The following is a 57671-nucleotide window of genomic DNA, read 5'->3' on the forward strand; positions in this document are numbered from 1 at the left end:
GCTGGCAACTTCGTTATTATCAACGAAAACTTTGGAACCGACACCCCCGTAAGATTGAAAGAGAGTTGGAGCGCATTTACGCCCAAAGTCGCACTCAAATATGAAGTCAGTGACGATATCACCACTTATCTCAGTTATGCCCGGGGCTTCAAAAGCGGTGGCTTCCCGGCAGCACCTCAGTCAATTGAAGACACTAAAGCGCTCAATCCTGAAAAAGCTGACAACATTGAGCTCGGGATAAAATCAGATATCACAGATACCTTCAGATTAAACACCACTGTATTCCATACCAAATATAAAGATCTGCAAATCCAGAGTTTTGGCCCAAGGGATGCCGGTGATTCATTTGGTGTATTCAATACCTTTAATGCGGGTGATGCAGAGTTGACCGGGGTTGAACTGGAGTTTGCCTGGATCCCCATTGAAGACCTTAAAATCTTTGGCTTCTATGGTTATATGGACAGTAAATTCGTAGACACTGTCGTGCCCAACTCCGCGTATCCCAATCAATCCGGCCAGGAAATGTTGAGAACTCCCAAAAACAAGTATTCAATCAATCTTGAACACTACCTGGATCTCGACTCAGGGGCCTATTTTACCACCAACATCAGCTACAGATTTACCGACGACCAACGTGGTGAACTAGAGCCTTACGCGATTCAACCTGCGTTTGACCTGATTGATGCGAGCGTAACCTGGCACTCAGCAAATGATGACTGGAAAGTCTCTGTATGGGGTAAGAACCTGGCTGATGAAGCTTATATCACGCACCTTTATACCGTCGCATCAAGCGTTGTGGCAGTGTACGGAGAGCCCAGAATGTATGGAGTTAGCGTGTCCTGGCAGATGTAGCATCCGTTTCGGCACATAAAAAAGGGATGACCAAAGTGTCATCCCTTATTATTTGTTAAGCAGCCTTTATGGGCGATAAACCTTAACGTTGTCGTAGCCCTGCTCTTGCAGGTACAGAGCTTGCAGCTTGCTCATGACACCACGCTCACAGTACAGCAGGTATGTTTTGCTGCGGTCCAGATCGGCGAACTGAGTGGCCAGCTTGAAGAAAGGAATCACCTTCACCTCCACGCCATCAATCTCCAGCGGGTTGTTCTCTTCCTCTTCAGGAGCACGAATATCAACCACAATCTCTTGCGCAGCAACAGCGTTAACAGTTTCAGTTTCAGTGACTTTGGTATCCATGCTGGCAGCAATCTCCCGGATATCGATAATCTTGGCGTCTTCCAGAACCCTGTCGATCAGGTCTTCAGAAAACTTTTTCTCTTCTTCTTCAATCTTGGACAGCACCGCCTTAACGGTCGGGCGCTGGGAGATCACACCACAGTACTCAGGCATGGATTTGGCAAAATCCTCTGTCCCAATACGGCGGCTTTCGTTGACTATGTCCTGCTTGTCCATGGTGATCAGCGGGCGCAGGATCAGCAGTTCAGTGCAGCGGTCAATAACGTTCAGGTTGGTCAGGGTCTGGCTGGATACCTGACCCAGACTCTCACCTGTTACCAGCGCCTGAATGCCCATGCGCTCAGCCACGCGGGCCGCGGTACGCATCATCATACGCTTGAGGATAACGCCCATCTGGCCATTATCGATACGCTCCAGAATCTCTGCAACTACTGGCTCGAAAGGCACAGATACGAACTTCACCTTGTGAGACTCACCGTAGGTCTTCCACAGATGATAAGCCACCTGCTTCACTCCAATCTCGTGCTGAGCACCGCCGAGGTTAAAGAAACAGTAGTGAGTACGAGCGCCCTTCTTGATGAACTGGAAGCTGGATACACCTGAGTCAAAACCACCAGAGATCAATGACAGTACATCTTCCTGACTGGCCATAGGGAAGCCGCCCAACCCCTGGACACGCTCTTCCACCATATAAAGCTTCTGCTTATCGATTTCCAGATTGATGGTCATATCCGGAGCTTTCAGCTTAACGCCCGCCGCTTCAGTGTTTTGGTTCAGACCACCGCCGACATAGCGTTCCACTTCAATGGATTTAAAGTCATGCTGACCAATGCGCTTTACACGCACACAAAAGGTTTTGCCCTTCAGTTGGTCACGATAAACCGGCAGTGCGATCTGGTAGATATCATCCATGGTCTCAAAGGTGTATTCACTCACTTTAAGCGAGTGAGCAATACCGGGAATACACTGCAAACGCTCAGCAACTTTATCGACAAGATCCATTTTGTCTGCAGGAACCACGACCACCAGTTTATCCCACAAGTTCTGAACCTTGATATCTTCATCAATTTTCTTGAGCACATTGCGGATATTGGTTTCAAGCATTTTAGTAAAGCGTTTCCTTACCGATTTGCTCTTCATCATGATTTCTGGATACAACTTAACGATAAACTTCATGGGTTATCCCGAGGACAGTGTTTCAGTTTCAAATAGCAATCCGGCCATTATATCAAATTGGATTACAGTGACGCACCCAATTTGATTTTGGTCGATAATGGGCAAAAGCAAAAACGCCCATCAAAGATGAGCGTTTTGTTTGGTAAAGCGGGGATGGAGATTAAGGTTCCTGCACGGAAATTTCATCGGACTCTTTGGGCTTGCCCTGCTCTATCGCGATTTCCACCCGGCGGTTACGGGCCCGGTTGGCTGCTGAGGTATTGGGCACCAGCGGGTTATTGGAGGCCATACCGACCACCTTCATACGCCCCTGATTAATGCCTCTTACCCGGGAGAGTTCCTGAGCCACAGAGACAGCCCGGGTTGCCGACAGATCCCAGTTAGAACTGTAGAGCTCATTGCTGATTACCATATCGTCGGTGTAACCCGCCACAGTAATCACGCCGGGAACATCCTTGAGCGTCTCGCCTATGGTTCGAATAATAGGCTTAACTCTTGGCTGCAAGAAGCCTGAGCCGGATGCGAAAGAGCCTTTCTCACGGATACGGATAATGATCTGTTGCCCCAAAGACTCCAGCTCCACCGCGCCATCAATAATCTCTTTTTCCAACTGCTCAGCCAGCTTCTTCACCTGCTCGTTGACCTGCTCCTGCTCAGACTCAGTTTGGCTGTCTGATGCCGCTGCGGAACTTTGTACAGATGTAGCAGATGATTGACCGCCCCTTTGCTGACCATCCTGGCTTTGAATACCACCACTGCTGTCGTCATCACCGGCCTGTACGTTCAGCACCTGCTCGGTCATCTCGTTAGTCTGCTGGGTAATGACTTCAATGGGCGTGGGGTCCGGACGACCAGGCCTGAACTCCAGTGCAATCACCGAAGTCCCTTTGGGGATATCCTTAACGTTAACTTTATTCTGCACACCAAAGGCGTACTTCATGGAACCGGCAATCTGTTTGAACTTAACCACGTCCATTTCAGAGAAGGCCAGCAGCAGTACGAAGAAGCACATCAGCAGCGACATGAGGTCAGCAAAGGTTGCCAACCACATTGGAGCGCCTGGTGGGGGACAATCACACTTCTTCTCAGCCAAAATCTACTCCCCGCCGGTCGTGTCGATTTGCCGCTTACCTTCGTTGAGGTAGTTCTTGAGGAAGGTCTCAATGACGCGGGGATTCTGGCCGTCCTGAATCGCCAGTACCGCGTCCATAATCAGGTTCTTAACCATCACCTCTTCGGTCATACGCAGCGCCAACTTATCGGCAATGGGAATTGCCACCATGTTTGCCAGCATTGCACCATACAGTGTGGTCAACAATGCAACCGCCATCGCAGGACCAATGGACTTGGGGTCATCCATGTTTGACAGCATGGCCACCAGACCAACCAGAGTACCAATCATACCCATGGCTGGTGCCACATCCCCGAGTGCAGTGAACAGGCTTACACCCGCCTTGTGCCGCTCCTCGGTCAGGCCAATATCCTTTTCCAGCGCTTCGCGCACGACATCGCCATCGTGACCATCCACCAGCATGTCCACAGCTCTTTGCATAAAGGGATTGGAAATCTGGGCCTCTTCCAGTGCCAGAAAGCCACCTTTACGGGCAGCATCAGCCATGTTCACTGACTGTTCGATCAGCTCTTCCGGCTTATCCAGCTTAAACATAAAGGCCTTGACGAAAATCTTACCCGCACCTATGACCGATGCCAGATTGAACTTCATCATTACAACGAAAAGGGAACCACAGCCTACGATAAGAATGGAGGGAACATCGATAAAAATAGAGAGACCGCCACTACTGACCATAGCGCCGATAACAAAGCCAAATGCCCCGAGAATGCCGATGAGTGTTGCTAAATCCACTTAACGCTCCTAAATAAACAAGGCACAAACCTGCGCCTGAATCCCTGAAATGCACCCACCGCTGCGTTAGCCGGGTTATTGTCAGTCCAAATGCTGACTTTGATTCTGCCCGCTAACCGGATGTCACCTATTCTCAGTTATCGGACAACTTCAAGGCAAGTTTAGCTTCTTTTTATTTTTTCTAACAAAAAATCCCCAATAAAGCGTGCTGTTGTGCAAATATCCAACGTCCTGATTTGACCCAAACAACGCCCTGAGATACCTTGTGCAAGCCTGAATATTAGGAAAGACAAAGTGGCCAAAAAACCGGAAAATCTCAGTTTTGAAGAGTCCCTTGCCGAGCTGGAGCAGATTGTTGCTCAGCTGGAGCGCGGGGAGATCCCGCTGGACGATGCACTCAAGCAATTTGAACGGGGCATAGCCCTGGTACGCAGCAGCCAGACCAAGCTGGAACAGGCACAGCAACAAGTTGCCATTTTGATGCAACCCGATGACCAAGCCCCGCTGTCGAGCTACAACACCGAGGTAGAGTAAGCGTGTTAGCCGATGCCATTATCGAGTATCAACAGCGTGTTGATGCTCAGCTCAAACAGCACCTGAGTGGGCTGGATGACCATGCAGCTACCCTGAAAGCAGCCATGACCCATGGTGCTTTGATTGGCGGTAAAAGAATAAGACCCTTCCTGGTATACAGTGTTGGCACCATGTTGAATGTGCCCCTGCACAAACTCGACGCCTGCGCTGCAGCCATCGAATGTATTCACGCCTATTCACTGATCCATGACGACCTGCCGGCGATGGACGACGATCACTTAAGACGTGGCCAGCCGACTGTGCATATCGCTTTTGATGAAGCCAGTGCCATCCTTGCAGGTGACGCGCTGCAAACGCTGGCTTTTGATATTCTCAGTCAGCCTATTGAAGGCCTGACTGCACAGCAGCAGTTAAAACTGGTTGCCACCCTGGCCAAAGCCTCCGGCTATCAGGGCATGTGTGGCGGACAGGCAATCGATCTGGCCAGTGAAGGTAAACGTATTGATTTGGCAACCCTGACCCGGTTGCACAATAAAAAGACAGGCGCACTGATCCGATGCGCCGTAGAAATGGCTCTGATTTGTACCGATGCCAGCGATAAAGACAGCGCCGCCATGCTGGAATATGCCGATGCCATAGGGCTGGCGTTCCAGGTGCAGGACGACATTCTGGATATCACGGCCACCACTGAAGAACTGGGTAAACCTCAGGGTTCCGATACCCAGTCCGACAAGAGTACCTTCCCTCAACTACTTGGGCTCGAAGGTGCGCAGGAGACGGCACAACAGCTGGTCGAGGATGCTCTGTCAGCCTTGAAAACTTTGCCGTACAATAGCCAGTTAATTGCAGACTTCGCCCGATACATTATCGAGCGGAGAGTATAACAAGAGATAAAGTTGCTCATTATGAGTTTGGACATATCGCATTACCCCTTGTTGGCACAGGCCAACACCCCGGACGAGCTGCGACAGCTGCCCCCATCAGTGTTGCCTCAGGTAGCCGATGAGCTGCGTGAATTCCTGCTCAAGTCCGTGGGCATTTCCAGTGGCCACTTTGCTTCCGGCCTGGGGACAGTCGAACTGACTGTGGCACTTCACTATGTATACAACACCCCGTTCGACCGTCTGATCTGGGACGTGGGCCATCAGGCTTACCCCCACAAGATTTTGACCGGACGTCGTGACCGCATGCCCACCATTCGTCAGAAGAACGGCCTGCACCCTTTCCCATGGCGTGAAGAGAGTGAATACGACACCTTCAGTGTGGGTCACTCAGGTACCTCTATCTCTGCGGCGCTGGCAATGGCTGTTGCCGCCGAAAAAGAGGGCGAAGGTCGTAAAGTGGTCGCCGTGATCGGTGATGGTGCCATGACCGGCGGTATGGTGTTTGAAGCACTTAACCATGCAGGTGATCTGCACAACGACATGCTGGTCGTGCTGAACGACAACGAGATGTCCATCTCTGAGAACGTGGGTGCTCTGAACAACCACCTGGCTAAACTGATGTCAGGTCGTTTCTACACCACCATTCGTGAAGGCGGTAAAAAGGTACTGCAGGGTATGCCGGTTATCAAAGAGATGGCCAAGCGTACCGAAGAGCACCTGAAAGGCATGGTAGTTCCCGGCACCTTGTTTGAAGAGCTGGGCTTCAACTATATCGGCCCAATCGACGGCCATGATGTGAATGCTCTGGTCGAGACCATGAGCAATATGCGCAACCTGAAAGGGCCGCAGATCCTGCATATCATGACCAAAAAGGGTAAAGGCTATGAACCGGCAGAGCGCGACCCTATCGGTTGGCATGCTGTGCCCAAGTTTGACCCAAGCACCTTTGCCAAGCCCGCCAGTAAACCCGGCAAGCCGACCTTCTCTCAGGTGTTTGGAAAGTGGTTGTGTGATATCGCCGCCACAGATGAAAAAGTGCTGGGTATCACCCCTGCCATGCGTGAAGGTTCAGGCATGGTGGAGTTCTCCCAACGCTTCCCGAAACAGTATTTTGACGCCGCTATTGCTGAGCAACACGCAGTCACTCTGGGTGCCGGTTTTGCCTGTGAAGGCTTTAAACCTGTGGTGGCAATCTACTCCACCTTCCTGCAGCGCGGTTATGACCAGCTGATCCACGATGTGGCTCTGCAGCGTTTGCCAGTGCTGTTTGCCATCGACCGTGGCGGTATTGTGGGTGCTGACGGCCCAACTCACCAGGGTGCATTCGACCTGAGCTTTATGCGCTGTATTCCAAACATGGTGATTATGGCGCCGAGTGACGAAAACGAATGTCGTCAGATGCTCTACACAGGCTACTGCTATAACGATGGCCCTACTGCCGTGCGTTACCCACGAGGCAGTGCCACAGGTGCCGAGCAGGTAGAAGAGATGACCGCCATGGAGATAGGCAAAGGCCGAATCGTCCGTGAATCCTCAGGTGGCAAGCGTATTGCCATTCTCAACTTTGGCACCACGCTGGCGGCAGCGCTGGAAGCCGCAGAGGCTCTGGATGCCACTGTGGCCGATATGCGTTTTGTCAAACCGCTGGATGAGGCCCTGACCGAGCAGCTCGCTTCGGAGTATGACTTCGTCATCACAGTGGAAGAGAACGCCATCAAAGGCGGCGCTGGCAGCGGCGTGCTGGAGTTTATGGCCAGCAAACGTCTGCTCAAGCCGGTTCTGCAAATCGGCTTGCCCGATGAATTTATCAAGCACGGTGCACCGGAAGAGATCACCACAGAGCTTGGACTTGATGCCAAAGGTATTGAGCAGCAAATCCGCGCATTTATAGATTGATCTCATTCAGATAAGACACCCATTAAAAAACCCGGCGCTGCCGGGTTTTCTATTTACATTTCAACTTCCTGAAGTAACGCAAGGTTTCCGTTTTTTTGTAAGCCGGTTCCAACTTTTCACTGATTTCACAGAAAGCCCGGCGCTTTTCTTGCGCCAGATCACATCAATTCCGGTCTGTGGTTGGTAATTTTATTACCGAAACGAGCAGAAACCGAAACAGGAGAGTTTGCATAACTCGTTGCTTATCAAGGCTATTAATGCCCTTTGTCAGACACGACTTATGTGAATTTTTACTGACTTGAGAGGTGACCTATGGCCGCTAAATTCTTTATCCCTTCCGTGAACACTTTGGGTCAGGGCGCACTGGACGATGCCATCAACGACATCAATGCCCTGGGCTTCAAACACGCGCTGATCGTCACTGACAAACCCCTTGTAGATATTGGCCTGGCCGGTGAGCTGATTGAAAAGCTGGGCGCAGGTGGCGTGCAATCCACTCTGTTTGACGGCGTGCAGCCAAACCCAACCGTCGGCAATGTTGAAGCTGGACTGGCACTGCTGAAAGCCAATGCCTGTGACTTTGTTATCTCCTTCGGCGGCGGCTCTCCACACGACTGCGCCAAAGGTATTGCACTGGTGGCCACCAATGGCGGCTCCATCAAAGATTATGAAGGTGTAGACCAATCCGCCAAACCACAAATGCCCCTGGTTGCCATTAACACCACAGCCGGTACCGCCAGTGAGATGACACGTTTCTGCATCATTACCGATGAAGAGCGTCATATCAAAATGGCCATTGTGGACAAGCACACCACACCAATATTGTCGGTCAACGACCCAGAGCTGATGCTGAAAAAGCCAGCCAGCCTGACTGCTGCGACCGGTATGGATGCGCTGACCCACGCCATTGAGGCTTATGTGTCTGTTGCCGCCAACCCGATTACTGATGCCTGCGCCATCAAGGCCATTGAGCTTATCCACCAGCATCTGGAGCACGCGGTGAAAGATGGCAGTAATATCAATGCCCGTGAGCAGATGGCCTACGCCCAGTTCCTCGCAGGTATGGCTTTCAACAACGCCTCTTTGGGTTATGTACACGCCATGGCGCACCAACTGGGTGGCTTGTACGACCTGCCACACGGTGTCTGTAACGCCCTGCTGCTGCCTTATGTGCAGGAGTACAACGCTCAGGTCGCTGCGGGTCGATTAAAAGATGTGGCCAAGGCCATGGGAGTAGATGTGGCTCAAATGAGTGATGAGCAAGGTGCCGAGGCTGGTATCACTGCCATTAAGACTCTGGCTGATTCTATCAATATTCCCGCCAGCCTGACTGAGCTGGGAGTGAAGGAAGCGGATATCCCACTGCTGGCAGAGAACGCCCTGAAAGATGCCTGCGGCCTGACCAACCCCAAACAGGCAACCCATGAAGAGATCTGTCAGATCTTCAAAAATGCGCTGTAACTTCAAATAAACAACTAAAAAAGAACCCAGCCTGAGCTGGGTTCTTTTTTATCTATCAGTCATTCACTTCGCCATCAGGAAGCTGACCTGGATTCATCGGCGGAGAGATTGCCTCCCTGACCTTTCAGCTTTTCCCTCAGCTGCTGCAAAATCACGTAGAACACCGGCACCAACAAAGTTCCCACCAGTGTTGCAGCCAACATGCCACCAAACACAGAGTAACCCAGTGACTGACGGGAGCCGGCACCGGCACCTGTGGCCATCACCAAAGGCATAACCCCCAGAATAAAGGAGAAGGCAGTCATCAATACGGCGCGGAATCTCAACCTGGCGGCCAGTTCCCCCGCATCCAGAATCGACTTGCCCTCTTCTCTAAGCTGCTTGGCAAACTCCACAATCAGGATGGCGTTTTTACTGGCCAGGCCAATCAGCAGCACCAAACCAATCTGGGCATAGAGGTTAAGCTCAGAGCCCACCAGGGCGATATTGATAAAGGCGCCCAGAATTGCCACAGGCACAGCAAACATCACCGCAAAAGGAATGGTCCAGCTTTCGTACTGAGCCACCAGGAACAGATAGGTAAATACCAGCGCCAGACCGAAAATCAGTGGCGCCAGATTACCAGCCCGAATCTCCTGGAAGGTCTGGCCTGTCCATTCAAAGCTGTAGCCCGCAGGCAGGCTTTCGGCGGCTCTTTCCATGGCGGCAATGGCATCACCTGAGCTGTACCCCGGAGCCGGGAAGCCGTTAATGGTGGTGGATGAGAACATGTTGTAGCTGTTGATCACATCCGGCCCCAAAATCGGGGTCACCTTAACCAGAGTACTCAGGGGGATCATCTCACCGCTGCTGCTGCGCACATAGAAACGGGCGATATCCTTGTCGGAATCCCTGAACTCCCCTTCTGCCTGTAACATCACCCGGAACACCTTGCCGTAACGGTTAAAGTCGTTCACATACATGGAGCCCAGCATGGTCTGCATAGTAGTGAATATTTCGGTTAACGGAATGCCCAGCGCTTTGGCTTTTGCCCTGTCCACATCCACATACATCTGCGGCACATCGGCTCTGAAGTTACTGAACGCCATAGCGATCTCAGGTTGTTGGCTGGCCTGCATCACCAGAGCCCGCATCACAGATGACAGCTCCTGGGCTGAGCGCCCCTGAGTGTCCTGCAGTACAAACTCAAAGCCGCCGACGCTGCCGACACCAGGAATAGGCGGCAGCGAGAAGGCCATGGCATTAACCGATGGATTGGCGGCGTACTTTGCCTGCAACCTGGCAACTATGGCGCTCTCTTCCATATCCGGCGTATCCCGCTCGCTCCAGTCAGACAGGGACACAATCATCAAACCACCGTTGGACGATACAGAGCCGGTCAGAATACTGAAGCCGGAGGCGTGGATAACATGTTCCACTCCGGGCTCTTTCAGCGTCAGTTCAACCAGGTCACGCATCACAGCTTCGGTCCGGTTCAGCGAAGCACCATCCGGCAACTGAATATCCACCATAAAGGCTTTCTTATCCTCCATGGGCACAAAGCCTGTGGGCAGAGTCTTGCCCAGAATAGCCGTAGCGGCCATCAGCCCGGCAAATACCATAATCACCAGGGTCGTTTTGCGCACCAGAGTAGCAACCACACCTGAGTAACTGTCGGTCAGGCGATTGAAGTAACGGTTGAAGGTCGCATGGAAGCCCTGTGTATGCTCCTTTGGCGGGCGCATAATAGTGGCACACAGTGCCGGACTCAGGGTCAACGCATTAATTGAGGAGATAAGCACTGAGATACAGATGGTGACAGAGAACTGAGCGTACATCTGCCCAGTGATACCGGGCATCACTGCCGTAGGCGCAAATACCGCCAGCAACACCAGGGTAGTGGCCACAATGGGGCCCGTCACCTCTTGCATCGCCCTGGCCGTCGCCTCTTTCGGATCCATCCCCTCCTGCATCAGTCGGGTCACGTTCTCCACCACCACAATGGCATCATCCACTACAATACCGATGGCGAGAATCAGGGCGAACAGAGACACAGTATTGATACTCATGCCTGAAGCCAGCAGGAAGGCAAAGGTACCTATCAAAGAGACAGGAATCGCGATGGCAGGGATCAGTGTGGAGCGGAAATCCTGGAGGAAGATATATACCACCAGAATCACCAGCGCCACCGAGATAAACAGGGTCTGCACTACCTCATCGATAGAGGTCTCAACAAACTCTGTGGTGTCATACAGCACCTTGTATTCCAGATCTTTGGGGAAGCTCTGGGCCAGTCTTTCCATCTCGGCACGAATCCCCTGAGCCACCTCCAGCGCGTTGGCATCCGGCGCCTGATAGATGGAGATAATCGCCGATGGCTTGTTATCCAGCTTGCCCTGGGCATCATAAGTTTGAGAGCCAAGTTCGACCCTGGCCACATCCCCCAGTATCACCATGGAGCCATCGGTATTGGCCCTGAGCACCACGGCCTGGAAATCCTCAACCGTCTGCAGTCGTCCCTGGGTTTGCAATGTGTACTGGAACTGCTGATCCGGATTCACAGGTGCTGCACCGATACGACCGGCCGCCACCTGAATATTCTGCTCCTGCAATGAGCCAATGACATCCTTGGCGGTAATGCCAAAGCTGGCCATTTTGTCTGGATCCAACCATACCCGCATAGCGTAATCCAGGGCACCGATAATCTGCACCTTGGAAACACCGTCCTGACGGGACAGGGCATCTTTGATATTCAAACCGGCATAGTTGGTAATAAACAGAGAGTCGAAGGTCTCATCCGGCGACACCAGGTTCACCACCATCAGAATATTGGGACTCTGCTTCTCAACCTTAACCCCCTGACGCTTCACCTCTTCCGGTAAGCGCGGGGTCGCTTGCTGCACCCGGTTTTGCACCTTCACCTGAGCCATATCGGCATCAGTACCCACATCGAAGGTCACACTCAATGAGTAGCTGCCGTCGTTGGAACTCTTGGACGACATATATAGCATGCCCTCCACGCCGTTCACTTCAGCCTCAAGCGGTTGGGCAATGGTGTCACGCACAATATCGGCGCTGGCACCGGAGTAACTGGTTGAGACGTTCACCTGAGGGGGGGCGATATCGGGAAACTCCGCCACCGACAGCAGTGGGATTGAAATCAACCCCACCAGCGTCAGCACGGTCGAAATCACAAAGGCAAACTTGGGCCTTTTGATAAAAAACTGACTGATCATAGTGCTTCCTTGCTACTGGGTGTCAGAGAAGGGTTTAACGTCCTGCTCAACCGCCTTGACTTCAATGCCGGGACGGATCTTCTGTAAGCCATCCACCACGATCATTTCACCTTCCTCAAGACCTGAAATCACCAACCAGTTGATACCAAACCGGTCTCCCAGCTCCACCAGACGCTTCTGTACTTTATTCTCTGCAGTCAGCACCATCACAAAGCGACCCTGCTGGTCTTCCTGCACCGCACTTTGGGGCACAAGCAGAGCTTCATCTTTCATTGGCGATTCAATCATCAGAGTGACAAACAGGCCAGGTAACAACAGCTTACTCTGGTTATCAAATTTGGCTCGCAGGCCCAAAGTTCCCGTGGCGGCATCTACCCGGTTTGAAACAAAGTCGATGTTGCCGGTTTCCTCGAAAGTAGTGCCATTGGGCAGCTCCAGGCGGACTATCAAATCCTCCAGCGTTAAATCACCCATCTGATTCTCACGGAACTTTTGCTGGGCAGTGATTAAGGCTCGCTCAGGCGCCTGGAATGTCACCCACATAGGGGAAAGCTGCACCAGATTGGCCATCAGGGTTTGAGGGGAAATAATGTCACCAACACTCACCTTAGCGTCACTGATACGGCCAGAGATAGGCGCATAGATTTTAGTGTGTCCAAGCTGCACCTGGGCAGCCTCCAGCGCAGCTTGCGCTTGCACCACAGCCGCTGCTGTGGTCAATTTTCGACTGGTGAGCTCGTCCATATCCTGAGCACTGATCATACCGTCTGGCAGTAGCTTCTTACCCCGCTCCCAGTTCATGATGGCCACATCCCGTGAGGCTTCTGCCTGAGTCAGCATGGCTTTTTGCTGCTCAACCTGAGCCTGAAAGGTCTGGGGATCCACCTCAAACAACAAGGCGCCGGACTCAACATCATCCCCTTCCACAAAGTGACGCTTAAGCAATTGCCCCTGCACCTGCGCATTGATACTGACATCCTCTGATGCCTGGGTCCGTCCCACAAAGTCCGCCTGCGGCTGAACCGGTTGAACTTCAGCTTTGGCGACCACCACACTGGGCAGTGCCCGTGGTGCCGGTGCCTGATTTTCTCCACAGGCGGAAAGCAATAATGCTGCTCCCCACACCAAACCAACTCGACCAGAAAAAATCCGGACCATATTTGCCTCCTGCAAAAACGGAATCTATAAACTTTTATTTGTCGCTATGCAGGGTAACAATTAATCAACCAGTCAACCACTCAATTGGCTGATGTTTATACAAATATTCTAAAGTTCCGAATTATTTGTCCGGTTTCAACTCACACTTCCTCAGGCTTTGGCTTGACCCTCAGTCAAAAGCTCACCATGATGAAAAAAATCACTATTCAGGGAGTAGAGCGATGACAGCTATCACTCAGGTGTACAACTACACGGTAAGGGTTGTGACTCAATCAGATGTGGAGTCTTTTGATTGGCATACCCATGTTGAGATGAACCATTCCAGTGAAATCGCTCTGGACAGAGTCTATCGCTGGCATAATCAGGGAGGCGAACTGGCGTTGGATTTGGGCGCCTTGCTAATCAAAAAGCAAGCCGACAGGCCAATCTATTACGCACTGCTGCACGAAAGAGTCAACAGTGACAACCATGTGCTGGCAACCTTCAAACTAATCCAGGACCCCAACCACAAAGATGTGGATGTCGGTGAAGTTTTCCAACATATGTTGACTGACTTTCAACAAAAGATCAGTCAGTAAAGCGCAATTAACTGCCATATAGAATTTAGCAAAACAGCCCCGCGGTCTTCCCCGGGGCTGTTTTATTATGGTCCGGGAAATCGCCAGAGAATAGCTGTAAATGTCCAGGCGAATCAGCAAGACCGCCAGCTGCAGCTGATTTTCTCTACCTTTAGCACAAATACCCTAAGCTAATGATATTAAAACACTTAACAAATGGTTATAGATCACATACTGAAGAAATACCCATCAAAGCCAGCGGACAAAACCACCAGAAATGGAAATCAAATAACTCTTTAAATCAATAGGTTATTAATGATTACGTGCTTTTATGAAAGACACATATTCTGAAATGCAAATTGTCGTATTTTTACCACACTGATATGATTCCGCCCAATTCACAGCTCAGATGAGACTGTCCCGGACACTGCAACAACAATTCCCATAACAAAGCATCCCGGAATCCGATTTCTATTTTCCTTCAAGGAGCATGCATTTATGCAAACGCAACCCAATGTGGTTATCGTCGGCGGTGGCGCTGGCGGTATGGAGATTGCTACCAAACTGGGCCATAAACTGGGCCGCAAAGGCAAGGCAAAAGTCACTCTGGTTGACTGTGCCGACAGCCATGTATGGAAACCTCTGCTGCACGAAGTCGCCACCGGCGCACTGGATGTGGGTATTGACGCCCTCAACTACCGCAGTCATGCGGCGGCTCACGGCTACCACTTTCAACAAGGCGCCATGACAGATATCGACCGTCAGCAGCGTCAGGTGATTCTGGCCCCTATTTTTGACGATGCCGGTCGAGAACTGCTGCCAGCCCGTCATATCGACTATGACTACCTGGTGATTGCTATTGGCTCCATTGCCAATGATTTCCGTATCCCGGGCGTTCGCGAGCACTGCGAATTTCTGGACAGCACTGAAGAAGCCATGGCTATCCGTAAGCGTCTGCTGAACAAGTTTATGCGCTACGCCAGCCAGGAACAGCTGGAAGACAAGATCAAGATTGCAGTGGTTGGCGCCGGTGCCACTGGTGTAGAGATGTCTGCCGAAATGCATCACGCCGTTGAGCAGTTGCGCGGTTTTGGCTACAAGATCGACACCAGTCTGCTGGAAGTGACCCTGATTGAAGCCGACGACCGTATTCTGCCTAAGGTAGAAAAGCCGGGCATTTCAGAGTCTGTCACCCGTGAGCTGGAAAAGCTGGGTGTTAACGTCATGACCAATACCCGTATTACCCAGGTCGACAGCAACAGTCTGACCACCTCCGAAGGTGTTGAGTTGCCTGCGGACATGGTGATCTGGTCAACAGGCGTAAAAGCACCTGATTTCCTGAAAAATATCGGTGGTCTGGAGAGCAACAACATCAACCAGGTGATGGTTAAGCAGAATATGCAAACCACGCTGGACGAGCGCATCTTCTCTATCGGTGACTGCGCCGCCTGTCCTCAGGCTGATGGCAGCTTTGTTCCACCACGTGGTCAGAGCGCCCGTCAGATGGCACTGATGACAGCTGACAACATCATGTTGATGATCGATGGTCACGCACCGCGTCATGAGTATGTGTACAAGGATCTGGGTTCTTTGGTGAACCTGTCCCGCTTCCATACCGTGGGTAACCTGATGTCCTTTATCGGTGGCGGTGTATTGGTTGAAGGCAAGATTGCCCGCTTCGTTTACACCTCACTGTACCGTCGTCACCTGATCGAACTGCACGGTGTGGTACGTGGCACCCTGCTGATGCTGGCCAAAGGTATCAGCCGTATCATCCATCCGCATCTGAAACTGCACTGATGCGCTGAAATCATAGAAAAGCCCGGCAACCAGCCGGGCTTTTTGTTATCCAGTGGTTGACTCAGTAACGACCCAATACAGTGACATCATTACGACGCCGTAAACCGGCCATCTTCCGGTAAGCCTCGAGCGATTGCCAATACCACACTGGTTATGCCCGACTGACACCTACTCAGCTCAGGTTTTGTGCTGTTAATGTCATCAGGCCAGTGAGTAAAGTGGTATATTCCGGCGATATCACTTTCGAAGGAGTTGAGAACCCATGAAGAAAATCATTATTCCTGTGCTTTTGATTGCTGGCTTATCCGCCTGCGCCCAGTTCAAGGAAGCGGGAAAAGAGATTGGTCATGCCACCAAAGAGGCGACCACGGAAATCGGTCATGCGACGCGGGATGCCACCAGAGCCATTGGTCATGCATCCCGGGACGCGGTCAAATCAGTTAAAGAAGAGGTTAAGAGCCAATAACCCTATTTGCGGCCTCTGATATCAAGCGGCATTGGCTCTAATCCCATGGGGAGCCGGTTTACCCTGTTCATCCACGTGGACAAATACCAGCTTGTCTATCGCCACCACGGGCTCCCCTGTCACTTTATTGCGCACCAGGCAAGCCACAGTTATCGAGCTTGAGCCCATGCTGACCAGCTCAAAACCAAACTCCAGTACATCCCCCTGACGGGCAGGTTGGAGGAAATTAATCTCTGAGATCAACTTGGTGACATGGCGCTCACTCTTCATCTGGCAGGCTGCAAATATCGCCGCCTCCTCATCAATCCACGCCAGGATCTGCCCTCCAAATAAGGTATTGGCAGGGTTCAGATGCTCGGGTTTAACCCAGTGTCGACTGTAAAACTTCATTTTGACCTCCTTTACAAACCAGCTGTCTTGCTTTTGCTGTAAAGGAATTGCAGAAACAGTGCCAATAATTAAATCTCAATATAATCAATAAAATAAAAAGCCAGCCTCGATTTCAGGCTGGCTTTATTGCACTGTGAGGGTGAAGCTTGCACCAAGTCAGTACCGGAAGTCACTTTAATCCACTGGCCCCCGACTCTACCTCACAGACAGGATTTAATCGCCTGTATTGTCTTAACCACATCTACACCGCTGATATCTTTGTGAGTCACCAGTCTCAGGGTTGCGCCTGGGGTGATCAAAATTCCCTGCTCCCGCAGACCGGCCGCCAACGCTTTCACATCTATGGATTCGGCGACTTTGGCGAATACCATATTGGTCTGCACCCGGCCCATATCCAACTCAAAGCCATCAATCTGCGCCAACTCAGTAGCCAGCAATCGGGCGTTATCGTGATCCTCAGCCAAACGCTCGACCTGCTCGGTCAGAGCCAGTTTTGCTGCCGCAGCCAGGACACCTGCCTGACGCATACCGCCACCCAACATTTTACGCCAGCGACGGGCTTTGGCGATTAACCTCTCATCACCCAATAGTAGAGAACCCACGGGAGCTGCCAGCCCTTTGGACAAACACAGAGAAACCGAGTCGAAGTACTCGCTGATCTGGGCCATGCTGCGACCACTGGCTACCGCAGCGTTGGCCAGACGAGCACCATCAAGGTGGGTTTTCAGTCTGTGTTCAAAAGCCAACGCCTGAGTATCCGCCAGGAAAGACTCCGGCAATACTATCCCACCTATAGTGTTCTCCAGGCTGATCAGTCTGGTACGGGCAAAGTGAATATCGTCAGGCTTGATGGCACTGCGAATATCATCGAGGGCAATGGTGCCGTCAGCCAGGTTAGTCAGTGGCTGAGGCTGGATACTGCCAAGCACAGCTGCGCCGCCCCCTTCAAATTTGTAGTTGTGAGCCTGCTGACCACAGATATATTCATCGCCGCGTTCACAGTGCGCCATCAGGGCCAGCAAATTAGCCTGGGTGCCAGAGCAAACAAACAGGGCATCATCAAAGCCCAGCAGATCGGCGGCATAGCTTTGCAGCTCATTGACACTGGGGTCATCGCCATAAACATCATCGCCGACTTCGGCTACATACATGGCCTTACGCATCGCCTCTGTGGGCTGGGTTACTGTATCACTGCGAAAATCTATCATTTCGGGTTCCGTAAATGTTGCATTCATGGAAAAACATCAATCAAACATCGAATTTGCGATCAAGTTACAATAATTGCAAATAAAAATACCAATAGCATTAGCCATATCAATAAACCAAGCATCTGCAAATACTTAACCTACCCACAAAAACAGTGCCAAACGCCAACAATCGAAATCATTTAGATTAGTTAATCTAATGTATATTTTTATATTTTATCTGTTGGAGAGTCACAGGTTTTAAGGCAAAATTCTCCTCCATTTTGGTCACAGGTCCAGTACTCATGCAAGAAGCACAATTCATCAGCCTTCTTTGGTTAATCGGTATTCTCGCCGAAGCTATGACCGGCGCATTGGCAGCCGGCAGAAAGCAGATGGACCTGTTTGGTGTTGTCATTATCGGCTGTGCCACAGCGATCGGTGGCGGTACCCTGAGAGATATTCTGCTGGGCAACTATCCCATTATCTGGGTGGAGAATGTCCACTATCTGATCGCCATTGCGTTTGCATCGCTGCTGACAGTCATTATCGCTCCTTTGATGCGTTATCTGTCCAAACTGTTTCTGGCGATCGATGCGCTGGGTTTGGCTGTGTTCTCCATTATTGGTGCTCAAAAAACCCTGGCGCTTGGCTTCAGCCCCGTGGTGGCGGTGGTTATGGGTGTGGTAACCGGTGTGTTTGGCGGGGTTATCCGGGATATTTTATGTAATCAAGTGCCGCTGATCTTCCGTAAAGAGCTGTACGCCATTATCTCTTTGATGACTGCCAGTCTTTATATCGGCCTGAGCTACCTGGGTGTCACTGAATGGGTGAATCTGATCATGTGTCTGAGCTTTGGCTTCAGCTTCCGCATGCTGGCCCTCAAATACAAGTGGTCTATGCCTACCTTTGACTATCAGGCAGAGATAGACACACACGGTCACTGATTACAGCGCTGCTGCCAATCTGAGGACACAAAAAAGCCGGCGTCATCGCCGGCTTTTCGTTATCTGCGCACATCTTATGCAGCAGGAGTCTCTTTGACATACACATCCATTTGAGGATATGGAATACCAATACCGGCCTCATCCAGCGCCAGCTTAATGGTTTCTGTCAGCTCAAAATACGCACCCCAGTAATCGCCTGTCTTCACCCATGGGCGAACCACAAAGTTTACTGAAGAGTCAGCCAATTCAGACACAGCCACTGTGTAAGCAGGGTCTTTCAGCACGTACTGGTTGTTTTCCAGAATGTCGCACAGGATCTGCTTCGCCTGTTTAATGTCAGCATCATAGGAAACGCCAATGACCAGATCGACACGACGTGTGTCCATGGCAGAATAATTGGTAATAGAACCGCTCATAATGGCGGCATTTGGCACAACGACAACCTTATTATCAGGGGTAAGCAACCGAGTAGAGAAGATGGTGATCTCATCCACAGTGCCTGATACACCGGCTGCATCGATATAGTTACCCACGCGGCATGGCTTGAACAGCACCATCAACACTCCGGCAGCGAAGTTAGCCAGTGACCCCTGCAGCGCCAAGCCAACAGCCAGACCGGCAGCACCCACCACGGCGACCAGAGAAGCGGTTTGTACACCGATTTGTCCCAGAGTGGCAATAATGGTGAGGGTAAATACCAGCGCCCATGAAATATTACCGACAAAGCTGACTACCGTGTCATCTATCTTACGCTTTTTAAGCAGCTTAACTGTTATTTTGCGGGCTAGATTGGAGAAGTACTTACCAACTATAAAAATGATAATGGCAAAAATCAGCTTAATGCCATAAGTCATAATTAAGTCAGGAGCTTGCTCCATCAATCCATTTAGATCATTCATGATTTACTCCACCATGTAAAAAGATGTTACAAAGCTAATTGCTTTTTATAACAAACTCAACCCGACGATTGAGATATTTGCCTTTATTATCCAGGTTACTTGCCACTGGCATACTACTTCCCTCTCCGGATACCATTAATCGTTCTGCGCCAACATCATAGTCCGCGATTAATACCTGTTTGACGGTTTCGGCTCTCGCCAGTGACAGGGGCAAGTTGATCTTGTCGCCCCCCTGAGTGTCGGCATGACCAGCCAGCAACATATGGGTATCAGGGTAGGTTTTAAGGAAACGCGCTATATCGGCCAGTGTCGCCCATTGATTCTGGGGTAATTGAGCACTTCCGGTAAGGAAATGGACTGCCACCCGGGCAGCGGCTGCACAATCTGAGGGATATTTACTGCCACTGTCGGTGGGAAGACAGAGTTGGCTCAAGGGCTCTTTGGTGCAGCCATTGGCCAGTACAGCCAGGCCTTTGGGCGTTCCGGGACAGGCATCCTTAAGGTCCGGTACGCCATCAATATCTGTGTCTGACCATGCAAACACATTGTGGGCGCAACTGAATAACAGCAGCGCAAGGGGCCACTTGCTCATCCTTTTTGTCTCCTGAAAAACTCCTTAATCCGGTATAGCCTAATCCCGGGGAGAGTGCAAAGGAATCGTCGATTTTTCAATCAGGTAAACAAACGGCATCCATACCGTAAGACTAACACTCAGCCGCTTTATTTTCGCTTTGAATCTCTGCGGGTTTAGATGCCAGGTACCGGGCTCTGGCTTTGTCGTAACTCCAGTTAAATGCCATGGCGTAGAAAAAGAAAAACACCAGGAATCCGGCCTCCAGCACCAATGCCGCCCACAGGCTTATATCCAGGAACCAGGCGACTACCGGTACAGTGACAAATACCAAACCGCCCTCAAACCCCATGGTGTGCGCAATACGAGTCTTAAGACTGCGCTGATCCCGCGGCACCACGCAGGCCTTATCGAACCAGACGTTATAGATGTAGTTCCAGATAACTGTGTAAAAGCTAAGGCCCACACCTACCATAGCCAGAGAGCCGGTCCCCTTGCCGGTGATCAGCGCCGTCAGGGGAATAATCAGGGACAGGGCAAGCGCTTCAAACAGCACAGCATGAAAGACTCTCTCTTTGGTGCCCATCACCTTGGTTTGTTGCATATCAATCACTCCATAAACAGGGAAATTCACAAGACCCGGCCATTATCATCATGCATAATGATACTTAAAAGTTAGATACTATCTGGTTTATCGATATGTATAGCCTTGAACAACTCGCCTGCTTTGTCGCCACTGTTGAGCATGGTTCCTTTTCTGCTGCCGCCAGAGCCCTGGGCAAGGTGCAATCTGCGGTTAGCCAGCAGGTGATCAACCTGGAAATCGATGCCGACCAAAACCTGTTTATTCGCGAAGGACGCTACCCTGTTCTGACCGACGCAGGCAGCCAGCTATTGCCCTATGCCAAAGCCGTATTGGCTCAACAGCGCAAATTGGAGCAGCAGATACAGCTTCTGGGAAATCAACAGCCGGCAAAACTGACGCTGGCACTGGATGAAGGCATTCCGGTCAGAAAACTGCTACACGTACTGAACGAAATCTCCCGGGAATTTCCCGGTATCGCTATAGAAATGCTGGCGGCTACCAGCTCCGACATCATAGATCTGGTTGAGCATGGCAGGGCAGGAACCGGCCTGGTGTTCTCCTCTTTGGAGTACCCCTCCTCCCTGCACTTCGACAGCATAGGAACAGTGGTATTTGATGTACTGGTTGGCCGGGAACATCTGCTGGCAAGCAGCGAGGCTGTGCCCCTTGAGCAGCTCAAGTTACACAGGCAATTGGTGATAGGTTCCCGTAATGAGATTGGCAGCACCTTTAACATGCCGCTGTCACCGGATGTCTGGTATGCGGATAACTACTATGTACTGAATGAACTGGCTATCTCAGGATTCGGCTGGGCCATGCTGCCCAGACACATAGCTATCGAAGCGGTAAACACAGGTAAACTTGTCAGAGTCCCTTTAGAGGCGGAAAACCTCAGCTGGCACGCTAATGTTGATCTTATCCAGCACGCGTCGGATGCATCAACTCTGGCTGGCAGAAGACTCAGGCAGTTAATTCAGGGCATGTTGGACTGACTCCTTCAAAAAACAAAAAAGCGACCATGAGGTCGCTTTTTGACATAACGCAGCTTTGGCTTACTGCTCAGGCTTTGGCGGGTAGTTGGCCATAATGTCAGCCACTGCCTGGTTGATAAAGGCGGTACGCTCCTGGGGCGTTTTGTGGTCTTTAATGGTGTCAGCAATGCTGCCACGCCAAACCAGTTGTTTGGTCTTGGCATCAACCAGATCCACAATCAAGGTGCCGACATTATATTCACGCACCTGAGTGTGGGTTTGTCCCCACTGACCACCCCAGCCCCAACCGGGACCATAGTATGGGTAGTAAGGGTTGTAACCATAGTTGGTGGTAAAGGTGTCCACATCCACCTTGGTATCAACTTTGGTCAAATAGTTCACCAGCAGCTGAGCCTCTTCCATCGGCACCTGCTTCATCCCTTTCAGCTCAAGCTGGTCATCCACAGCATTACGGACTCTGGCGTCCATCAAGCCATCGAGATGATACTCTGAGCCATCATTAACTGATGTCGCCCAGGCAAAAGTTTTGAACTGATTAAAATCAACATCCGGGTTGTAATCCCAGTTGGTATTGATTGAGCTGCAGGCGCTGAGCATCAGCACAACAGCGGCAAGCATAATATTTTTCATAAGTATCCCACCTGATTCGATGCAGAAAATTAGAACGGTTCCCCCTTCGACCACAGAATCACGAAAAAGTGCAGCAAATCGACTGAAGTTTGCGCAAATTTATTTAAATGCTGGGTCAGATTTCAGGGCAACCAGATAAAAACTCCTTTCACCTTAAAACTTTAGGCATCAATCTACAAGTCGCTGAATGGCTGAGGCATCAGTATCTGAAAGCCTGTGAATTTGCTACACTGCTGAGTCAATCATTCCCTATTAAGCAGCATTATGAGAATCGATCCCAATATCGCTTTAGTCTTCAGTACTGATAAGGGCCGCATCGAACCTGAGCCTGAAACAGAAGTTGTTCCCGAGGGAGATGGCATTGTCCGTATCCACAGAGATTCAAAGGGCCGAAAAGGTAAAGGAGTCAGCGTCATTAAAGGACTGGGACTGGGCTCAGAGGAGCTTAAGCCACTGGCTCAAAAGCTGAAAAAGCAGTGTGGTTGTGGTGGCACAGTCAAAGAGTTTGATATCGAGATTCAGACCGATAACCGTGAGCAACTAAAATCACTGCTCGAAAAGCTGGGTTATCAGGTCAAACTTGCCGGCGGCTGATAACCGGTAAAGGGGGTTTTATGATGATGCAAAGTCTTACCAACCACTTCCTGGTTGCTATGCCGTCCCTTGAAGACACCTTCTTTGAACGCACTGTGGTTTACATCTGTGAACATGACAGCAAAGGCGCCATGGGCCTGGTTATCAACCGCCCGTTTGAGATCCCTGTCGCTGACCTGTTGGAACAGATGGAACTGCAGGCGCCGGTTATCAGGCATCACGACAGCCTGGATCACCCCGTCATGGTCGGTGGCCCCGTCAATCCTGAGCGGGGATTTGTCCTGCATACACCACAGCCAAACTGGAGCAACAGTGAACGCCTGACCGACGATCTGATGTTGACCACCTCCAGAGATATTCTGACTTCCCTGGGTACAGACAAGGCCCCGGATAAGGCGATGGTTATTCTGGGCTATGCCGGCTGGAGTAAAGACCAGCTGGAGCAGGAACTGGCAGAAAACTCCTGGCTGACCATTCCCGCAACCAATGAAATCATTTTCAATGTCCCTTTTGAAGACAGATGGCAACAGGCAACCCGTTCTCTGGGGTTTGATGTTTGGCAGATGTCACAACAAACCGGGCACGCGTAACAGCTTAAAGGGCGGAATATATTTTCTGCCATCTCACAAAGTAAGAGAGTTAGATGAGTACACAAACCGTTCTGGGCTTTGACTATGGCACCAAAAGCATTGGTGTCGCCATTGGCCAGCAGCTGACCGGCAGCGCTTCACCGCTGACTTCACTTAAAGCCGTTGATGGTATTCCCAGGTGGGAACAGATAGAAGCCCTGCTCAAAGAGTGGCAACCGGATCTGGTGGTGGTTGGCTTGCCCTTGAATATGGATGGTACAGAGCAGGAGATGACCCAGCGAGCGCGCAAATTTGCCAACCGTATCAATGGTCGTTTCGGCGTAAAAATTGCCACTCAGGATGAGCGCCTGACCACGGCCGATGCCAAGGCCAGACTGTTTGAACTGGGTGGATATAAAGCACTGACCAAAGATCAGGTCGATGCCGTATCCGCAGTGCTGATTATCGAAAGCTATTTTGAAAGTCAGTATTAGGGGCTGTGGATTAATAAACTCGACTGGGGCAGCCACTCAGCACAGATAACTGCTGCCCCGCCTCTTTACAGTATTACAAACTGATACAAACTAACCTTTTTTCTCACCAAAACCTTGGTGCTCCCCTTCCCCGCAAGCGCTAGCTTAAATCCTGACTTTCCAGCATGGAAAAGGCCTGTATTTCACATTCAGACTGTCAAACGGGGAAATGTATTATGCGTTCAATTGCGACCAAAACCATCTCAACGCTGTTACCACTGCTCATGCTTCTGGGCACAACCAAGGCTTACGCCGAAACAAAGGTGGTCCTGAAAAAAGATCACGTCATTGACCTGCTGTTTCTCAACACAATAGAAAGCACCAGACAAGACCAGAAACAGTATTTCCGGGATGTAGGCCCCAAGGCCCGAACCATGGGATATGAGCCAGTTATTGCATTTCGCATCAACCGAAAGCCTATCAGTGGTAATTACTTCCCGGATACCCTGGCGATTGCAAGCTGGCCGGGAGATATGACTGACAGGGCCGGATATCTGGATACCCTGGAACAGGCTGTGCCCGACCTGCATTCCCGACGATTCGACCACTGGTCAACCTTTAATATGACCCACTACTATGTCCCCCGGAACATCACCATGCAGTTTGACCCGGAAAAAATATATGTACTGAGTGCCTACTGGCCAAAAGATAAAAAGAAATTTGCAACGTTCCGGGAGCAACAATTGGACCGGATTAATAAATTTGGCGGGAAGGTTAAATTGGACCTGGAACAGGGACACTCGCTGTTTGGTTATCTCTATCAACCCCAGGTCACCATGATCACAGAATGGAAGAATCAGACTGCATTTGACGCCTTTCATCAATCAAACCCGGGAAATGACAGGCAGGCTTTGAAACAGCAAAATCAGCTTTATCTTGAGCTAATCCAGCCCAGAAGTTAACGGGTATCAGAAGAAGGCAGCCATTACTGCAATGGCTGCCCAGGGGTTATCAAAGGTAAGCTTTTATCAGACTCGCCATCATGCTGATGTGCTGGTCGTCATCATTCAGGCAGGGAATATAGCGGAAGGTCTCACCACCGGACTCTTCGAAGTACTCACGGTTTTCACCGGCGATCTCCTCCAGCGTTTCCAGACAGTCGGCACTGAATGCAGGGCACACCACAGCCACGTCCTTCACTCCCTTTGCGGGCAATGATTTCATGGTTTCATCCGTATAGGGCTGCAACCACACAGCCTTGCCGAATCTGGACTGGAAAGTGGTCATATGGTCATCATCAGCCAACCCCAGCTTTTGTGCGACCAGTCGACTGGTCTTCATACAGAAGCAGTAATAGGGATCACCCTTCTTCAGATAATCTTCCGGCATCCCGTGATAAGACAACACCAGCTTCTGCGGTTTGCCATTGGCGTCAAAGTCACGCTGAATTGATGCTGCCAATGCGTCGATATACTCGCAGGTGTCGTGATAAGTGTGGATAAAGTGCAATGAAGGCACATAGCGCCACTTCATCAACTCAAGGGCGATGGCATCAAATACTGACCCTGTGGTCGGCGCGGCATACTGAGGATACAGGGGCAAAACAACGATTTTATCTATGCCCTGTCGCTGCATATCCTGCATCACGCTGGCCACCGATGGGTTGCCGTAACGCATCGCCAGATGCACACTGACCTCTGAGCCGGAATCACTGAGCAGAGTTTGCAACTTTGCCTTCTGTCGCACACTGATATCCATCAAGGGCGAACCCGCTTCTGTCCAGACTTCGCGGTAAGCTTCAGCGGATTTGGCCGGACGGGTACGCAGGATAATGCCGTGCAGAATCGCCTTCCAGATCAGACGAGGTACTTCAATCACACGGGGATCAGACAGAAACTCGGCCAGGTAGCGGCGCAACGCCGGTGTGGTCGGTTCGTCAGGAGTCCCCAGGTTAACCAACAAAACCCCGGTTTTACCCCGGGCGGCATGGCCCTGTTCCTTGGTTATTCCAATATAGTTTGCCAAAACAGCCTCTTTCTCTTAATAAATTTTGGGTGTTGCTGTTCATTCAAACGCCGGAGGCCCGGCTCCGGCGTTGAAGTTCCCTGCATGGAAGGGAATGGTTTATCACAACTCTAATACAGAAAAACTTGATTGAGGTCAGAATTCGGGACCCATTGCAGGCAGAAACCGCAATCGGGCGAGATTAAAGCACAGATTCAATAGCCTGAGTGAGCTCTTCACTGTCAGGGGTGACTCTGGAGTTGAATTGCTGCACCTGCTCACCATCACCACTGACCACATACTTATAGAAGTTCCACTTTGGTGAAGCTGACTTATCATTCAAATATTTGAATACCGGGTTGGCATCGCCGCCACGCACGGCGGAAGGTGAAAGCATAGTGAACTTCACGCCGTAATTGAGGTAACAGACATCGGCGGTTTTCTTCTCATCATCCTCTTCCTGAAAAAAGTCGTCGGATGGGAAGCCAATCACCACCAGCCCTTTATCTTTGTACTTTTGATTGAGGGCTTCCAACTGCTTGAACTGGGGAGTGAAACCACAGTTGCTGGCAGTATTGACGATAAGTACAGGTTTCCCCTGAGTCAGTTCACACAGATTTACCCGCTCGCTGGAATGCAGGCGCTTGGCCTCATAGTTCAGGTACTCGGGGCAATCTGCCCATGCGCCAGTGGTCACTAATCCCAGCGCCAACGCCACCAATTTTGCTTTCATTACAGATACCTTTCCTTATTTCTCTGTCCGAGTCCAAGTACGAAATATACCAAAACGGGGATCATAATGATCCCCGTTTTTATTTATCTCAGCAGATTGCGGTAATCGACGCTGATCAATCCAGGTCGATGGTCACATTGTCCATCAGGCCACTGCTGGTAGGTTCATTGCTGTTAAGCTTAATCATCAGGCGCAGATCGTTTGGCGAATCCGCACAGTGGAGCGCATCGGCGTAGCTGATCTCCCCTTCCTGATACAGGTTGAACAGCGCCTGGTCAAAGGTCTGCATCCCCTGTTCATTGGACTTGGCCATAGTATCCTTCAACAAGTGCAGTTCATTACTCTGGATCAGGCTGGATACCCTTGGGGTGTTGATCAGCACTTCAATCGCCGCCCGACGGCCATTGCCATCAATACGCGGCACCAACTGCTGAGCCACAATACCACGCAGGTTTAATGACAGGTCAAACAGCAACTGATGGTGCTTACTTTCAGGCACCAGGTGCATGATACGGTCCAGCGCCTGGTTAGCGTTGTTGGCGTGCAATGTCGCCATACACAGGTGACCTGTCTCAGCAAAGGACAGCGCAAACTCCATGGTTTCCTGGCTGCGGATCTCACCAATCAGAATCACATCCGGTGCCTGACGCAGCGAGCTTTTCAGGGCAGCATCAAAACTCTCGGTATCGATACCTACTTCACGTTGGGTAATGATGCTCTGATTGTGGTTGTGCACAAATTCCACCGGATCCTCAATAGTGAGGATATGCCCCCGGGAATGAGCATTACGATAGCCCACCAACGCTGCCAGAGAGGTCGACTTACCTGTACCTGTACCACCCACCATGATCACCAATCCGCGCTTACTCATCACCAGATCTTTGAGGATGGGTGGCAACTTCAGGTCTTCAACATCAGGGATCTTGGTTTCGATACGGCGCATCACGCAGCCAACTGACTCACGCTGCCAGAAAGCGCTGACACGAAAACGTCCCAGCTCCTTGGCAGCAAAAGCAAAGTTACACTCCTTGGTGTCACGAAACTCCTGCTTCTGCGCATCTGTCATCAAAGCTTCGACAAAGGCCACCGACTGCTGGGGAGTCAGTCTGTCTTCACCTATGGGCTGCAACTCACCATCAATTTTGGCACTGGGTGGGAAGCCTGCTGTGACGAACATATCAGAGGCTTTACGCTCCACCATGATTTTTAAATATGAGCGAACGTCCATGTTAATTCCTTAGAAAGTCGCTTGTTTGTTGCCGCTCTTGGACTGAGCGTCTTCACGGGTAATCAAACCACGATTCACCAGATTCTGAAGGCACTGCTCCAACGTCTGCATACCGTGCGCCATACCGGTTTGAATAGCAGAATACATCTGGGCAACCTTATCTTCGCGAATCAGGTTACGAATCGCCGGCGTGCCCATCATAATCTCGTGGGCCGCCACACGCCCTCCACCCACTTTCTTAATCAGGGTCTGAGAGATAACTGCCTGCAGAGATTCAGACAACATGGTTCGTACCATGTCCTTTTCTCCCGCCGGGAATACGTCGACCACACGGTCAATGGTTTTGGCTGCCGAGGTAGTGTGGAGGGTACCGAATACCAGGTGACCGGTTTCAGCAGCAGTCATCGCCAGACGAATGGTTTCCAGGTCACGCATCTCACCCACCAGAATCACATCAGGATCTTCACGCAGCGCGCTACGCAGTGCAGCATTAAAGCTATGGGTATGACGGTGAACTTCCCGCTGGTTAATCAAACAGTTCTTATTGTTGTGAACAAATTCGATCGGGTCTTCAATGGTCAGGATATGGTCGTGGCGGTTCTCGTTGATATAGTCAATCATGGCCGCCAGCGTGGTACTTTTACCCGAGCCAGTCGGGCCGGTGACCAGCACCAGACCACGGGGGAAAGAGGAGATTTTCTTGAAGATCTCTGGCGCACCAAGCTCTTCCAGCGATTTGATATCACTGGGAATGGTACGAAATACCGCTGCCGCACCACGGGACTGGTTAAAGGCATTCACACGGAAACGGGCCAGGTTCGGCACTTCAAAGGAAAAGTCGATTTCCAGATGTTCTTCGTAGTCTTTGCGCTGCTTGTCATTCATAATGTCGTAGACAAGACGATGCACCCCTTCATGATCCAAAGCAGGAACATTGATCTTACGCACTTCACCGTCCACACGAATCATGGGTGGAACACCGGAAGACAAGTGTAGATCCGAGGCATTATGCTTTACACTAAAGGCTAGTAACTCAGTGATTTCCATTGTTTTGGACGTCCCTTAGACTTATTAATTACACCATGATAACAATAGCAGACAGACTGGCGGCCGCCCAGCAAAGGATTGAACAGGCTGCGCAAAAATGCGCCCGTCAAACCAAGGATATACAGCTCCTGGCGGTCAGCAAAACCAAGCCGATTAGTCAGATTATAGAAGCCTATGAAGCAGGCCAGCGCACTTTCGGCGAGAATTATGTTCAGGAAGGCGTCCAAAAAGTCACCGAACTCAAGTCCCGGTACCCGGATATCGAGTGGCATTTTATCGGCCCACTGCAATCCAACAAAAGCCGTCTGGTGGCAGAGAACTTCGATTGGATGCATACAATCAGCCGCGACAAAATTGCCCAACGCCTGCATGAGCAGCGCCCGGCGCAGATGCCACCTCTGAATGTCTGTATTCAGATCAACATCAGTGAAGAGAACAGCAAATCAGGGATAGACGCTGATGGTATGCTGGCGCTGGCTGAGTCTATCGCAGCCTTGCCCAACCTGACCTTGAGAGGTCTGATGGCAATTCCAACAGATACCGACGATATCGCACAGCAAAGCCGGGAATTCGCCGCGTTGAAGGCCTGCTATGACCTGCTGAAAGACCGTTACCCCAAGGTCGATACTCTGTCGATGGGAATGAGCGGAGATCTGGAGCAAGCCATTGCCAATGGCTCCACCATGGTACGTATCGGCAGCGCTATCTTCGGTGCGAGGGAATATAAAGCTTAAACCTTGTTTTTTATGGTCCAGCCCCAATAACAACAGCAAGCAATCAACAAAGAGAGCGACATGGAATCCAGAAAAATTTGTTTTATCGGTGCGGGCAATATGTCCCGTTCAATTATCAGTGGCCTGGTTCGCGGTGGTTATCCGGCGCAGGAGATCACTGCCAGTAACCCATCCAGGGGCAAACTGGACGCACTGCAGCAGGATTTTGGTATTCGGGTCACTCAGGATAACCATGAAGCAGCTTCACAGGCTGATGTGGTGGTGTTGTCAGTTAAGCCCCAGTTAATGGAGCAGGTATGTAATCAACTGGCCGATATTGATTTCAGCAATAAACTGGTTCTGACCATAGCAGCAGGTATTCCTGCCCACAGATACAGTGATTATCTGAAGCAACCTTTGCGATTGATCCGCACCATGCCCAATACGCCAACTCAAATTGGCGCGGGTATGACCGGACTGCTTAGCCATCCTGAGCTGTCTGACACAGACAAAGCCTTCGCTGAGCAGATGATGCGAACCGGCGGCGACATCACCTGGGTTGACCGCGAACAAGACCTGAATCTGGTGATAGCCCTGGCTGGCAGTTCACCGGCGTATTTCTTCCTGTTTATTGAATCCATGATCAATGCCGGTAAGAATCTGGGCATGGATGAAGCCCAGGCAAGACAACTGGCGCAACAAGCTGCCCTGGGCGCCGCCGAAATGGTGATACAAAACCCAGAACTCAGTGTGGCAAACCTCAGGGAAAACGTGACCTCCAAAGGGGGCACTACGGCTCAGGCACTGGCCACGTTTGAAGAGGGTGACTTGCGTAATCTGGTGGAGCGCGCCATGGTAAACTGCATCAAACGCGCAGAAGAGATGGCTGACACATTCTAAATTTTATTTAGGTCATACTCCTGATTTTAAAAGGTATAAAACTGCATGAATGCATCGATTTTTCTTATCAACACCCTGTTTGAACTTTATCTGATGGTCGTGATTCTGCGTATCTGGCTGCAGCTGGCCAAAGCAGACTTCTACAACCCATTGAGCCAGTTTGTGGTGAAGGCAACTCATCCACTGGTAGCTCCTATGCGTCGGGTACTCCCAGCCATAGGCTCACTGGATACCGCCTCCGTGGTGCTGGCAATTCTGGTCGTCGTGGCCAAGCTAATCGCTATCTCTCTGGTTGCCGGCGCTGCGATTGACCCTGTCGTCATTGCCCTGTTCTCTCTGGTTGCTGTAATCAAGAAAGCTGGCTTTATGTTGTTCTGGATGTTGATTATCCGGGCTATCCTCAGCTGGTTTAACAACGGTTACAACCCTATCGTTATGGTGATTGAACAGCTGACAGAGCCTGTTATGGCGCCGGTACGCAAAATCATTCCTCCTATTGGCGGCCTGGATTTGTCTGTCATGCTGGTACTTATCGGTATGAACTTCCTGAACCTGTTGCTGAGCCAGTACATCCCATTCTGGGCCAACGTGTAAATGGCAGCAGTCAGTATGCAGCAGGGCGACCTGCTGCTTAATCTTTATATCCAGCCCAAAGCCAGTCGCGACCAGATTGTTGGTCTGCATGGTGAAGAACTTAAAGTGGCTATTACTGCCCCGCCTGTAGACGGTAAAGCCAACGCCCATTTGACCAAATATCTGGCCAAATTGTTCAAAGTACCCAAAGGAGACGTATGTATCCTCAAAGGGGAATTGGGTCGGCACAAACAGATACGTATCCCCTCCCCGAAACTGATCCCGGACAGTATTCAGGCTCTGTTGTAGCTGTTGAGTTCAAATCTGCTGGTGTCTGGATTTAACAAAATTTATACTTGGAAGCCCGTTTCTGCAGAGGTACCTAATATGATTCGACTCGTCCTGGCCCTGGTCATGCTCTCCTGTTCAGTATGGTTCCCGGCCCAAGCAGATGAACAAACGGTTGGTGACTACACCATTCACTACCAGGCATTTGGCAGTACCTTTTTGACCCCGGCCATTGCCAAAGCCTATGGACTCACCCGCAGTAACTACACTGGCATAGTTAATATCTCTGTCTTAAACAGCAAAGATAAGGTGCCAACCGGTGTCCCTGTGGAGGTATCCGGCGTTGCCAAAAACCTGCTCGACAGCAGTATCCAACTTGAGTTCAAAGAGATCCGCGAAGGCAAAGCTGTGTACTACATCGCTGAAGTGCCCTACCGCAATGATGAAACCATGCACTTTCAAATTGGTATCAAGCATGGACGCGAGCTGAATACCACGCTCAAATTTCAGCAAAGGTTTTATGTAGACTAGGGTCTAACCCATCCAAAAAAACAGCGCTTCGGCGCTGTTTTTTATTCTGCACAGTATCCCCTGACTACCTTCACCGCCTGCGATTCGGTATGATTCGGCAACTCGATTCAACCGGATAAACCTAATGAAACAGATAGTGCTTGCCAGCGGCAATAAAGGAAAACTCAAAGAATTCGCCGAGATGCTGCAGGACTTTAAGGTAGAAGTGCTGCCCCAAAGTCAGTTTGATGTCCCGGAGGTCCCGGAGACCGGCACAACATTTGTGGAAAATGCCATTATCAAGGCCCGTCACGCCGCCGAAATCACTGGCCTGCCAGCGATTGCCGATGACTCTGGTCTGGAAGTGGAAGCTCTGGATGGTGCACCGGGGATCTATTCAGCCCGATACAGTGGCGACAATGCGACTGAAGTGGGTAACTATCAAAAACTGCTGACCAATCTTGAGGGCGTTGAGCAACGCTCTGCCCGCTTCCAGTGCGTGCTGGTTTATATGCGTCATGCCAAAGACCCTACGCCGGTTATTTGTCAGGCAAGCTGGGAAGGCCGTATTGGCTTTGAACCTGTTGGTGAACAGGGTCATGGCTACGATCCTGTGTTTATCCCTGAAAATGAAACCCGCTCGGCCGCTCAGCTGTCAGCCGATGAAAAGAATGCGGTCAGTCACAGAGGTAAGGCCCTTGAGCTGCTGGTGAAAGCCATGTCTGAAAAAGGACAACTGGCTTGAGCAGTGTATCTTTCTCTCTGGAATTACCACCACTGAGCTTGTACGTGCACATTCCCTGGTGCGTACAGAAGTGCCCTTACTGCGACTTTAACTCCCATGGCCAGCACGGTGAGTTGCCTCAGGCTGAGTACATTCAGGCACTGCTCAGAGACCTGAGCGCAGATTTACATTATGTGCAGGGGCGTTCGCTGCACAGCATTTTCATCGGTGGTGGCACGCCTTCACTGTTTGATGCTCAGCATATTAAGCAGCTGCTGGATGGTGTGGAATCCCGTATTCCATTCGCAGCGGATATTGAGATCACCATGGAGGCCAACCCTGGTACTCTGGAACATGATGATTTTGCCGCGTATCGCGCTGCCGGCGTGACCCGTTTGTCTATCGGCGTGCAAAGCTTCGCTTCAGATAAGCTCAATTTGCTGGGACGCATCCACGACAGAGACGAAGCGCAAACAGCAGCCAGATTGGCCGCAAAAGCCGGTTATAAGAGCTTTAACCTGGATCTGATGCATGGTCTGCCGGATCAGAACCTTGAACAGGCAATGGCTGATATCGACACGGCAGCAGCGCTTAATCCACCGCACCTATCCTGGTATCAGCTCACCATTGAGCCCAACACCCTGTTTCATTCGCGCCCACCTCAGCTACCTGATGATGAAGCCTTGTGGGATATCTATCGCCAGGGACAGGAGAAGCTTCGCCAGCTGGGTTATGAACAGTACGAAATCTCAGCCTATGCCAAACCGGGATTTCAGTGTCGTCACAATCTTAACTACTGGCAGTTTGGTGATTATCTGGGGATTGGCTGCGGCGCCCATGGAAAAATCACTCTGCCGGAAACTGACAGGATGGTGCGCACAGTTAAGATTAAGCATCCCAGGGGTTATCTGGATGCTGATGATTACAACTATGACACTGTTGAAGTCGACTCCGAAGACAGACCGCTGGAGTACCTGATGAATCGTCTGCGGCTGATGACTCCCATTCCAAAGGCGGAGTTTGAAGCCAGAACTGGAATGTCGGCAGCTGTGGTTGAGCAGGGTATGGCGTCAGGTGCAGAGCGAGGCCTGGTTACAGTCTCGGACACTCACTGGACACTCACTGATAAAGGCCACTTCTTTGTCAATGACCTGCTGTCTCAGTTCTGCTGAGTCGTAAAAAGCGGTCTTCAGGGCCGCTTTCTTATCTGTCCCACAATGGCCTGCGCTGATACGCCAAATCCCAAATCAAAAACGGGACAAAAACCTCATAGAAACATTCACTAACAAAAAGATCAGAAATTTAACCCAAGCTCCTTTAGGATGATGCACAGATTCGATCAAGGAGCCCAAAAAATGAAAACAACAAAGACACTTGTTGCAGCAGCCCTGTCTGCCCTGTTGCTGTCAGCCTGTGCCACCGCCCCTTCTTCCACGGTATCTGAGCCAGCCAGGGAGTACACCAGTGCCCAAATCCAGGCTGAATCAGCACGTGCCAATGAGCTGTTTGAAGCCATTTTTATGGAAAATGTCATGGCCAGCCCCATTACCCAAACCTATCTGGGTATTAAACAGGACTATGGCAAATGGGATGAGATCAGCGAATCTGCCCGTCAGCAGGATCTGGACCGCACCAAAAAACATCTTGCCCAACTGAACACCATAGATCCTGAGCAACTGGACCATCAGACGCGCATCTCATACTCTCTGGCCAAACAAGGTCTGGAAGATCAGATTGCCAACTTTAAATGGCGTCATCACAGCTACCCGGTCAATCAGATGTACGGTGTACATTCCACCACACCGGCACTCCTGATTAACCAGCATGCCATCACCAGTGTTGAAGACGCCCAGGCTTACATCAGTCGCCTTAATGGCATAGATGAACGCTTCAAGCAGTTGATTGCCGATCTGCAGTTAAAAGCTGACCGCGGTATTATCGCGCCAAAGTTTGTATTCAACCATGTGCTGTCTGACAGTAAAAACATCATTCAGGGTGCCCCCTTTGCCGAAGGCGAAGACTCAACCTTGCTGGCCGACTTTAAACGTAAGGTAGGCAAACTGGAGATCTCCAAGGCCGAAAAGCAGCAACTGATTGCCGAGGCCAATGAAGCATTGCTGAAATCGGTAGAGCCCGCTTACACCTCACTGATCACTTATGTTGAGTCGCTGCAGGCGAAAGCCGATACCCGGGACGGGGTTTGGAAGCTGCCCCAGGGCGATGAGTATTACAACATGGCCCTGGCTCAGACCACCACGACAGATCTCACCTCTGAGCAAATCCACCAGCTGGGTCTGAAGGAAGTTGCCCGTATTCACGATGAAATGCGTGCCATTATGAAGAAGGTTGGTTTTAAGGGCGATCTGCAGGCTTTCTTCGCCTTTATGCGTGACGATCCTCAGTTCTATTACCCTGACACTCAGGAAGGCCGTGAAGCCTATATCGCCAAAGCGAAAGCCTATATCGACAATATGGATTCGCGCCTGGATGAAGTGTTCAGCATCAAGCCCAAAGCAAGCCTGATAGTAAAGCCGGTAGAAGCATTCCGTGAAAAGTCTGCCGGTAAGGCTTTCTATAGCCAGCCATCACCGGATGGCTCGCGCCCTGGAACCTACTACGCCAACATGTATGACATGAAGGCCATGCCAACCTATCAGGCAGAGGCACTGGCCTACCATGAGGGTTTACCGGGCCACCATATGCAGATTGCCATTGCTCAGGAGCTGGAAGGTATCCCCAAATTCCGTCGATTTGGCCGCTATACCGCCTACACCGAGGGCTGGGGACTGTATACAGAGTACTTCCCGAAAGAGATGGGCCTGTATGAGGACCCCTATTCAGACTTCGGCCGACTGGCGATGGAGCTGTGGCGCGCCTGTCGCCTGGTGGTCGACACAGGCATTCACAGCCAGAAGTGGACCCGTGAACAGGGCATTGAATACTATGTAAACAATACCCCCAACGCCAAGTCGGATGCGGTCAAAATGGTGGAGCGTCACATTGTGATGCCATCTCAGGCGACCGCGTACAAAGTTGGTATGATTAAGATTCTGGAACTGAGAGAAAACGCCAAAGCCAGCCTGGGCGATCAGTTTGATATCCGTGAATTCCATACCCTGCTGTTGAAGAATGGTCCGCTGCCGCTGGATGTACTGGAAGAGCAGATTGACCTTTGGGTGGCTGAGGTTAAGGCCCGTCAGGCTTAATTACCCAAGTCACACAGAAAACAAAAACGCCACCCATTGAGGTGGCGTTTTTATTGGCTGAAGCTAATTACTTACGTTCGGCGTAAAGCTCAGCGTAAGGCTTGTCCCAGTATGGAGGGGAACCGATTCTGTCTTTGATAAAGTCGATAAAGGCACTGACCTTGGGTGCCAGATGCTTACGGCGAGGATACACAGCCTGCAATGGCAGATGATGGCTCAACTGCCAATCGCGCAGCAGCGGCACCAGTGTGCCCTTCTCTATCTCACCTTCCAACAGATAGCTGGCCAGGTAAACCACACCCAGGCCATTGATGGCGGCCGACTTAAGCGCGGGGGCATTATCTACCCGGAAATTACCGTTTACCCCTATCTCACAATAGTCATCACCCTTACGGAACTGCCACACACTGTGCTCATGCCACTCTCCGTGGTACACCAAGCAGTTGTGGTCAACCAATTGCTCCGGACGCTCAGGCGCACCGTGACGGGCTATATAGTCAGGGGAAGCCAGCAGCATAAACTGACACTTCATCAAAGGTCTGGCGACCATACCCAGAGGTAATTGCTCAGACATGGTGAGCAGCAGATCCAGCCCCTCACTGACAACATCCACTTTATGGTCCAGCAGGCTCACCTGAAGCTCCAGCTCCGGGTGAGTCGTCATAAACTCAGACAGCGCAGGAATGATATGCATGGTGCCGAAAGACTGGGAGATACCCACCTTCAATACACCACGGGTTGCATCATTGAGATTGTGAACACTGGCCACAGCCTGGTCAGCATCTCTGAGTAACTCTTCACCCTGCACATACAACAGGTGGCCAGCTTCAGTAAGACTGAGGCTTCGGGTCGTTCGCTGAATAAGCTGTACCCCAAGTTTGTGCTCAAGATCCGCGACCTGAGTACTCACCTTGGATTTGGAAATTCCCAAACGACGGGCGGCAGCACTGAAACTTCCTGCCCTGGCTACATGGGTGAAGATAGCTATCGGTTCTAAGAGTTCTAACATGGGAATCGCCTTCGTTCGCTTCGCTGTTATTATTATTCCGCCGGTCAAACTGAGCGCGAACGCACAGAGACTACGGTCTTGTTTTTAAAACTATGAGAATAATTCGGCGAACAATCAAGCCAAGAGAAAAACTATCCAGATTTTCCGAGGCTACTGCTCAACATTCGCCATCTGTGGACATTTTGGCGGGAGTATAGCAGACATTCTGTCTATTTTTAATATAACCAGATAAAAGTCAGTAACTTCCTGTTCGGAGAAGTTTGATTGTTGGCTTTAAGAAATCAGCTGCATGACTTTTGGGAGAGCAAAAAAATCCCCTGACACCCAATGGATGCAGGGGAAAGCGGGATGTATTGTCCAAATGTCAGAACGGGAGTATCGGAATAGAAATCAAAGTTCGAAAGTTTTACATCTGATTGCTGTCGGCTTCGGTCAATCTGAAACTGGCCAGTTCAGGAATAGCCTTACGCATTTTCGCTTCCAGTTTGGCAATCTGTTGGAACTCGTTACACATCTCAGTGGCACGGGCTTCAATCGCTTCACCACGGGCTTCCATCGCCAGTTCAATCTCCTCACCTATGTTGTCCATTTTCTGGCTGAAAGCTTCAATCTTATCGTCAAAGTTTTCACCATCTGAGTTCACCAGCTGAGCACCAACATTCATCATAATGGTCCCTATGGACTGCATCATCAGCTGCTCAATCTCCTTTTCAAACTCTTCGTCAAACGCCGCTTCGATGGTGGAGTCTGTGGCGCCAAGGTAGTAGGTGTCACCATTACGGGAAGCTACATCATCGAGGCGGTCACGGACGTTATCCATCAATTCAGCCAGCTGAGCGCTGCTTTCACCCAGCAACGGGGTCATAGCCATACCGATAGCTTCACCAGCCAGAACAATAGTGTCGTTCACCAGGCCAATCACCTCTGGCACCTGAGTCGCCAGCTCATCTTCATACTGGGTAACCAACTTACGCTGAGAAGCACTCAGTTCAACCGCCTCACCATCAACAAACAGCTCACCGGAGCGGAATTGATACTTGGTGTCATCTTCCTGAGTGACCACTACCTGATTAGGCTCAACCATAAGATCGTAGTTAATGGAGATATCACACTGATCTGCGGCCATCGCCAGTGAGCTGCCAGCCAGAGTCAGTGTCATTGCTGCGGTAAATTGCTTGAGTGCTTTCATTGTTCTGTCCTTTTCCTTGTGGATATAAATAAGACATAGCGAATGCTGTGCCAAAGTTAATAACCAACTGATAAAAAAGAAAATAAATGATTAGCCAGGATGTGTCCCGAAAACGGGGATAGGCAATTCCACAGCATAATGGTGAAATTGCCCACTGATTGGTGATTATCTCAACAAAGGGGGAGAGCCCGGACAGCCCTTAGAAAATAGAGCGCCCCAGACTTTGGCTGAGACCTTCGAGTATGGCGGTTCCGGCAACTGAGTTACCCTGCAGATCCAGCTCCGGCGACCAGACGCATACCGACATATCGCCGGGAATAACGGCAATGATACCGCCACCAACACCACTCTTGCCCGGCATACCTACCTTGTAGGCAAACTCTCCAGCACCATCGTACAAACCCGAAGTTGCAAGCAAAGCATTGAGCTGTCTGGCCTGTACAGGTGAGATCAGCTGCTTACCAGCCAATGACTGTCCCTTATTGGCCAGGTACATCATGGCGCGGGACAGGTCTGCACAGCTCATTCTGAGTGCGCAATAGTGGAAGTAACTGCGCAGCACGGTATCCACATCATTGTCAAAATTGCCAAAGGACTTCATCAGATAAGCAATGGCGGCGTTACGGGCACTGTGCTCATACTCAGATCGGGCAACCTCTTTGTCATAACAGATTTGAGGGTTACCACTGAGATTGCGAACCAACTCCAACATTCTGTGCTTGGGCGCACTGAGTCTGCCCTGCAGCAGGTCAGCAATTACCAGCGCTCCGGCATTAATAAACGGATTTCTGGGAATACCCCGTTCCAACTCCACCTGAACCAGAGAGTTAAATGAATGACCCGAAGGCTCCTTCCCTACCCTGTCCCAGATTTCAGGCTCTTCGTAGAGTGTCAGAGCCAGTGTCAGGCTAAAGACCTTGGAAATACTCTGAATGGAAAATGGCTCAAGGTAATCACCTGCACCTATGGTGACGCCATCGGGCGTGGTGACGGCTATACCCAGTTTATTGCCACTGATTTTGGCCAGTGCAGGAATGTAATCTGCCACTTTACCCCGGCCCAATAAAGGCCGGGCTTGCTCCACCAATTGCTCAAGCAGTTGTGGCTCTGGCATTAATCCCACCAGAGATCGTATAGTTCAGTGACTTCTACGTTGGATGCAGGCTGAGCTTGCCAGAAAGCCAACACGGCGTTGCGATCGTCATCGCTGCACTTGCCCAGCTTCTGAGTGGCAACTATGCCTTCCCAGCTCTTATGTCCACCACCGTGGAAGCCCAGCTTGCGTGCCTCAATCACTTCGTCGATAAACTTATCAACCAGCTGATCGATCTGCTCTTCGGAAACGCTGTCCTCGAACGTCCAGTGAACGTCAAAGCCCAACTCCTGAAACTCATCAACGCGCAACTTTTTGCGCAGACGACGGCTGCGATTGCTTGCCATAGTGACTCCTTATTTTCTGAAAGGCAGAAGATCTGCCCTCCGGGGAAGGCGCACCCAGGGCGCGCCGGACAGAAAGCTGAGACTCAGTGGAAGATTAGTCCACTTTCTCGAACATCAGATCCCAAACACCATGACCCAAACGGTGGCCACGGGCTTCAAACTTGGTCAGAGGACGGTGATCCGGACGGGGAACATAGTCATTGGTTCCGGACTGGTTGCGGTAACCTTCTGCCGCACTCATCACTTCCAGCATATGCTCGGCATAGTTTTCCCAGTCAGTAGCCATATGGAATACGCCACCAACTTTCAACTTACGGCGGATAAGCTGAGCAAATTCGCCCTGCACGATACGGCGCTTATGATGGCGCTTCTTGTGCCAGGGATCTGGGAAGAACAGCTGAACGCGTGCCAGAGAACCATCGGCAATGCTGTTTTCCAGCACTTCAATGGCATCGTGGTGATATACACGCAGATTGGTCACGTCAGCCTTACCGGCATCACTCAAACAAGCACCAACGCCGGGCTTGTGAACTTCAATACCGATAAAGTTCAATTCAGGAGCAGCAGCAGCCATTTCCACCAGAGATGCGCCCATACCAAAACCGATTTCCAACACAGTGTCCGCGTCGCGGCCAAATACTGTGTTCAGATCGATACTGTCAGGGGTATAGTCCAGCCCCATCGTCGGCCAATAGGCCTCCAGAGCCTGTTCCTGACCTTTGGTCAAACGGCCTTCTCTCAATACAAAGCTGCGGATTTTACGCAGATATTTGCCTTCTTCATTAAACTCAGCGGTGGTCACTTCGCTCATTGTTGCCTCGCCTGATTTGACGCCCAAAAACGGAAAAGAAGGGCATTATCCAAAGTTCACCCCACAGCGCAAGCTTTTCAGCCTTTACATGGGAAATTTTGTGGACAAATTACTGCGTATTCCTGCGAACCGGAGACAATAGCCGACAAGAGTGATCCTCTTATTGCCATCACAGGTATTCAGTGCGGACATTTGGTATTGTCTGACCTGTCGGGGCTGGCTACACTGCCCCCGCACCATTGGCACAAGCAGCAATCGGAACACTATGACACAGCAAGCAAGGCAGCAACAAGTCGCCCCCTTCTCTGACCGCATCATTGAGTGGTACGGGCAACATGGCAGAAAACATCTGCCCTGGCAGCAAGATAAAACGCTGTATCGGGTGTGGATTTCAGAGATCATGTTGCAGCAAACCCAGGTTGCGACGGTTATCCCTTACTATCAAAAGTTTATGACCAGATTTCCGGACGTGGTCAGCCTTGCCGATGCCGATACTGACGAGGTGCTTCATCACTGGACCGGCCTGGGTTACTACGCCCGGGCCCGTAACCTGCACAAAGCCGCACAAAAAATACGTGACGAGTTCAATGGCGTGTTCCCCGGTGATTTTGAACAGGTGCTGGCTTTGCCCGGCATAGGCCGCTCTACCGCAGGCGCAGTGTTATCTCTGTCGTTGGGACAGCATCACCCGATTCTGGACGGCAATGTGAAGCGTGTATTGGCCCGTCATGGTGCGATTGCCGGATGGCCCGGCGAGAAGGCCGTAGAAACCCGCCTGTGGGAGTTAACCGGCCAATACACTCCTGCTGCCGGGGTTCAACAATATAACCAGGCCATGATGGATATAGGGGCGAGCATTTGCACCCGCAGCAAACCCAGGTGTGAACTGTGTCCGGTCGCAACAGATTGCAGCGCCCAGCGTCAGGGGCGGCAAACCGAGTTTCCCGGTAAAAAGCCGAAGAAACAGATCCCGGCGAAAAACGCATTTATGCTGATCGTTCAATCCGGCGATACCGTGCTGCTCAACAAGCGGCCCCCTGCGGGCATCTGGGGCGGACTTTGGTGTTTCCCTCAATTTGATACTCAATCAGATATGCAGGCATATATAGAGGCGCAAGGCTTCACCACAGAGCCAATTGAGTTAGATGCTTTCCGCCATACCTTCAGTCACTACCATCTGGATATCAGTGCCTGGCATATCTCTGCCAATACCGCAGTCGAGTCTCAAATCATGGAATCCGGCAAGAGTCTCTGGTATAACCTTCGTCAACCCGAAAAAGTGGGTCTGGCCGCAGCAACCGAACGCTTGTTGACCGGACTTTCAGCAGGAAACTAAAGGAGTAACCATGGCTCGTACCGTAAACTGCGCCTATCTGAAAAAAGAAGCAGAAGGCCTGGATTTTCAACTTTATCCAGGAGAGCTGGGCAAGCGCATTTTTGACAGCATCAGCAAAGAAGCCTGGGCACTGTGGCAACAAAAGCAGACCATGCTGATCAACGAAAAGAAGCTCAACATGATGAATGTTGATGACCGCAAGCTGCTGGAAGAGCAGATGGAAGCTTTCCTGTTTAAAGGACAGGATGTTGAAATTGAAGGCTATGTGCCTCCAAGCGAAGATTAATTCAACTTCGATCATGATACTTAAGGGCGCCGCGTGCGCCCTTTTTGTTCGCTTGAGTGCAAATATTGAACGGTCAGACTTTTACCGGGAAAAATCACTTGCGAACCTGATCTCTAACTCGCTAAGATACGCCCACTTCGAAACGGCAACACCGATTCTGAAGTAGCAGACTGACACTCAGTTCAGTTGCCCGAATAGCTCAGTTGGTAGAGCAGCGGATTGAAAATCCGCGTGTCCCTGGTTCGATTCCGGGTTCGGGCACCACAATTAAGCCGGCATAGCTCAGTTGGTAGAGCAACTGACTTGTAATCAGTAGGTCCCGAGTTCGACTCTTGGTGCCGGCACCATAAAAAGCAAAAAAGCTGCCCTTGGGCGGCTTTTTTGCTTTTTATCTATCCGAAACTCCTTTCACTCAGTTTGTCGCAATATCCGGACTACCAGGCATGCCCCTCTCCCGCTTCAGAGCGACCAACGAGCTATCAGCCTTTTACGCATCCAGATCGCGTGCTTATACATCTGGAGCTGTAGAGAGCCAAGCCTTTTCGTTGAGCATAAAAAAACGCCCATTAATACGGGCGTTTTGCTATCCGGGTGATCTTCGGTCCAGAGACCGGATTTACCACTTACGCATCTTATGGCCTTTCACCGCATAAAAGAGGATAAACAGATAACATGGCAGACCGATCCAGTAAGCAAACTGGGTACTGTCAAAATAGTGGGCCATCTTACCAAATGCCAATGGCAGGATTGCGCCACCAGAGATACCCATAATCAGCAGCGCCGAGCCCTGAGCCGTAAATTTGCCCAGACCTTCCAATGCAAGTGGCCATACCGCTGGCCACACCAGTGCATGAGCCAGACCCATGAGGGCTACAAAGGTGACCGCATCCGGGATAACAGGAATACCGGTCCAGCCCCACATCACATCAGCAATCAGAGTGCTTTCAGTAGACGCCGTTGCAGCACCAACAATACACAGTGCACCGGCTACGGCAGACAGCAGCAGCGCAGTTTGCTGGCTCATAAAGCGGGGAATACAGGTCACACCAATCAGATAACCAAATACCATAAACACCATGGTGTAAGAGGTCAGCGAGGCGAAGTTGGCCACGCCAAGGTTCTCACCGAACAAACCAATGGTATCACCGGCGATAACCTCTACCCCAACATAGGCGAACAGGGCAATGGCACCCAATACCACCTGAGGGAACTGCATGATGCTGCCCTTCTTATTGTGCTGGGTTTCCTCTTCTTCGAAGTCCAGCTCGGGCAGAGAGGAAAACTTAACCAGGCCAACCAGGAACAACAACGCGCCAGCCATGTAGACATATGGCATCACCAGGCGTGAAGACAGTTCGGAAATCTGTGCCTGACGCTCTGCTTCACTCAGCGCTGCCAGTGTGTCTGAGTTGAAGTTTTCCAGACCGGACAGCACCAGTGCGGTAAACATAATGGGCACAATAACGCCGGCGCCTTTGTTGATCAGGCCCATAATGGAGATACGCATTGCTGCACTTTCACGGGGGCCGATATGCACAACATAAGGATTGGAGGCGGTTTGCAGAATGGTCAGGCCGGTACCCAGCACAAACAGGGCAACTAGGAATGCCATATAGTTGGCACTTTGCGCCGCCGGGATAAACAGCAGCGAACCAACAACCATGATACCCAGGCCCAGAGCCATGCCATTTTTATAACCGGTACGCCTCAGAATAAATGACATGGGCAACGCCATGACTGTGTAAGCAATGTAGAAGGCAAAGGTAACAAACAAAGCCTGGAATTCATTCAGTTCACAGATAATTTTCAAAAAAGGAATGAGTGAACCGTTCAACCAGGTAACGAAACCGAAGATGAAGAACAACACCCCAATGATGGTCATTGGCAACACGCTGGAACGTGACTGGCCGTCGACTTTACTCGCAACTGTCATTGTCATAGTCCTGCTTCTTATAATAGTAATAATGTGAATTTATTCGGCAGTGCCTGCCGTTCCCTGGCTTCCTCTCAACGGGAGAGACAACCGATTCCGATAGCTTAAGTATCGGGACTTCGACAAGCAGGGCCTGCCGCTCAGGGGTTGTGACATCTTCGCATCTGATGTTTTTTCAGCAAGCCCTGACTTTTGATGTTAATGCAAGGTTTCAAAAAAGACAACGCTGTCATTTTTAAAACACTCTGCTAACAGAGTCGATTTATACCTTGATAAAGATATTGCGTCGGTACATCCACACCAGCAATGCCCATTGTACTGCCAAGAATGCAATAACAGCCAGCAAAGGCTGCCAGGACAGCGTGACTGTGCTGACTATTCCGCCAAACACACTGAGAGAGATATAGTCCCAGTTCACCAGGCTGGACGCCAGATAGATGATGATGGCGTTACAACCGATGACCACAAAGGGCATAGCCAGGCGTCTGAACTGGAGCAGATCCACCAGCACATAAAACAGGGATAACAGCATCAGGCTCCATCCCACCGTCACCAGCACAAAACTGCTGGTCCAAAGCTCTTTGTTTACCGGCAGGACGATATCAGCCCCCCACCCCAACAACAGGCTCAAAGCCCCTGCCCCAGCCATGATACCGGCCTTTTGCCAGCCACTGCGGGCAGACACAATCAAATGACCGGTAAAGACGCCGGCAAGCGCATTCACGATGGCAGGCAGCGTAGACAATATGCCTTCAGGATCAACCGGCCGGTTTTGATAGCTGATCCCGGGCAGCAGGTGCTGGTCTACCCAGGCATTGATTGACACGTCCGCGCCCAGACTCCCTGCTGGCACGCCGGGTAACGGAAGCCAAAGGTGCATGGCGGCATATCCAAGCAATATGCCCAGGGCTATAATGATTTGGGTTCGCAGCGAGGTGTGCCACACAATGATGGCGGCAAAGAACCAGGCAAAGGCGATACGACCCAGTACACTGGCATAGCGAACGGACTCAGGGTCAGCTGGGATGCCCGTGCCCCAGCCGTGGTTGTAAAGCACGCCAAAGGCCAACAGCAGCAACAGACGCTTTACTGCATGCCGGTACTTAGGCATGCGCTGTGACATGGGGAGATGATCAAGACGTTTGGGTGACAGCCCCAGTGCGACACCGGAGAGGAAAATAAACAGAGGGAAAATAAGGTCGTAAAAGGTAAAGCCATGCCACTGGGTATGTTTCATCTGGGCGTCGGCTGCCATCCAGCCAGACCAGGCAGTCAGAGCAAACAGCGCGGCAAACAGCTTTTCGCCGCCCAGAATCCAGAACATATCAAACCCACGCAGTGCATCCAGCGACATCAGCCTGGGCGGTTTTGTCCGGTTTGATTCACTGACCAGCGACCCGGGCGGGGCTTCCTTGCTGAGTTCCGGCATGACGCCTCCTATTATTATTCTTGTTTTATCAGCACGTTAAAATACACGCTCTCCGCGGATAAAGCTTGCGCTGTTGCTCAGAGATTCATCCAGTAATGCCAGGTCTGCGCGATACCCTGCGGCAATACGGCCAATCTGCTTGTCCAGTCCCAGATACTGAGCCGGGTACAAAGAGGCCATACGCAGTGCTTCTTCAAGACTTTGCTGCAGGTCATTCACGGTATTGCGCACAGCGCTCGCCATATCCAGTACACAGCCCGCCAACTCACCGGTAACTGCGTTCAATCTGTCACCCTGGCGAACCACTTCGGTGCCAAACAACTCAAAGCTTTCACCCTCTGGCATCCCCACCGGCGGCATGGCATCTGTCACCAGCATCATCTTGCCTCTGGGTTTGGCCTTAATCGCAATGCGGGCGGCAGCACTGTGAACATGGTGGCCATCAACAATCAGGCCACACCAGGTGCGCTCATCATCAATGGCGGCCCCGACCACACCAGGCTCTCTGGAGGTCAGCGGCGACATGGCATTATACAGATGGGTAAAACCTGAGGCCCCGGCATCAATGGCAGCTATCACAGTGTCGTAATCTGCGTTGGTATGGCCAAGACACACTTTTACACCGGCATCTACCAATGCGCTGATCACATCCGGGGAGACATTTTCGGGGGCCAGGGTCACGACTTTCACACCGAGATCCTGACGGCTGAATATCGCCAGTTCAGCATCACTGATCCTGCGAATATGCCCCTGAGGATGTACACCTTTCTTGGGCACAGACAGATGTGGGCCTTCAAAGTGAACACCCAGCACACCGGCGCTGCCGGCTGCCAACGCGTCGGCTACGGCATCCGCGGCCCTGGCCATCACCTCAGCATCATCAGTGATCAAGGTTGGCAGGTAGCCGGTCGTCCCATAGACGGCATGTGCCTTGCCTATGGCCTCGATACCAGCTCTGTCGGTCTGACTGTTGAACAGCACACCACCGCCACCATTAACCTGTACATCAACAAAACCAGGGACCAAAGTGCCGCTGACGCGCTGTTCGGCAAAACGACTTTCACCATCCAGCGCCAGCACATGACCTTCTTCAATATTCACAGGGACAGAGCCAAGGAATTGCTCACCATCAAATACATTGTCTGCTATCAGGGTATATTTCATGCCATCTATTCCTGTTCTGTCGCTGCTACTCTTGTTATTGATTTTATTGGATTACAGGGTCTGTGTGACTTTCTTCAGCCCTTTCGGGTTATCCGGGTCAATGCCACGGGCCACTGCCACAGCGGCAACATCAATGTAGAAACGTTGCAGCAGTGCCAGAGGTGCCACACGCGGGTGTATTTCTGCGGCGGTTTGATTAAGGTGAATCATATCAGCGCCACGACCGGCAACATTCTCAATTTGCTCGATATGGCTGGCATAGGACTCATCCGCCACACAGGCGTCAATCACTGTCAGCTTGCTTTCCACCAGAGTTACAGGTCCATGGAGGAATTCTGCACTGGAGAAAGCCTCAGCATGAATGCCGCATACCTCTTTCATCTTGAGTGCCAGCTCTTTGGAAATGGCATACCCCAGACCACGGCCAAGCACCACCAGGTTGCGAACATCACCCAGAGCTTCAGCAGTCAGTTGTGGCTGCGCATCGACGGCAGTCTGCAAAGAAGCGGGCAGCTGATCCAACGCTTGCTTGAGACTGTCACTCTCAGTCCAGTATGCAGCCAGCTGCAACAGAGCTGACAGAGTTGCCAGGTAGCTCTTGGTAGCGGCAACAGCTTTCTCTTCACCGGCTTTCAGTGGCAGCACCACATCCACAATATCTTTGATTGGTGCGGACTCATCATTCACCAGAGCAACACAATAAGCACCGGCATCTTTTGCCATTTTTGCCTGAGCCAGGATGTCAGGGCTACGACCAGACTGGGAGATAACAATCACCAGACCATCGTTGAGACGCAAAGACTTGCCATAGACACTGGCAACAGATGGCGCAGCAGCGAAAGTAGGAACACCCGCTTCAATTTCAAACAGATACTTGGCGAAAACACCTGCATGGTCGGAAGAACCGCGACCGACAATCATCACAAACTTAGGGTCGAGCTCACGCAGAGCATGGCCCAATTGTTCGGCTTTGGCTGCGTTCTGGGTCAGTTGCTCGGCAATTTTTTCAGGAGCGCTGCGCGCTTCCAGTTCCATAATAGTATTGGTCATTTCTTCACCTTAAACTCTGGCAATTTCAGTGTCTGTCATCATGACTGTGTTTGGCAAACAGGGCTGCACCCACTTCAGGCGGTGCCAGCGTAGGGGCTAATGCCTCTGCGATATCTTTATCCAGCCAGGGCTGCAGTGGCTCGGCAAGGCCGCCAATCATTGAGAATCTGGGAGGATTAACCGCCAGCAGGGCCCGGGCCATTTGACTTATGTATTCAGCGCCCTCAGTGACAATATTCAGCGCTACCTTGTCTCCGGCCGCTGCGCACTCGAGCACAGATCTGGCGAGAGTGGCATAAACTGAAGAGGACTTACCGGCCAGCTTTTCCACTATGGCAGTGGTATCACTGGCCTCAAACTGGGCCATCAACACAGGCGTGAGCTGTGTTTCCGGTGCGAACCCATCCAGGCTCAGCAGCACATGTTCTGCGGCCTTCAGCCCAAGCCATGCACCACTGCCCTTATCCCCCAGAGCGAAGCCATGACCGCCAAGGCACAGGGTTTCATCACCCACGTGGGCATATCCGCATGAACCCGTACCGGTAATAATAACGGCGCCATCTTCCCCTTCATGGGCACCTATACAAGCGGTGTGCAAATCCGACGTCAGGTACATCGCCTTGAAAGGGTGCTGCCAGGCCGCCATCTTCTCAAACAGGCTGGGTACATTTACGCCTGCCAAGCCGGCACCGGCGATCAGCTCTGCGGCATCCTCTGGCTTGAGATTGGCATCGGCCAACGCCAGCTGTACTGACTCTTCAATAGATTGGAACGCCTGCTCCAGGCCATGCAATGGGTTGGCCCGTCCGGCAACCCCGGTTCCCAACAGAACCAGATCTTCCGTGTAAATACTGGCCCGGCACTTACTGCCGCCGCCGTCGATGCCGATATAAGTCGGCTTACATGCTGTCTGGCTTGCCCCCATGAAATTCCTCTTCGGGTTTGCTTTTTTGTTATTGGCTCTGACGGCGTCAAGGTCTTCCTTTCGCCGCGGCGCTCCCGCAATGGGAATGGCTTTAAGCCATACCCAGCCCTTTAGATATCCTGATTAAGCATGTTACCGAAAAAATGACAGCGTTGTCATTAATAATTTTAACCTAACGTTAATATTTGACCACAACAACAGCAACAATGACTTTGGAGGCAAAAAAGCCCATCCAGAGATGGGCTTTTATCTTCAATACTCAGTAGCACGGCTTGGCTATTGCTGGCCTACCCAGACTGCACGACTCCGGCGCTTATTGTCCGGAGCTACAGAACGAACGGCCACAGGCAAGCTGACCTCGGCGCCGGGAGTATAGACCTGCCACTCCCCTTCCCCGCTGCGATATTCAACTTGCAGGCCGGGGAAAATGGTGTTGGCAAACAGCTTCCCTTCCCTGACTACAGCCCCAGGTGTAGGCAATCGATACTCGACTCCGGCGATATCCAGCTTTGCCAGCTCCTTTTGTCCCAGAATATTGGCAACGCGCTGCCAGTCCCGGGCCTGCGCTGAGCGCATTTCAGGGGTAAAGTAACCTGAGGATTGGTTATAAACAGCGCCCTGATGACGATAAGGTACTTCCCAGGAAGCCTTATGCCAGGCCCGTTCAGCCAGCATCAGCGTCCGTGGGAACAACATGTAATCAACCATCTGGTCGCTGCGCACCGTCTCACTCCACAGCTGTCCCTGCATGCCGATAAAGCCTTTGCCTTTGGCGATAGGTGCGGACACCACATTGCCCTTGTCATCCTTCTTCAAGGTGTCGTCGGCCTCATAAGGGAGGTCTTCAAGATCTGTCCACTGCTCAGCATTGGCTGGCAGATTATCCGGCATAAAGTTGAATATCCGCTGGCTGTTATTGCGGCGCTGAGCCCAGTAGTAGCCATGCTCTTTGGGTGTTGCCTCATAAGGGAAGTCAAAGTAAAGCACATCAGGCGATGACAGCACGGCATCCCAGCCATAGTTAACCTGCTTATGGGCGTTCTTATGACCACCACTGGCCAGAGTGTCCCACAAGTGAGTTTGAGATTCAGCAGGCATCTTCTCTACCCGGGTATGGCCCATACCATCGCTCCAGCCCGCGACTTCAATGCCTTTTTGCTCGAGTATATGGCTGATGCGCTCAATGAAGTAAGGACCGAGCTCATCCATGGAAGTCACGCCCTGATCGTTATTGGCGACGAAAGCTTCGCAGGCGGGAGACTTCACCCAGGCACCGGCAGTTTCATCGGCACCAATGTGGTAAAGCTCAAGGGGCAATCCAGCCTGTTTGTGCAATGCAGCAATCTCATCAATCACCTTGTCGATAAACACAAAGGTGGATTCCATGCATACGTTTAAGGTGTTGTCATCGTAATACTGGATGGATGAGTATTGGGTCTTGTCTTCAAAGTCAGTAAGCAGATACTGACGGGCAAGCTCTTCTTTACCTTGCTCCATGAAGGTGTGGTATCTGGCCTCCATCGCCTTGACTGCGGCTCTGCTGTGGCCCGGCATATCCATTGATGGGATAACCCGGATCTGTCTTGCTGCGGCATATTGCAGCAGTTCGACATAATCCTGCTTACTGTAGTAGCCATTCACATCGACGTCCGCTTCAGGACCACTGCCCAGCTGCGGCAACAGACAGCTTCTTTCCTGCAGATCATGACAACGCTTGCTGCCAATATCAGTCAACTCTGGTAGGCCGTCGATTTCAAGACGCCAACCTTCGTCATCTCCCATGTGCAGATGCAACTGATTCAACTTATAGGCGTGCATCTGATCCAGCAGCTTGAGCATTTGCTGCTTGTCATGGAAATTACGTGATACATCGATATGCAGGCCACGATAGGCGTACCTGGGGCTGTCTTCGACTGTCACCACCGCTACAGTCTTGTTCGAGGTATCCAGCAATGATGCCAGGGATACCAGAGCATGGTTAAAGCCTTTGCCACCGGCAGCTTCAATTTTAATGCCGTCCTGACCGGTCACCAATCGATAGCTTTCATCCTCAAGCCCTTTATCAACTGACAGGGAGACTGGCAGGCCACCGTCTGCGGCCGGAACACCAAGCACAGAGAGGCGCAGCAGCGCAGCGTCTGCTGCCAGCTTATCAGCCTGAGTCGCACTGCTGTCCCAATTCAAAGAGATACCGGCAGACATATCGACAGGGGCCGCTCCTGCGGCAACAAAAATGGAAGATGGCGAGGGAATAATACCAGGCGCTACGGCAGCAGACTCAAGTGCAGTTTGCTCGTTGGCAGTGTAGATGTCGCCGGCGTCTGACCACTTCAACTTGTCAGACTCCCGGCGCAGATATTGCTCAGCACGCTCAAAAGGAAGGACATGAGGGCGGACTTCCATACCCGTGTCAGCATCAACATGGAGTTTGGTGCTGGCAATCACAACCGGAGAAAGCTCACCGGATGTCAGATAATAATTGGGCATACCATCAGACTCAGACAGCTGCCACAAGTCACCGACAAACGGAATGCTGATCTGCTGACCTGCTTTAAAGCCCTGGAATTTTTCAGTTGGGGATAGTCGATACAGATCCCCTTTGACATGAGTAATGGTGAACTGCTCGGAGTCGACTTTGAGTACGGGTCTCATCTGGCTGAAATAGATAGACCAGTCTGAAGCTGAGAAGTCTTCGGGGTGGGTCAGATGAATTGCCGCTTTGAAGCATCTGTCTTTACCTTCGCCACAGTGAGTCCCCGGCACATTGGTGATGACTTCATACTTAACATCCAGTTGTTGTCCCAGAGAATCAAGCACAGTCTGGGTCATCCCCTGCGCCAGGACAGACTGGTTAGCAGCATCCTTGTCAGAGCAGGCCGTCAATCCCAGTACCAAGAGCGCGGCAGCGAGTTGGGTCCGTTTCATCTTCATCCCTCTTATTATCGTTATCTTTCCATTACCTTTGATAACTATATTAGTTTCAGCGAGTTAATTAAGGCTTAATCCGATGGGCGACACTCAGGAAGATACACTGGCATCCAACTCGAAGAAACGTCAGCACGCTGACAGGGGGAAGGCCAGTCCGGATACTATCTTACCGGATAAAAAAATGGCTGGAATCCCAAAGGACCCAGCCCATCATAGTTTCTGGGGAGAGACTATAAATTACAAATCGCATGTCGCCCGACCGTCATCGATTTGTAAAACTACACATGAATAAGAGACCTCTCCTTATCCATGCAGACCTTACAAGACTAGGTTGTCACACAAGCAAATGACAACGCTGTCATTTGCAATCTACACAAACCCGGCAAAAAGATCCACACCATTAACATATATTTTTCATTTATTTGTAAATTCAAGGCATAAAAAAACCGGCTGGCGCCGGTTTTTTACCTACAACGGATATCAGCCCTGAGCTTCAGTACGAGCCAGACGGTTAATCTGTCCCAGAGATGTCAGGTGGCTGAAGATAGGTGCCAACAAACCACGCTTACGCAGGTCGTTAAACTGCTCTTCGCTAAGGTCATTCAGTTTGGCTTCGTTAATCAGGTAGATACCATTGATGTTGCGCTTCTCGCCGTTCACTTCAACAGTCAGAGTCTGTGGGATAAACAGATCCAGCTCTGCCAGTGACTTAACCAATGCACGGCTGGCCTGATCCTGTTGGTAATGATCAATCAGGGCTTTCTTACGGGCGGCCAGATACTCTGTCTCTTCGGTGCCATTGAACAGAGCTTCACCCTCTTCCTTGGTGACCGCAGAGCTTTCTTCACGGATGCCGATCCAAACACGCTCTTTATCATCTGGGTTCAGTACCAGACCCAGAGGGTAATCGCGTACTACGTGAGGCAGATACAATGCCTGCCAGGCGCCATCTTTTACCATCAGGTTCTGCCCAGGCTTCAGGCCCAGCATAGCTACTGACTGGAACTCACCCGTTTCGCTGTTTTTGACGAACACTACCGGGAAATCGATAGCGGCGCGACCAATCTCATGCAGCGTCACAGGCACAATATGCTGATCTGCCAGATGGCTGAAATCCACCTTGCCGATTTTCAGGTCGCCATGTTTGTTGCTGTCAAGCAGAGTAATAGGCTGCGTCATAACTCTCTCCATTCGTTATCGTTATTGTTACCGAAGAACTCCATGCCCCGGTCGAACAAGTCTGTTTTAAGATACAGGGCATCAATCTACACCAAAAATGTTTACAAATCCCAGCCTCTTGGCAAAGTTAAATGAATCTGCTGAATAAATAGGCTATTTGGGAGCAAATCCTATCTCTAAAATAATGCATGTTCTTGGCAAATCGTTAAGATGCGGGGTCGTACCATGAAGAATGCAAGCATCATGACATACCAGTCTACCGGCTTTAGCCTGAATCAGGTGGGTTTTATCAGCCGGGTATTCGCAGATACTGCCAGCCCTCATTACCTCGCTGTTATCGTCAATAAATACTAAGTCTGCGCTATTTTCAGGAACCTGAGTGTAAAAGATGGCTACCATATGGGGTATATTCCACCCCGGAGCAGCATGGCGATGAGCTACAGCATCACAGCCTTTTGTCATGCGGTTTACCCAGGTCCGATGAAACTTCATTTTTTTAATATCGCGGGTCTTATCAAGCCCGAAGTCAGCTGCGGCATACAACACATTGGTCAATAGCCAACGTCCCAGTGGGTCCTGGGTAAAGTTCAAAATTTTTGGAATATTCAGCTTGTCGCTGAGATGCACTGTCGATAACGCCCTGCCACCTTTGGCATCAGGGACATTGTTTTGCTCAGAAACTTGAGGCAAAGCAAGCAATTGCTCAAGAGTTTCATCCCATCTCGCACATCCCGGATAGGTTTCAAACTCAGGGAAATCAAATACAGCAATATTTGCGCCTTTGAACGCCTCACCCATGGCCAAACTCCTTTTCGTAATGGAGTTTGAGTTTCTCTAACCACTCCTTATGACCAAGCAAAAACTGTGGAGCTTTCTTTACAATCTCTGTGTTATTTCTCATTAGTGACTCACTTTGCTCCAGCTGTTGCGGTAACAGCAAGGGCACTTTGGTCACATACTTCATGCCATACAATACGTATAAAAAGTTCTTTTCATTGAATAAGTCAAACTGAGAAAAGAAATCCGTTTGCTGAGGGTGGATAGACTTAAATTTAGCCAGCCTTGATGTTAGCTCTGAAGACCAGGTTTTTGGATCTCTGTTACGCTCCCAAAAATCCGAGTCTGTGCGGTCAGATAAACAGTAATGAAGTTTGATGAAATCAATCACCCTCTCCCAGACATAGCAACCGACCTGATTAAAGTAATCCCTGTGAGGTGGTACCTCTTGCTTGCTCTCAGGTATCGTACGCGCAAGCAGTTCAGCGCAAAAATCAGTTACCAGTATCGATGTCGCTTCCAACGGCTCAACAAAACCCTGAGCCAAACCAAGTGCGACACAGTTTCCTTGCCAAAACTTTTCACGGTAACCAATTGCCATGTCGATGCGCCTTGGATTAAAGCCATCCGGAGATATCCCCAGGTAATCGGCATACAGGCTCAAGGCTTCCTGCTCACTCATGTCCTGACTGGAGTAAACAAAACCAGTGCCTCTTCTCGTCGTTAATGGGATATCCCAAATCCATCCGGCTTTGTGAGCAGTTGCAGTGGTGTAAGGATTGAGTTGTTGCCCGTCACAGAGAGGCACTTGTTGAACCAGTGCTTTATCGGTAAAGAGTTGTGAAGACTTGTCTAAAAATGGGACACCTAGCACTTTACTCAGCAGCACTGAGTGAAAACCACTGCAGTCAACATAGAAGTCGAATTCGTGTTCATTACCTTGCTCATCAAACAGGCACTGGATGTTACCGTCCTCATCAACACGCCCATCGACAATAGTGGCATTCACCTGGCAAACACCAAACCGCTTAATCGCATTACGACTCAGTAAATCAGCAAACTTTTTTGCATCAAAGTGATAGGCATAAGCCAGGTCTCCCTGATACTCAGGTTGGCTAATTCTCTTTGGAGCAAAGCCAGCCTCGGCAATTCGGGCTTGAATACCCACATCGCCAAAGTCTCGTTCACCTGCCTTGGTAAGCCAGAAAGGTGTGATGTCGAAGCCCCCGGGATAGGGCGAGTCAAATGGATGATAATAGAAGTTGTCCCCATGAGTTTCAGGACACAGCCATTGTGCGAACTTAATTCCCTGTTTAAAAGTCGCATCACAGCTGACGAGGAGTTCCGCTTCAGAGATCCCAAATCGTTGTAACCCCTTGGTAATATATGGGACGGTTCCCTCTCCCACGCCTATTGTAGGGATGTTCTCAGACTCAATAACTGTGATTTCACAATCAGGATCAGCACTCAACTGCGCGCCAAGGTGATTAGCTGCGATCCACCCCGCAGTACCGCCCCCTAATATCGCGATTTTCTTAATTTCCATATTCAACTCCCACGAATAAAAAAACCCAGCGCTAACTGGGTTTTTTATCATAAAGTTCTATCACTTAGAAAATCAGGCTAGCACCCAGTTTATAGGTGGTCTCACCTTTAAATGACCAAGTTGGGAAGTCATCCTGCAGTGCTGGCTTAACATCAGTACCGACACCGGCCGCACCATACTGAACATCATCTTCGCCGGTCAGGTTAACCATTTCCAGGCTCAGAGCGATGTTTTCAGTGACGTTCCAACCCAGAGTAACATCCAAAGTACCGAAGTCATCGTGCATGCGGTTACCATAGTACTTACCGTATTCACGGATCATGTACTCACTACGCCAGTTATATGCCGCACGGGCAGAGAAATCGTCGTTCTCCCAGTAACCGACCAGGTTAGTGGTGTGACGTGATGCCTCAGTGAACAGGCCAATGTTATCGGTATAAACTTCCGCAGGAGCAGTGCCATCTGTATAGGTGTAGTTTGCGTTAACACCGAAGCCATTGTCCCAGGCATGGTTCAACTGCAATTCGATACCATCGATAGAACCACCACCGGCATTCTGGTAACGGTTTACAGTCCAGTCGTCGGCACCAATATCTTCGTTGATTACACCAATCTGTTGGTTAAACTCAGTGGTCGCCACAATGAAGTTACTGATGTCTTTGATAAAGTAGGTCGCAGACAGCAGGTTACCGTCGCCATAGTAGTACTCAAGGCTCACGTCAGCCTGAGAAGACTTCATTGGCAGCAGTGCTGGGTTACCATAAGTAATCTCTTCGTTGCCTACGCGGTCATCTGGATAACCGGAAGAAGTAGACAGGAACAGGTTGTCGTAATTTGGACGGGTAATAGCCTGTCCAGCAGACATTCTCAGGATCAGATCTGTGTCCAGGTCAAATGCAATGTTGATGCTTGGCAGCACGTCATCATAGCTGTCTTTAATACTCTGAGTAGCTGTGCTCCAACCGGCATTCAGGCCCAGGTTGTCAGCAGGTGAGTTATCAATTACGTGACCGGTAGAGGTAACAGAAGTGTGGATATAGCGTACACCGAAGTTACCGCGGAAGCCTTCGCCAGCAAAGGTAAACATACCGTATGCGCTGAAGTTATCTTCTTCAATCATGCCATAGGCAGGACGGCTATAAACAAACTCATCAACCAGAGAATTGGTAGCATTGATCATCGCGTCCAGGTTTGCTTTTGGAATAGTCCACTCATCATAACCCAGCTTCATAGTACCGCTGTACAGATCTGCAGTATTGAAAGAGTTGGTCAGCGTAGGATCATATACCGCACGATACTCAGCTTTTTCAAAAGTATGCTCGGTGTAACGAAGACCGGTTTCAAACTGGTTGATAACGCCCATGTCCAGATCGAAGTCCAGATCAATCTGCCCATAGGTTTCTTCATCTGAGTTTGGTCCCTGAATACCGGTCCAGGTAGAGGTACCTACTGTGGTATCCAGATCTTCAACGCCAAAGCTCATATCGCGGCCGTTGATATCGATCTGCTTTCCGGTTGCATCTACAGTACCGGCCCACTGGATATTGTGGAAACGGTCACCCCACCAGCCGTAACCGAAGTTGGCTGTCATTTGGGTACCGCCCTCTGCCTGAGTGTGGCCAGCAGTGAATTTGGCATTCCAAGTGTCAGCTTGATAAGCAGCGTTGAACTCAAAGGTGTCAGAAGTCATCTCACCTGTACGCGCCCAATTCTGGAAGAAAACACGTGATGGGTCACTTTCTGGCGTTACGCTCACAGTACAAACACCCGCGTCATTGAACTGCTGGCAGTTGGACTCACCCTCACCCCAATCGGTATCGGTATTGATGTACATGTTGGCACCAATGCTATCTGCACCCAATTTCAATGACAGGTACTGAGCGTCAAATTCCCAGTTGTCATTAGGGCGGAACTGAACCGTAGCATTGTATGCAGTGCGTTGCTGATCCTGTAAAAAGCTTGATGGCTGAATAGAAGAACGACCACCCCAATCCAAATCTGCTTCAGTACCTACACGCAGATACTCACGATCCAGATGAGCGGCAGAAACAAGAACACCAAATGTTTCATCCTCATTCTTCCAGCTGTACAAGCCGGACAACTCAGGAGAAACTTCTTCACTGATTGAGCCGTATTCGCCATTTACTGACATAAACAGTGAATTGGCATCCATATCAAGAGGTTTACGGGTTTCAACTATTACAGTACCACCGATACCGCCCTCTACCAGATTGGCCTGAGTAGACTTGTATACCTTGATATCACCTACCAGCTCGGAAGGAAGCATGGAGTAGTTGAACGAACGGTCAATGTTCATCTGGTCATACCAACCAGTTGATGCCACATTCTGGCCATTCAGCGTTGTCAACGTCATCAGTGGGTCAGTACCACGAATAGACACTGAGCTACCCTGACCAAATGCACGGCCAACGGTTACACCAGGAATTCGTGCCAAGGCCTGACCGATATCTGAGTCAGGGAACTTACCAATATCTTCCGCAGTTACAGCATCAACTACTGCATCTGAAAAACGTTTGTCATTGATATTGGCTTTGTTGGAAGCGCGGATCCCGCGTACTTCAATTTTCTCAATATCGTCGGCTTTTTGGGTAGAAGTCTCTGCGGCTACAGAATGCAAAGATACAGCGCCGCCAAGCAGCACTGCAATGTTCGTCGCCAGTACAGATTTTCTAAAGGTTG

At 50.7% G+C, this 57671-nt stretch carries 54 protein-coding genes and 2 tRNA genes (2 of these 56 cut by a window edge); 26 read left to right on the top strand and 30 right to left on the bottom strand.

Features of this window, described 5'->3' with window-relative positions; genetic code table 11:
* Positions 1-852, top strand: partial view of a TonB-dependent receptor gene (locus tag L2725_RS05760; protein WP_249248106.1) — the 3' end only. 1347 nt of this gene lie to the left of the window's left edge; only the last 852 of its 2199 coding nucleotides appear in the window; its start codon lies beyond the left edge, outside the window; it ends in the stop codon at positions 850-852.
* Between the two features lie 66 nt (positions 853-918).
* Here the strand turns inward: L2725_RS05760 and thiI are convergent, their stop codons facing one another.
* The 3 genes from thiI to pomA all read right to left on the bottom strand — a co-directional run bounded on the left by thiI (position 919) and on the right by pomA (position 4237).
* Positions 919-2373, bottom strand: coding sequence for a tRNA uracil 4-sulfurtransferase ThiI (gene thiI / locus L2725_RS05765; RefSeq protein WP_249248107.1), 1455 nt, complete (start codon positions 2371-2373; stop codon positions 919-921).
* A 160-nt stretch (positions 2374-2533) separates the two neighbouring features.
* On the bottom strand, positions 2534-3466 hold the full coding sequence (locus L2725_RS05770) for a flagellar motor protein MotB (protein WP_249248108.1): 933 nt from the start codon (positions 3464-3466) through the stop codon (positions 2534-2536).
* A gap of 3 nt (positions 3467-3469) precedes the next feature.
* Positions 3470-4237, bottom strand: a complete 768-nt coding sequence (pomA, locus tag L2725_RS05775; RefSeq protein ID WP_115135679.1) for a flagellar motor protein PomA — start codon at positions 4235-4237, stop codon at positions 3470-3472.
* Between the two features lie 294 nt (positions 4238-4531).
* Here pomA and xseB point away from each other — a divergent pair, with 294 nt between their 5' ends.
* From xseB to yiaY, 4 genes are all read left to right on the top strand, one after another.
* Complete coding sequence (gene xseB / locus L2725_RS05780) at positions 4532-4771, top strand: exodeoxyribonuclease VII small subunit (protein ID WP_249248109.1); 240 nt, start codon at positions 4532-4534, stop codon at positions 4769-4771.
* 2 nt (positions 4772-4773) lie between these two features.
* Positions 4774-5655 (top strand): (2E,6E)-farnesyl diphosphate synthase, encoded by an 882-nt coding sequence (gene ispA, locus L2725_RS05785; protein ID WP_249248110.1) that lies wholly within the window; start codon positions 4774-4776, stop codon positions 5653-5655.
* A gap of 21 nt (positions 5656-5676) precedes the next feature.
* Complete coding sequence (dxs, locus tag L2725_RS05790) at positions 5677-7551, top strand: 1-deoxy-D-xylulose-5-phosphate synthase (protein ID WP_249248111.1); 1875 nt, start codon at positions 5677-5679, stop codon at positions 7549-7551.
* Between the two features lie 312 nt (positions 7552-7863).
* A complete protein-coding gene (gene yiaY, locus L2725_RS05795) occupies positions 7864-9012 on the top strand; it encodes an L-threonine dehydrogenase (RefSeq protein WP_249248112.1) in 1149 nt (382 codons plus the stop codon).
* Between the two features lie 74 nt (positions 9013-9086).
* Here yiaY and L2725_RS05800 read toward each other — a convergent pair whose 3' ends face one another.
* Positions 9087-12227 carry an efflux RND transporter permease subunit gene (locus L2725_RS05800; RefSeq protein WP_249248113.1) on the bottom strand — a complete coding sequence of 1047 codons (3141 nt, stop codon included), beginning with the start codon at positions 12225-12227 and terminating at the stop codon, positions 9087-9089.
* Between the two features lie 12 nt (positions 12228-12239).
* Complete coding sequence (locus L2725_RS05805; RefSeq protein WP_249248114.1) at positions 12240-13385, bottom strand: efflux RND transporter periplasmic adaptor subunit; 1146 nt, start codon at positions 13383-13385, stop codon at positions 12240-12242.
* 221 nt (positions 13386-13606) lie between these two features.
* Between L2725_RS05805 and L2725_RS05810 the strand changes: the two genes are divergently transcribed.
* From L2725_RS05810 to L2725_RS05820, 3 genes are all read left to right on the top strand, one after another.
* Entirely contained in the window at positions 13607-13963 is a 357-nt protein-coding gene (locus tag L2725_RS05810) for a cytoplasmic protein (RefSeq protein ID WP_115135686.1), read from the top strand.
* Between the two features lie 477 nt (positions 13964-14440).
* On the top strand, positions 14441-15742 hold the full coding sequence (locus L2725_RS05815; RefSeq protein ID WP_249248115.1) for an NAD(P)/FAD-dependent oxidoreductase: 1302 nt from the start codon (positions 14441-14443) through the stop codon (positions 15740-15742).
* Positions 15743-16004: 262 nt separating this feature from the next.
* Positions 16005-16208: a hypothetical protein gene (locus tag L2725_RS05820; RefSeq protein WP_249248116.1), complete on the top strand. Its 204-nt coding sequence runs from the start codon at positions 16005-16007 to the stop codon at positions 16206-16208.
* A gap of 21 nt (positions 16209-16229) precedes the next feature.
* Here L2725_RS05820 and L2725_RS05825 read toward each other — a convergent pair whose 3' ends face one another.
* Both L2725_RS05825 and ltaE read right to left on the bottom strand, forming a co-directional pair.
* Positions 16230-16598, bottom strand: a complete 369-nt coding sequence (locus L2725_RS05825) for an acyl-CoA thioesterase (RefSeq protein ID WP_248934994.1) — start codon at positions 16596-16598, stop codon at positions 16230-16232.
* Positions 16599-16798: 200 nt separating this feature from the next.
* On the bottom strand, positions 16799-17806 hold the full coding sequence (gene ltaE, locus L2725_RS05830; protein WP_249248117.1) for a low-specificity L-threonine aldolase: 1008 nt from the start codon (positions 17804-17806) through the stop codon (positions 16799-16801).
* Positions 17807-18087: 281 nt separating this feature from the next.
* Between ltaE and L2725_RS05835 the strand changes: the two genes are divergently transcribed.
* Positions 18088-18729: a trimeric intracellular cation channel family protein gene (locus tag L2725_RS05835; RefSeq protein WP_115135691.1), complete on the top strand. Its 642-nt coding sequence runs from the start codon at positions 18088-18090 to the stop codon at positions 18727-18729.
* A gap of 74 nt (positions 18730-18803) precedes the next feature.
* Here the strand turns inward: L2725_RS05835 and L2725_RS05840 are convergent, their stop codons facing one another.
* The 3 genes from L2725_RS05840 to L2725_RS05850 form a co-directional block, all read right to left on the bottom strand.
* On the bottom strand, positions 18804-19628 hold the full coding sequence (locus tag L2725_RS05840) for a mechanosensitive ion channel family protein (protein ID WP_115135692.1): 825 nt from the start codon (positions 19626-19628) through the stop codon (positions 18804-18806).
* Positions 19629-19662: 34 nt separating this feature from the next.
* Positions 19663-20220, bottom strand: a complete 558-nt coding sequence (locus L2725_RS05845; protein ID WP_249248118.1) for an OmpA family protein — start codon at positions 20218-20220, stop codon at positions 19663-19665.
* Positions 20221-20332: 112 nt separating this feature from the next.
* Positions 20333-20785 (bottom strand): PACE efflux transporter, encoded by a 453-nt coding sequence (locus tag L2725_RS05850; RefSeq protein ID WP_249248642.1) that lies wholly within the window; start codon positions 20783-20785, stop codon positions 20333-20335.
* Positions 20786-20898: 113 nt separating this feature from the next.
* On the opposite strand from L2725_RS05850, the gene L2725_RS05855 reads away from it, so the two are divergent.
* Positions 20899-21777: a LysR family transcriptional regulator gene (locus L2725_RS05855; protein WP_249248119.1), complete on the top strand. Its 879-nt coding sequence runs from the start codon at positions 20899-20901 to the stop codon at positions 21775-21777.
* 60 nt (positions 21778-21837) lie between these two features.
* Here L2725_RS05855 and L2725_RS05860 read toward each other — a convergent pair whose 3' ends face one another.
* The gene (locus L2725_RS05860) at positions 21838-22407 is read right to left on the bottom strand and encodes a DUF4136 domain-containing protein (RefSeq protein WP_248934998.1); all 570 of its coding nucleotides are present in this window, start codon (positions 22405-22407) and stop codon (positions 21838-21840) included.
* Positions 22408-22671: 264 nt separating this feature from the next.
* Here L2725_RS05860 and yciH point away from each other — a divergent pair, with 264 nt between their 5' ends.
* From yciH to L2725_RS05880, 4 genes are all read left to right on the top strand, one after another.
* Positions 22672-23001 carry a stress response translation initiation inhibitor YciH gene (gene yciH / locus L2725_RS05865; protein WP_249248120.1) on the top strand — a complete coding sequence of 110 codons (330 nt, stop codon included), beginning with the start codon at positions 22672-22674 and terminating at the stop codon, positions 22999-23001.
* A gap of 26 nt (positions 23002-23027) precedes the next feature.
* A complete protein-coding gene (locus L2725_RS05870) occupies positions 23028-23591 on the top strand; it encodes a YqgE/AlgH family protein (RefSeq protein ID WP_248935526.1) in 564 nt (187 codons plus the stop codon).
* A 53-nt stretch (positions 23592-23644) separates the two neighbouring features.
* On the top strand, positions 23645-24064 hold the full coding sequence (gene ruvX / locus L2725_RS05875) for a Holliday junction resolvase RuvX (RefSeq protein WP_248935000.1): 420 nt from the start codon (positions 23645-23647) through the stop codon (positions 24062-24064).
* Between the two features lie 215 nt (positions 24065-24279).
* A complete protein-coding gene (locus tag L2725_RS05880; RefSeq protein WP_249248121.1) occupies positions 24280-25005 on the top strand; it encodes a hypothetical protein in 726 nt (241 codons plus the stop codon).
* 49 nt (positions 25006-25054) lie between these two features.
* Here the strand turns inward: L2725_RS05880 and hemH are convergent, their stop codons facing one another.
* The 4 genes from hemH to L2725_RS05900 form a co-directional block, all read right to left on the bottom strand.
* The gene (gene hemH / locus L2725_RS05885; RefSeq protein ID WP_249248122.1) at positions 25055-26068 is read right to left on the bottom strand and encodes a ferrochelatase; all 1014 of its coding nucleotides are present in this window, start codon (positions 26066-26068) and stop codon (positions 25055-25057) included.
* Positions 26069-26249: 181 nt separating this feature from the next.
* Positions 26250-26780 (bottom strand): glutathione peroxidase, encoded by a 531-nt coding sequence (locus tag L2725_RS05890; RefSeq protein WP_249248123.1) that lies wholly within the window; start codon positions 26778-26780, stop codon positions 26250-26252.
* A gap of 115 nt (positions 26781-26895) precedes the next feature.
* A complete protein-coding gene (locus tag L2725_RS05895) occupies positions 26896-28008 on the bottom strand; it encodes a PilT/PilU family type 4a pilus ATPase (RefSeq protein WP_248935004.1) in 1113 nt (370 codons plus the stop codon).
* A 9-nt stretch (positions 28009-28017) separates the two neighbouring features.
* The gene (locus L2725_RS05900; protein WP_248935005.1) at positions 28018-29055 is read right to left on the bottom strand and encodes a type IV pilus twitching motility protein PilT; all 1038 of its coding nucleotides are present in this window, start codon (positions 29053-29055) and stop codon (positions 28018-28020) included.
* Between the two features lie 35 nt (positions 29056-29090).
* Here L2725_RS05900 and L2725_RS05905 point away from each other — a divergent pair, with 35 nt between their 5' ends.
* The 8 genes from L2725_RS05905 to L2725_RS05940 all read left to right on the top strand — a co-directional run bounded on the left by L2725_RS05905 (position 29091) and on the right by L2725_RS05940 (position 35969).
* The gene (locus L2725_RS05905) at positions 29091-29789 is read left to right on the top strand and encodes a YggS family pyridoxal phosphate-dependent enzyme (RefSeq protein WP_249248124.1); all 699 of its coding nucleotides are present in this window, start codon (positions 29091-29093) and stop codon (positions 29787-29789) included.
* Between the two features lie 42 nt (positions 29790-29831).
* Positions 29832-30668: a pyrroline-5-carboxylate reductase gene (proC, locus tag L2725_RS05910; RefSeq protein WP_346429388.1), complete on the top strand. Its 837-nt coding sequence runs from the start codon at positions 29832-29834 to the stop codon at positions 30666-30668.
* 45 nt (positions 30669-30713) lie between these two features.
* Positions 30714-31262 carry a YggT family protein gene (locus tag L2725_RS05915; protein ID WP_115135705.1) on the top strand — a complete coding sequence of 183 codons (549 nt, stop codon included), beginning with the start codon at positions 30714-30716 and terminating at the stop codon, positions 31260-31262.
* Entirely contained in the window at positions 31263-31550 is a 288-nt protein-coding gene (gene yggU / locus L2725_RS05920) for a DUF167 family protein YggU (RefSeq protein WP_248935008.1), read from the top strand.
* A gap of 78 nt (positions 31551-31628) precedes the next feature.
* Positions 31629-32060: a DUF4426 domain-containing protein gene (locus L2725_RS05925; RefSeq protein WP_249248125.1), complete on the top strand. Its 432-nt coding sequence runs from the start codon at positions 31629-31631 to the stop codon at positions 32058-32060.
* A gap of 124 nt (positions 32061-32184) precedes the next feature.
* Positions 32185-32784 (top strand): RdgB/HAM1 family non-canonical purine NTP pyrophosphatase, encoded by a 600-nt coding sequence (gene rdgB, locus L2725_RS05930; RefSeq protein WP_249248126.1) that lies wholly within the window; start codon positions 32185-32187, stop codon positions 32782-32784.
* A complete protein-coding gene (hemW, locus tag L2725_RS05935) occupies positions 32781-33935 on the top strand; it encodes a radical SAM family heme chaperone HemW (protein WP_249248127.1) in 1155 nt (384 codons plus the stop codon). The genes rdgB and hemW overlap by 4 nt, the downstream gene beginning before the upstream one ends.
* A gap of 183 nt (positions 33936-34118) precedes the next feature.
* Positions 34119-35969 (top strand): DUF885 domain-containing protein, encoded by a 1851-nt coding sequence (locus L2725_RS05940; RefSeq protein ID WP_249248129.1) that lies wholly within the window; start codon positions 34119-34121, stop codon positions 35967-35969.
* Between the two features lie 67 nt (positions 35970-36036).
* Here L2725_RS05940 and L2725_RS05945 read toward each other — a convergent pair whose 3' ends face one another.
* The 5 genes from L2725_RS05945 to trmB form a co-directional block, all read right to left on the bottom strand.
* Positions 36037-36978 (bottom strand): LysR family transcriptional regulator, encoded by a 942-nt coding sequence (locus L2725_RS05945; protein ID WP_115135710.1) that lies wholly within the window; start codon positions 36976-36978, stop codon positions 36037-36039.
* Positions 36979-37384: 406 nt separating this feature from the next.
* The gene (locus tag L2725_RS05950; RefSeq protein ID WP_249248130.1) at positions 37385-38167 is read right to left on the bottom strand and encodes a YggN family protein; all 783 of its coding nucleotides are present in this window, start codon (positions 38165-38167) and stop codon (positions 37385-37387) included.
* A 199-nt stretch (positions 38168-38366) separates the two neighbouring features.
* Entirely contained in the window at positions 38367-39281 is a 915-nt protein-coding gene (glsB, locus tag L2725_RS05955) for a glutaminase B (protein WP_249248131.1), read from the bottom strand.
* A complete protein-coding gene (locus L2725_RS05960) occupies positions 39281-39607 on the bottom strand; it encodes a 50S ribosome-binding protein YggL (protein WP_248935014.1) in 327 nt (108 codons plus the stop codon). Before L2725_RS05960 ends, glsB begins: the two co-directional genes overlap by 1 nt.
* A gap of 94 nt (positions 39608-39701) precedes the next feature.
* On the bottom strand, positions 39702-40418 hold the full coding sequence (gene trmB, locus L2725_RS05965; protein ID WP_115135714.1) for a tRNA (guanosine(46)-N7)-methyltransferase TrmB: 717 nt from the start codon (positions 40416-40418) through the stop codon (positions 39702-39704).
* Between the two features lie 265 nt (positions 40419-40683).
* Between trmB and mutY the strand changes: the two genes are divergently transcribed.
* From mutY to L2725_RS05985, 4 genes are all read left to right on the top strand, one after another.
* A complete protein-coding gene (gene mutY, locus L2725_RS05970; protein WP_249248132.1) occupies positions 40684-41754 on the top strand; it encodes an A/G-specific adenine glycosylase in 1071 nt (356 codons plus the stop codon).
* Positions 41755-41764: 10 nt separating this feature from the next.
* Positions 41765-42040 (top strand): oxidative damage protection protein, encoded by a 276-nt coding sequence (locus L2725_RS05975; RefSeq protein WP_249248133.1) that lies wholly within the window; start codon positions 41765-41767, stop codon positions 42038-42040.
* Positions 42041-42228: 188 nt separating this feature from the next.
* A tRNA-Phe gene (locus tag L2725_RS05980) sits at positions 42229-42304 on the top strand.
* 7 nt (positions 42305-42311) lie between these two features.
* Positions 42312-42387, top strand: a tRNA-Thr gene (locus L2725_RS05985).
* Between the two features lie 269 nt (positions 42388-42656).
* Here the strand turns inward: L2725_RS05985 and L2725_RS05990 are convergent.
* The 10 genes from L2725_RS05990 to L2725_RS06035 all read right to left on the bottom strand — a co-directional run.
* Complete coding sequence (locus L2725_RS05990; RefSeq protein WP_428985272.1) at positions 42657-43979, bottom strand: sugar MFS transporter; 1323 nt, start codon at positions 43977-43979, stop codon at positions 42657-42659.
* A 256-nt stretch (positions 43980-44235) separates the two neighbouring features.
* Positions 44236-45402 (bottom strand): transmembrane glucosamine N-acetyltransferase NagX, encoded by a 1167-nt coding sequence (gene nagX, locus L2725_RS05995; RefSeq protein ID WP_428985273.1) that lies wholly within the window; start codon positions 45400-45402, stop codon positions 44236-44238.
* A gap of 36 nt (positions 45403-45438) precedes the next feature.
* On the bottom strand, positions 45439-46566 hold the full coding sequence (gene nagA / locus L2725_RS06000) for an N-acetylglucosamine-6-phosphate deacetylase (RefSeq protein WP_249248135.1): 1128 nt from the start codon (positions 46564-46566) through the stop codon (positions 45439-45441).
* A 51-nt stretch (positions 46567-46617) separates the two neighbouring features.
* A complete protein-coding gene (nagB-II, locus tag L2725_RS06005; protein ID WP_249248136.1) occupies positions 46618-47616 on the bottom strand; it encodes a glucosamine-6-phosphate deaminase NagB-II in 999 nt (332 codons plus the stop codon).
* Positions 47617-47641: 25 nt separating this feature from the next.
* Positions 47642-48541, bottom strand: a complete 900-nt coding sequence (nagK, locus tag L2725_RS06010; protein ID WP_249248137.1) for an N-acetylglucosamine kinase — start codon at positions 48539-48541, stop codon at positions 47642-47644.
* A 276-nt stretch (positions 48542-48817) separates the two neighbouring features.
* On the bottom strand, positions 48818-51466 hold the full coding sequence (locus tag L2725_RS06015) for a family 20 glycosylhydrolase (RefSeq protein WP_249248138.1): 2649 nt from the start codon (positions 51464-51466) through the stop codon (positions 48818-48820).
* Between the two features lie 483 nt (positions 51467-51949).
* Positions 51950-52648 (bottom strand): SapC family protein, encoded by a 699-nt coding sequence (locus L2725_RS06020; RefSeq protein WP_248935021.1) that lies wholly within the window; start codon positions 52646-52648, stop codon positions 51950-51952.
* Between the two features lie 153 nt (positions 52649-52801).
* The gene (locus L2725_RS06025) at positions 52802-53446 is read right to left on the bottom strand and encodes a putative 2OG-Fe(II) oxygenase (RefSeq protein ID WP_249248139.1); all 645 of its coding nucleotides are present in this window, start codon (positions 53444-53446) and stop codon (positions 52802-52804) included.
* Positions 53439-55022 (bottom strand): tryptophan halogenase family protein, encoded by a 1584-nt coding sequence (locus L2725_RS06030; RefSeq protein WP_346429384.1) that lies wholly within the window; start codon positions 55020-55022, stop codon positions 53439-53441. The genes L2725_RS06025 and L2725_RS06030 overlap by 8 nt, the downstream gene beginning before the upstream one ends.
* Positions 55023-55035: 13 nt before the next feature.
* Positions 55036-57671: the 3' portion of a TonB-dependent receptor gene (locus L2725_RS06035; protein ID WP_249248140.1), read on the bottom strand. It continues 10 nt past the right edge of the window; only the last 2636 of its 2646 coding nucleotides appear in the window; its start codon lies beyond the right edge, outside the window — the gene reads right to left on this strand; its stop codon occupies positions 55036-55038.

It is taken from the genome of Shewanella corallii, from assembly GCF_023349125.1.
GTDB classification, from domain to species: Bacteria; Pseudomonadota; Gammaproteobacteria; order Enterobacterales; family Shewanellaceae; genus Shewanella; species Shewanella corallii.

Bases quoted from the DNA above. Each gene is read 5' to 3' on its own strand.
- thiI (WP_249248107.1), bottom strand. From the start codon at position 2,373: ATGAAGTTTATCGTTAAGTTGTATCCAGAAATCATGATGAAGAGCAAA.
- dxs (WP_249248111.1), top strand. From the start codon at position 5,677: ATGAGTTTGGACATATCGCATTACCCCTTGTTGGCACAGGCCAACACC.
- yiaY (WP_249248112.1), top strand. From the start codon at position 7,864: ATGGCCGCTAAATTCTTTATCCCTTCCGTGAACACTTTGGGTCAGGGC.
- L2725_RS05800 (WP_249248113.1), bottom strand. From the start codon at position 12,227: ATGATCAGTCAGTTTTTTATCAAAAGGCCCAAGTTTGCCTTTGTGATT.
- L2725_RS05805 (WP_249248114.1), bottom strand. From the start codon at position 13,385: ATGGTCCGGATTTTTTCTGGTCGAGTTGGTTTGGTGTGGGGAGCAGCA.
- L2725_RS05810 (WP_115135686.1), top strand. From the start codon at position 13,607: ATGACAGCTATCACTCAGGTGTACAACTACACGGTAAGGGTTGTGACT.
- L2725_RS05815 (WP_249248115.1), top strand. From the start codon at position 14,441: ATGCAAACGCAACCCAATGTGGTTATCGTCGGCGGTGGCGCTGGCGGT.
- L2725_RS05820 (WP_249248116.1), top strand. From the start codon at position 16,005: ATGAAGAAAATCATTATTCCTGTGCTTTTGATTGCTGGCTTATCCGCC.
- L2725_RS05825 (WP_248934994.1), bottom strand. From the start codon at position 16,598: ATGAAGTTTTACAGTCGACACTGGGTTAAACCCGAGCATCTGAACCCT.
- ltaE (WP_249248117.1), bottom strand. From the start codon at position 17,806: ATGATAGATTTTCGCAGTGATACAGTAACCCAGCCCACAGAGGCGATG.
- L2725_RS05835 (WP_115135691.1), top strand. From the start codon at position 18,088: ATGCAAGAAGCACAATTCATCAGCCTTCTTTGGTTAATCGGTATTCTC.
- L2725_RS05840 (WP_115135692.1), bottom strand. From the start codon at position 19,628: ATGAATGATCTAAATGGATTGATGGAGCAAGCTCCTGACTTAATTATG.
- L2725_RS05845 (WP_249248118.1), bottom strand. From the start codon at position 20,220: ATGAGCAAGTGGCCCCTTGCGCTGCTGTTATTCAGTTGCGCCCACAAT.
- L2725_RS05850 (WP_249248642.1), bottom strand. From the start codon at position 20,785: ATGGGCACCAAAGAGAGAGTCTTTCATGCTGTGCTGTTTGAAGCGCTT.
- L2725_RS05855 (WP_249248119.1), top strand. From the start codon at position 20,899: ATGTATAGCCTTGAACAACTCGCCTGCTTTGTCGCCACTGTTGAGCAT.
- L2725_RS05860 (WP_248934998.1), bottom strand. From the start codon at position 22,407: ATGAAAAATATTATGCTTGCCGCTGTTGTGCTGATGCTCAGCGCCTGC.
- yciH (WP_249248120.1), top strand. From the start codon at position 22,672: ATGAGAATCGATCCCAATATCGCTTTAGTCTTCAGTACTGATAAGGGC.
- L2725_RS05870 (WP_248935526.1), top strand. From the start codon at position 23,028: ATGCAAAGTCTTACCAACCACTTCCTGGTTGCTATGCCGTCCCTTGAA.
- ruvX (WP_248935000.1), top strand. From the start codon at position 23,645: ATGAGTACACAAACCGTTCTGGGCTTTGACTATGGCACCAAAAGCATT.
- L2725_RS05880 (WP_249248121.1), top strand. From the start codon at position 24,280: ATGCGTTCAATTGCGACCAAAACCATCTCAACGCTGTTACCACTGCTC.
- L2725_RS05890 (WP_249248123.1), bottom strand. From the start codon at position 26,780: ATGAAAGCAAAATTGGTGGCGTTGGCGCTGGGATTAGTGACCACTGGC.
- L2725_RS05895 (WP_248935004.1), bottom strand. From the start codon at position 28,008: ATGGACGTTCGCTCATATTTAAAAATCATGGTGGAGCGTAAAGCCTCT.
- L2725_RS05900 (WP_248935005.1), bottom strand. From the start codon at position 29,055: ATGGAAATCACTGAGTTACTAGCCTTTAGTGTAAAGCATAATGCCTCG.
- L2725_RS05905 (WP_249248124.1), top strand. From the start codon at position 29,091: ATGATAACAATAGCAGACAGACTGGCGGCCGCCCAGCAAAGGATTGAA.
- L2725_RS05915 (WP_115135705.1), top strand. From the start codon at position 30,714: ATGAATGCATCGATTTTTCTTATCAACACCCTGTTTGAACTTTATCTG.
- yggU (WP_248935008.1), top strand. From the start codon at position 31,263: ATGGCAGCAGTCAGTATGCAGCAGGGCGACCTGCTGCTTAATCTTTAT.
- L2725_RS05925 (WP_249248125.1), top strand. From the start codon at position 31,629: ATGATTCGACTCGTCCTGGCCCTGGTCATGCTCTCCTGTTCAGTATGG.
- rdgB (WP_249248126.1), top strand. From the start codon at position 32,185: ATGAAACAGATAGTGCTTGCCAGCGGCAATAAAGGAAAACTCAAAGAA.
- L2725_RS05940 (WP_249248129.1), top strand. From the start codon at position 34,119: ATGAAAACAACAAAGACACTTGTTGCAGCAGCCCTGTCTGCCCTGTTG.
- L2725_RS05945 (WP_115135710.1), bottom strand. From the start codon at position 36,978: ATGTTAGAACTCTTAGAACCGATAGCTATCTTCACCCATGTAGCCAGG.
- L2725_RS05950 (WP_249248130.1), bottom strand. From the start codon at position 38,167: ATGAAAGCACTCAAGCAATTTACCGCAGCAATGACACTGACTCTGGCT.
- glsB (WP_249248131.1), bottom strand. From the start codon at position 39,281: ATGCCAGAGCCACAACTGCTTGAGCAATTGGTGGAGCAAGCCCGGCCT.
- L2725_RS05960 (WP_248935014.1), bottom strand. From the start codon at position 39,607: ATGGCAAGCAATCGCAGCCGTCGTCTGCGCAAAAAGTTGCGCGTTGAT.
- trmB (WP_115135714.1), bottom strand. From the start codon at position 40,418: ATGAGCGAAGTGACCACCGCTGAGTTTAATGAAGAAGGCAAATATCTG.
- mutY (WP_249248132.1), top strand. From the start codon at position 40,684: ATGACACAGCAAGCAAGGCAGCAACAAGTCGCCCCCTTCTCTGACCGC.
- L2725_RS05975 (WP_249248133.1), top strand. From the start codon at position 41,765: ATGGCTCGTACCGTAAACTGCGCCTATCTGAAAAAAGAAGCAGAAGGC.
- L2725_RS05990 (WP_428985272.1), bottom strand. From the start codon at position 43,979: ATGACAATGACAGTTGCGAGTAAAGTCGACGGCCAGTCACGTTCCAGC.
- nagX (WP_428985273.1), bottom strand. From the start codon at position 45,402: ATGCCGGAACTCAGCAAGGAAGCCCCGCCCGGGTCGCTGGTCAGTGAA.
- nagA (WP_249248135.1), bottom strand. From the start codon at position 46,566: ATGAAATATACCCTGATAGCAGACAATGTATTTGATGGTGAGCAATTC.
- nagB-II (WP_249248136.1), bottom strand. From the start codon at position 47,616: ATGACCAATACTATTATGGAACTGGAAGCGCGCAGCGCTCCTGAAAAA.
- nagK (WP_249248137.1), bottom strand. From the start codon at position 48,541: ATGGGGGCAAGCCAGACAGCATGTAAGCCGACTTATATCGGCATCGAC.
- L2725_RS06015 (WP_249248138.1), bottom strand. From the start codon at position 51,466: ATGAAACGGACCCAACTCGCTGCCGCGCTCTTGGTACTGGGATTGACG.
- L2725_RS06020 (WP_248935021.1), bottom strand. From the start codon at position 52,648: ATGACGCAGCCTATTACTCTGCTTGACAGCAACAAACATGGCGACCTG.
- L2725_RS06025 (WP_249248139.1), bottom strand. From the start codon at position 53,446: ATGGGTGAGGCGTTCAAAGGCGCAAATATTGCTGTATTTGATTTCCCT.
- L2725_RS06030 (WP_346429384.1), bottom strand. From the start codon at position 55,022: ATGATAAAAAACCCAGTTAGCGCTGGGTTTTTTTATTCGTGGGAGTTG.